General features: G+C 39.9%; 44 protein-coding genes and 1 pseudogene. 15 read left to right on the top strand and 30 right to left on the bottom strand.

Going from position 1 to position 43555, the window contains the following annotated elements; translation table 11 throughout:
• The first annotated feature begins 168 nt into the window (after window positions 1-168).
• On the top strand, window positions 169-1005 hold the full coding sequence (locus tag MF4640_RS12455) for an IclR family transcriptional regulator (RefSeq protein WP_078389770.1): 837 nt from the start codon (window positions 169-171) through the stop codon (window positions 1003-1005).
• Between the two features lie 74 nt (window positions 1006-1079).
• Here MF4640_RS12455 and MF4640_RS12450 read toward each other — a convergent pair whose 3' ends face one another.
• The 5 genes from MF4640_RS12450 to MF4640_RS12430 all read right to left on the bottom strand — a co-directional run bounded on the left by MF4640_RS12450 (window position 1080) and on the right by MF4640_RS12430 (window position 6810).
• Window positions 1080-1931 (bottom strand): IclR family transcriptional regulator, encoded by an 852-nt coding sequence (locus tag MF4640_RS12450; protein WP_078389771.1) that lies wholly within the window; start codon window positions 1929-1931, stop codon window positions 1080-1082.
• Between the two features lie 130 nt (window positions 1932-2061).
• Window positions 2062-3279, bottom strand: a complete 1218-nt coding sequence (locus tag MF4640_RS12445) for a CaiB/BaiF CoA transferase family protein (protein ID WP_078389769.1) — start codon at window positions 3277-3279, stop codon at window positions 2062-2064.
• Window positions 3280-3294: 15 nt separating this feature from the next.
• Entirely contained in the window at window positions 3295-4497 is a 1203-nt protein-coding gene (locus tag MF4640_RS12440) for a 3-oxoadipyl-CoA thiolase (RefSeq protein WP_078389768.1), read from the bottom strand.
• Between the two features lie 12 nt (window positions 4498-4509).
• Window positions 4510-6027 (bottom strand): 3-hydroxyacyl-CoA dehydrogenase, encoded by a 1518-nt coding sequence (locus tag MF4640_RS12435; protein ID WP_078389767.1) that lies wholly within the window; start codon window positions 6025-6027, stop codon window positions 4510-4512.
• Window positions 6028-6030: 3 nt separating this feature from the next.
• The gene (locus MF4640_RS12430) at window positions 6031-6810 is read right to left on the bottom strand and encodes an enoyl-CoA hydratase (RefSeq protein WP_078389764.1); all 780 of its coding nucleotides are present in this window, start codon (window positions 6808-6810) and stop codon (window positions 6031-6033) included.
• 308 nt (window positions 6811-7118) lie between these two features.
• On the opposite strand from MF4640_RS12430, the gene MF4640_RS12425 reads away from it, so the two are divergent.
• The 3 genes from MF4640_RS12425 (at window position 7119) to MF4640_RS12415 (ending at window position 11409) form a co-directional block, all read left to right on the top strand.
• The gene (locus tag MF4640_RS12425; RefSeq protein ID WP_078389763.1) at window positions 7119-8273 is read left to right on the top strand and encodes an acyl-CoA dehydrogenase family protein; all 1155 of its coding nucleotides are present in this window, start codon (window positions 7119-7121) and stop codon (window positions 8271-8273) included.
• Between the two features lie 60 nt (window positions 8274-8333).
• The gene (locus MF4640_RS12420; protein WP_078389762.1) at window positions 8334-9575 is read left to right on the top strand and encodes an MFS transporter; all 1242 of its coding nucleotides are present in this window, start codon (window positions 8334-8336) and stop codon (window positions 9573-9575) included.
• A 121-nt stretch (window positions 9576-9696) separates the two neighbouring features.
• A complete protein-coding gene (locus MF4640_RS12415; RefSeq protein ID WP_078389761.1) occupies window positions 9697-11409 on the top strand; it encodes an electron transfer flavoprotein-ubiquinone oxidoreductase in 1713 nt (570 codons plus the stop codon).
• A gap of 339 nt (window positions 11410-11748) precedes the next feature.
• Here the strand turns inward: MF4640_RS12415 and MF4640_RS12410 are convergent.
• Window positions 11749-12342, bottom strand: a pseudogene (locus MF4640_RS12410) (acetyl-CoA carboxylase biotin carboxyl carrier protein subunit); the annotation flags it as partial.
• 55 nt (window positions 12343-12397) lie between these two features.
• Between MF4640_RS12410 and MF4640_RS12405 the strand changes: the two are divergent.
• Window positions 12398-13330: an IS5-like element ISAha3 family transposase gene (locus tag MF4640_RS12405; RefSeq protein WP_004812228.1), complete on the top strand. Its 933-nt coding sequence runs from the start codon at window positions 12398-12400 to the stop codon at window positions 13328-13330.
• Here MF4640_RS12405 and MF4640_RS19455 read toward each other — a convergent pair.
• The gene (locus MF4640_RS19455; protein WP_078389760.1) at window positions 13327-13527 is read right to left on the bottom strand and encodes a hypothetical protein; all 201 of its coding nucleotides are present in this window, start codon (window positions 13525-13527) and stop codon (window positions 13327-13329) included. The genes MF4640_RS12405 and MF4640_RS19455 overlap by 4 nt on opposite strands.
• A 256-nt stretch (window positions 13528-13783) precedes the next feature.
• Here MF4640_RS19455 and MF4640_RS12395 point away from each other — a divergent pair, with 256 nt between their 5' ends.
• The 3 genes from MF4640_RS12395 to MF4640_RS12385 are packed head-to-tail and all read left to right on the top strand — an operon-like array spanning window position 13784 to window position 15455.
• A complete protein-coding gene (locus MF4640_RS12395) occupies window positions 13784-14128 on the top strand; it encodes a hypothetical protein (protein WP_078389759.1) in 345 nt (114 codons plus the stop codon).
• 12 nt (window positions 14129-14140) lie between these two features.
• Entirely contained in the window at window positions 14141-14890 is a 750-nt protein-coding gene (locus MF4640_RS19720; protein WP_227518658.1) for a hypothetical protein, read from the top strand.
• 34 nt (window positions 14891-14924) lie between these two features.
• A complete protein-coding gene (locus tag MF4640_RS12385; RefSeq protein ID WP_063454715.1) occupies window positions 14925-15455 on the top strand; it encodes a hypothetical protein in 531 nt (176 codons plus the stop codon).
• 101 nt (window positions 15456-15556) lie between these two features.
• Here the strand turns inward: MF4640_RS12385 and MF4640_RS12380 are convergent, their stop codons facing one another.
• Window positions 15557-15919, bottom strand: a complete 363-nt coding sequence (locus MF4640_RS12380; RefSeq protein ID WP_063454714.1) for a hypothetical protein — start codon at window positions 15917-15919, stop codon at window positions 15557-15559.
• Window positions 15920-16254: 335 nt separating this feature from the next.
• On the opposite strand from MF4640_RS12380, the gene MF4640_RS12375 reads away from it, so the two are divergent.
• A protein-coding gene (locus MF4640_RS12375; RefSeq protein WP_085944219.1) for an IS3 family transposase occupies window positions 16255-17399 on the top strand; the annotation gives its coding sequence in 2 pieces (ribosomal slippage) (window positions 16255-16519 and window positions 16519-17399; 1146 coding nt in all).
• Window positions 17400-17459: 60 nt separating this feature from the next.
• Here MF4640_RS12375 and MF4640_RS12370 read toward each other — a convergent pair.
• Window positions 17460-18137 (bottom strand): IS5 family transposase, encoded by a 678-nt coding sequence (locus MF4640_RS12370; protein ID WP_171263886.1) that lies wholly within the window; start codon window positions 18135-18137, stop codon window positions 17460-17462.
• 278 nt (window positions 18138-18415) lie between these two features.
• Here MF4640_RS12370 and MF4640_RS12365 point away from each other — a divergent pair, with 278 nt between their 5' ends.
• The 5 genes from MF4640_RS12365 (at window position 18416) to MF4640_RS12345 (ending at window position 21559) form a co-directional block, all read left to right on the top strand.
• Complete coding sequence (locus MF4640_RS12365; protein ID WP_005005986.1) at window positions 18416-18823, top strand: hypothetical protein; 408 nt, start codon at window positions 18416-18418, stop codon at window positions 18821-18823.
• Between the two features lie 65 nt (window positions 18824-18888).
• Window positions 18889-19359, top strand: coding sequence for a hypothetical protein (locus MF4640_RS12360; RefSeq protein ID WP_005005983.1), 471 nt, complete (start codon window positions 18889-18891; stop codon window positions 19357-19359).
• A gap of 11 nt (window positions 19360-19370) precedes the next feature.
• On the top strand, window positions 19371-20321 hold the full coding sequence (locus MF4640_RS12355; protein ID WP_005005981.1) for a hypothetical protein: 951 nt from the start codon (window positions 19371-19373) through the stop codon (window positions 20319-20321).
• Between the two features lie 532 nt (window positions 20322-20853).
• Window positions 20854-21168 carry a hypothetical protein gene (locus MF4640_RS12350; RefSeq protein WP_024160774.1) on the top strand — a complete coding sequence of 105 codons (315 nt, stop codon included), beginning with the start codon at window positions 20854-20856 and terminating at the stop codon, window positions 21166-21168.
• Window positions 21169-21181: 13 nt separating this feature from the next.
• Complete coding sequence (locus tag MF4640_RS12345; RefSeq protein WP_024160775.1) at window positions 21182-21559, top strand: hypothetical protein; 378 nt, start codon at window positions 21182-21184, stop codon at window positions 21557-21559.
• A 55-nt stretch (window positions 21560-21614) separates the two neighbouring features.
• On the opposite strand, the gene MF4640_RS12340 is transcribed toward MF4640_RS12345, so the two are convergent.
• From MF4640_RS12340 to MF4640_RS19450, 9 genes are all read right to left on the bottom strand, one after another.
• Complete coding sequence (locus MF4640_RS12340) at window positions 21615-22601, bottom strand: hypothetical protein (RefSeq protein ID WP_033917400.1); 987 nt, start codon at window positions 22599-22601, stop codon at window positions 21615-21617.
• A 138-nt stretch (window positions 22602-22739) separates the two neighbouring features.
• A complete protein-coding gene (locus MF4640_RS12335; RefSeq protein WP_005005975.1) occupies window positions 22740-23249 on the bottom strand; it encodes a hypothetical protein in 510 nt (169 codons plus the stop codon).
• A gap of 276 nt (window positions 23250-23525) precedes the next feature.
• Window positions 23526-23978, bottom strand: coding sequence for a hypothetical protein (locus MF4640_RS12330; RefSeq protein ID WP_033917408.1), 453 nt, complete (start codon window positions 23976-23978; stop codon window positions 23526-23528).
• Window positions 23979-23983: 5 nt separating this feature from the next.
• Window positions 23984-24403 carry a hypothetical protein gene (locus MF4640_RS12325; RefSeq protein WP_000145713.1) on the bottom strand — a complete coding sequence of 140 codons (420 nt, stop codon included), beginning with the start codon at window positions 24401-24403 and terminating at the stop codon, window positions 23984-23986.
• Window positions 24404-24412: 9 nt separating this feature from the next.
• A complete protein-coding gene (locus MF4640_RS12320) occupies window positions 24413-24784 on the bottom strand; it encodes a hypothetical protein (RefSeq protein ID WP_005005929.1) in 372 nt (123 codons plus the stop codon).
• Complete coding sequence (locus MF4640_RS12315) at window positions 24781-25323, bottom strand: hypothetical protein (RefSeq protein WP_005005928.1); 543 nt, start codon at window positions 25321-25323, stop codon at window positions 24781-24783. The genes MF4640_RS12320 and MF4640_RS12315 overlap by 4 nt, the downstream gene beginning before the upstream one ends.
• Window positions 25316-25822: a hypothetical protein gene (locus MF4640_RS12310; RefSeq protein ID WP_005005926.1), complete on the bottom strand. Its 507-nt coding sequence runs from the start codon at window positions 25820-25822 to the stop codon at window positions 25316-25318. The genes MF4640_RS12315 and MF4640_RS12310 overlap by 8 nt, the downstream gene beginning before the upstream one ends.
• Window positions 25823-25834: 12 nt before the next feature.
• The gene (locus MF4640_RS12305; protein ID WP_078389758.1) at window positions 25835-26923 is read right to left on the bottom strand and encodes a DUF6685 family protein; all 1089 of its coding nucleotides are present in this window, start codon (window positions 26921-26923) and stop codon (window positions 25835-25837) included.
• A gap of 86 nt (window positions 26924-27009) precedes the next feature.
• Window positions 27010-27183: a hypothetical protein gene (locus tag MF4640_RS19450; protein WP_005005921.1), complete on the bottom strand. Its 174-nt coding sequence runs from the start codon at window positions 27181-27183 to the stop codon at window positions 27010-27012.
• A 409-nt stretch (window positions 27184-27592) separates the two neighbouring features.
• Between MF4640_RS19450 and MF4640_RS12300 the strand changes: the two genes are divergently transcribed.
• Window positions 27593-27778, top strand: coding sequence for a hypothetical protein (locus MF4640_RS12300; protein WP_058952567.1), 186 nt, complete (start codon window positions 27593-27595; stop codon window positions 27776-27778).
• Window positions 27779-27818: 40 nt separating this feature from the next.
• Here the strand turns inward: MF4640_RS12300 and MF4640_RS12295 are convergent, their stop codons facing one another.
• The 12 genes from MF4640_RS12295 to MF4640_RS12240 form a co-directional block, all read right to left on the bottom strand.
• Window positions 27819-30611, bottom strand: coding sequence for a type IV secretion protein DotL (locus tag MF4640_RS12295; protein WP_078389756.1), 2793 nt, complete (start codon window positions 30609-30611; stop codon window positions 27819-27821).
• A 122-nt stretch (window positions 30612-30733) separates the two neighbouring features.
• The gene (locus MF4640_RS12290; RefSeq protein ID WP_005028612.1) at window positions 30734-33916 is read right to left on the bottom strand and encodes a hypothetical protein; all 3183 of its coding nucleotides are present in this window, start codon (window positions 33914-33916) and stop codon (window positions 30734-30736) included.
• 61 nt (window positions 33917-33977) lie between these two features.
• Window positions 33978-35177, bottom strand: a complete 1200-nt coding sequence (locus MF4640_RS12285) for a hypothetical protein (protein ID WP_005028615.1) — start codon at window positions 35175-35177, stop codon at window positions 33978-33980.
• Between the two features lie 10 nt (window positions 35178-35187).
• Window positions 35188-36075, bottom strand: coding sequence for an HNH endonuclease (locus tag MF4640_RS12280; protein ID WP_005005914.1), 888 nt, complete (start codon window positions 36073-36075; stop codon window positions 35188-35190).
• A gap of 110 nt (window positions 36076-36185) precedes the next feature.
• Window positions 36186-36599, bottom strand: coding sequence for a hypothetical protein (locus tag MF4640_RS12275; RefSeq protein ID WP_005005912.1), 414 nt, complete (start codon window positions 36597-36599; stop codon window positions 36186-36188).
• Between the two features lie 167 nt (window positions 36600-36766).
• Window positions 36767-37342: a hypothetical protein gene (locus tag MF4640_RS12270; protein WP_005028617.1), complete on the bottom strand. Its 576-nt coding sequence runs from the start codon at window positions 37340-37342 to the stop codon at window positions 36767-36769.
• Between the two features lie 10 nt (window positions 37343-37352).
• On the bottom strand, window positions 37353-38234 hold the full coding sequence (locus tag MF4640_RS12265) for a hypothetical protein (protein ID WP_005028620.1): 882 nt from the start codon (window positions 38232-38234) through the stop codon (window positions 37353-37355).
• Window positions 38235-38239: 5 nt separating this feature from the next.
• Window positions 38240-39763, bottom strand: coding sequence for a DotG/IcmE/VirB10 family protein (locus MF4640_RS12260; RefSeq protein WP_005028623.1), 1524 nt, complete (start codon window positions 39761-39763; stop codon window positions 38240-38242).
• Window positions 39764-39784: 21 nt separating this feature from the next.
• On the bottom strand, window positions 39785-40660 hold the full coding sequence (locus MF4640_RS12255) for a DotH/IcmK family type IV secretion protein (protein WP_227518657.1): 876 nt from the start codon (window positions 40658-40660) through the stop codon (window positions 39785-39787).
• An 85-nt stretch (window positions 40661-40745) separates the two neighbouring features.
• A complete protein-coding gene (locus MF4640_RS12250; RefSeq protein WP_005005897.1) occupies window positions 40746-41429 on the bottom strand; it encodes a DotI/IcmL family type IV secretion protein in 684 nt (227 codons plus the stop codon).
• Between the two features lie 10 nt (window positions 41430-41439).
• Window positions 41440-41727, bottom strand: a complete 288-nt coding sequence (locus MF4640_RS12245) for a hypothetical protein (protein ID WP_032055042.1) — start codon at window positions 41725-41727, stop codon at window positions 41440-41442.
• Window positions 41728-42948, bottom strand: a complete 1221-nt coding sequence (locus tag MF4640_RS12240) for a hypothetical protein (RefSeq protein ID WP_227518656.1) — start codon at window positions 42946-42948, stop codon at window positions 41728-41730. It abuts the gene before it with no gap.
• Window positions 42949-43555 lie beyond the last annotated feature (607 nt).

The following is a 43555-nucleotide window of genomic DNA, read 5'->3' as shown; positions in this document are numbered from 1 at the left end:
CTATGATTAAATAGACAATGATGATAAATTCTTCAGTGGACATAACTGTAATTTTATTTTCATAGACGGATTTAAAATGAGGTTATGTCCTTTTTATTTCAATGACTTAAAAAGTTGAGATTGGCGTGTGCTATCATATTTATTAATTTACCTTTAATTACTCTGACCATGACAAAAAATAAAACTGGCGAAATTCCCAATTTTGATGAGATCCGTTTAGATCCGATTTCTCATATTCATAGAGAAAATAATCCTCAATTTATCGCATCTATTGCGCGTGGATTAGAAATTCTGAGATGTTTCTCAGCAACCAATCAATTACTGGGCAACCAGGAAATTGCACAGCTAACCAATTTACCAAAGCCAACCGTAGCGCGGATTACGAGCACATTGGTGTCTTTGGGTTATTTAAAACAGCTTCCGAATACCACGAAATATCTGTTAGATGTTGGTGTTTTAGCCTTGGGTTATGCTGCTTTAAGCAATATTTCTGCACGTACCCAAGCCTATCCATTCATGGAGGAAATGTCACGTTATGCGCAAGCGCCTGTTGCAATGGCAACACGTGACCGCTTAAGTATGATCTATCTAGAAGTAGTACATACAGAGTCAACACTCACTATGCGACGTCCTGTCGGTTCGACCTTGCCACTACATAGCAGTGCCATGGGACGTGCCTGTTTGGCTGCGATGGAAGTCAAAGAGCGTGAATATTTATTTGATGCCATCAAGAAAAGAAATGAAGATCAATGGCCGACGATAAAACGCAATCTGGAACGCGCGATCCGTGATTATCAGGATTATGGTTATTGTCTATCACTAGGTGATTGGGCGAAAGATGTCAATTCTGTGGCGGTCCCAATGATTCATCCAAAGCATGGTCTACTGGTCTTTAACTGTGGTGCACCGACTTACTTGTTAAATCAGGAAAAGTTGGAAAATGAAATTGGTCCCCGCCTGATTCATATGGTCAATAATATTTCTTTAAGCATGAATAATATGTAGCAATATTAGCAATGAAAAGGACGACCTCGGTCGTCCTTTTTTATTTTTCTATAATCAAATAATAATCTGGAATTTCACCCTAACTCATTTCTAATATTGTTCACCATATGCAATAAGCGTGGTGCAATATCATTTTTGATTTTTTCTTCATTCAACAGAAAACTTGGACCACCGCAGTTAAAGACCAGTAGACCATGCTGTTCATGGACAAAAGGAACTGCGACCGAATTCACATCCTTATGCCATTCACCGATTGAAAAGCAGAAACCATATTCCTGATAGTCTTTAAATGACTTCTCCAGATCTTTTTGGATCTGTGGCCATTCTTCAGCATGTTTACGGCGAATCGCATCCAATAAGAAATCACGCTCATCTTCTGGCATTGCAGCCAGACAGGCACGCCCCATTGAGCTTAAATGAATCGGTAAATGCGTCCCCACTTGACGACGCATGGTGACGTTCCCCTTGCCCTGTACCACATCCAGATAAATCATGTTTAGACGGTCGCGGGTTGCCATCGCCACAGCAGCTTCAGCATAGTCCGCCAGATTTTTCATTAATGGATGAGCAACCGATCGCAAGGATAAATTCGACAGCATCGAATAACCAAAAGACAGTACGCCGACTGAGAGCTGAAATTTGCTCGAATTCGGAACCTGCTTTAAATATCCTAAACGGGACAAAGTATGAGTTAAACGGGTAATCGTCGGTTTAGGTAAGCCTGTCATTTGCGACAGTTCCTGATTTCCCAGATGCTGATGTTTTGGACTAAAGCAGCGCAGTAATTCCAGACCACGTGCTAAAGCTGTAATAAATTGACGGTCATTTTCATCCTGCATGTCTTCGATCGGATGCAATAACTCATGACGCAAAGGCGCAATTAATTTTTCTTCCGACTGATCGGTTTCAGGTACATCATCAGACATGTCTTCACCGTCCTTCAATTTCATAATAAGTGTTTCGCATTGCGAAATTATAAATAATTATCTTGTATATAGCAAAGAAGCAACTTTGATTAAGTTGCTTCTTTATTGGACTTATGGGTTTTCTTGTTTATTAACCAACAATACCTTGGGCTTTTAGGGCCTCCAGTTTTTCCTCATCCACGACACGTGAAAGAATCTCATTCGTATGCTCACCCAGCATAGGTGGAGCTTTACGGTATTCAACCGGTGTACGCGATAATTTAATTGGTGAACCAATTACCGTTAATTTTTCTTTTAACGGATGTGGTATGTCAACCAGCATATTACGCGCTTGTACTTGCGGCTCCTGGAAAGCTTGCTCAAGGTTATTAATCAGGCCTACCGGAACTTTCACTGCGTGAATTGCTTGTACCCAATGCTTCGCAGTATTGGTCAAGAAATGTTTCGCTAGTAGCTCTGTGATTTCTGCACGATGCTGAATACGCAGTGCATTGGTCACAAAACGTGGATCTTGCGGTAAATCTGGCAAACCAATAGCAGCACTTAAGGCAACAAATTGTTTGTCATTACCACAGGCAATAATGAAGTCCTGATCGGCCGCACGGAATACCTGATAAGGCACAATATTGGCATGTGCATTACCATAGCGACCCGGAATTTTGCCCGAAGCCAGGTAGTTCATGCCCTGGTTTGCGAGTAATGCAACCTGTACATCCAACAGTGCCATATCAATATGCTGACCTAGGCCAGTCACATGACGATTCAGCAAGGCTGCCTGAATGGCAATGGTCGAGTACAAACCAGTGGTCAAATCAGCAAAAGCCACACCGACTTTTTGTGGTCCGCCGCCCGGCAGGTCATCTTTTTCACCAGTCACGGACATTAAACCGCCCATACCTTGGATGATGAAGTCATAACCTGGTTCAGGTGCACGAGGGCCAGTTTGACCAAAGCCAGTAATTGAGCAATAAACCAGTTTCGGATTAATCGCGCTCAGGCTTTCATAATCCAGACCATATTTTTTCAATGAACCCGCTTTGTAATTTTCGATGACCACATCTGAATCAGCAGCCAGTGCTTTGACCAGTTCCTGACCTTCAGGCGTTGAAATATCAATTGCGACCGACATTTTATTGCGGTTAGCTGACTGGTAATACGCCGCTTCACGCGTATTTTCACCCTGGTCATTCTTCATCCAAGGTGGTCCCCACATACGGGTATCATCACCCGTTTTAGGACGTTCAACTTTAATCACTTCAGCGCCTAAATCCGCGAGGATTTGACCACACCAAGGACCTGCAAGTACGCGACTTAAATCCAGTACGCGAATACCCTCTAATGCACCCATGTGTTTTTCCTTTGTTTATACGCGTTCAATGACCAGTGCCAGACCTTGGCCTACACCAATACACAGACTAATCACAGCATATTTTTTGCCGCTGCGCTGCAATTCACGTGCAGTGCTGAGCACTAAACGAGCACCTGAAGCACCAAGTGGATGACCCACTGCAATTGCACCACCATTTGGATTGACACGCGCATCATCAAATGCGACATCCAGACCTTTCAGGCAGGCCAGCACTTGAGAGGCAAATGCTTCATTGATTTCAATGATATCTATGTCATCTAAAGTCAGGTTGGCACGTTTAAGTGCCAGCTTGATCGCATCAACCGGACCAGCACCCATAATGCGTGGCTCAATCCCCGCAGCAGCAGAAGCAATAATTTTTGCCATTGGCTGGATACCCAGTTTTTCCTGAGCAGCTTCGGAACCAATAATTAAAGCAGCAGCACCGTCATTTACACCTGAAGCATTACCTGCAGTCACTACACCACCTTCAAACAGTGGACGTAATTTCTGTAGCGCTTCCAGGTTAGAAGATGGACGCGGATGTTCGTCTTGATCGACCAGTTTTGGTGGTAATTTACGACCTTGAGGCACTTCAACACCCACGATCTCGCCAGCGAAGAAACCTGCCTGTTTAGCTGCTTCATATTTGGCTTGTGATGCTGCAGCAAACTGGTCTGCATCTTCACGAGATACACCATATTCTACCGCTACATTATCGCCAGTTTGCGGCATGGTGTCATTGCCAAACTGTTTTTCAATGGCAGGGTTCGGAAAACGTGCACCAATAGTTGAATCGAATACTTTAAAATCACGGCTAAATGGAGTTTCTGATTTTGCGAATACGAATGGTGCACGAGACATCGACTCGACACCACCTGCAAGGAAGATATCCCCTTCGTTACAAGTAATCGCACGCGCTGCATCAATGACTGCTGCCAGACCAGAAGCACATAGACGGTTCACGGTTTGTGCTGGTGTTTTTACATCCAGACCTGCCAATAACGTAGCATGACGTGCGATGTTACGGCTGTCTTCACCGGCCTGGTTGGTATTTCCCAGAATCACATCATTAAAAATATCAGCAGGTAAATTATGTTTCTGTACTAGTGCCTTAATCACATGTGCAGCTAGATCATCTGGACGAATCTTTGCCAGGCTACCTGCATGACGGCCAAATGGAGTACGTAATCCATCATAAATATATGCATTTAACATGAGTTTGATTCCTTAAACTGCAGCAGTGTGAAGAAGAGAAAGTTTTAAGCGGGCGCGGCGTTGTAACCATGGGCTTGGACGATAACGCTGATCACCAGTATTCGCCAGAATACGTTCTAGGATTAACAGGATACGTTCTGCACCCAAAACATCACCCCATGAAATTGGACCATGTGGATAACCCAGACCGAGTTTCACTGCCTTATCGATATCGGCTGCGGTTGCGATTTGCTGTTGGGCAATATCGCAGGCCAAGTTTACGACCATTGCCAATACGCGCTGTGCTACAAAACCAATGCTCTCAGCAATCACCGATACGCCATGACCATTTTTAGCGAACAGCGCATGTGCTTGGTCGATATAGGCTTTTTGAGTTGCAATCGATGGCATGAGGGTACGGTGCTTGGCAAAATCAGTCAGCATATCGATGCTGATTGCACGAGTCGCATCAACATCAAAACGTAATGCAGCTGTTGTCGTGTCTTCACCATAAGTGGCCAATAGAATCAGACTGTCAGCTGCGGGAGTTTCAGCACTATCGATAACCAGGCCTTGCTCACGGATATAGTCACGCAAGATGCTGGCATCCTGTTCAAGATCTGCTTTGATCCAGACTGGACTAAATTCAGTCACTTCAGGTGCAATCTGAGCCGGAGCTTCATTGGTCTTTTGACCATCCTGATACTTATAGAAACCCTCACCGACTTTACGACCAACTTTTTTACCTGCCAACATTTGACGGGTTAAAGCACTTGGACGGTAACGATCTTCCTGATAATACTGATTAAAAATCGATTCCATCACCGGATGAGAAACATCCAGTGCAGTCAGGTCAAACAATTCCAGTGGCCCCATACGGAAGCCAGCGCCTTCACGCAGAATCCGGTCGATTTCTGAAACGGAAGTAACACCTTCACCCAGAATTTTCAGGGCTTCTGTACCATAAGCACGGCCGGCATGGTTAACAATAAACCCAGGCGTATCTTTGGTACGAACACCAAAGTGACCCATACGCTGTGCCAGTTCGAGCAGATCTGCAACCACCTGTTCATCTGTTGCCAAGCCTGCAATCACTTCGACAATTTTCATCAGTGGCACTGGATTAAAGAAATGGAATCCAGCCATGCGACCTTGATGCTCAAGATTGGATGCAATCGCAGTCACTGATAATGATGAGGTATTTGTTGCCAGAATGGTTTCTGGAGATACGATACCTTCCAGTTGTTTAAACAGGCTTTGCTTGATGTCCAGATTTTCAATAATGGCTTCAACCACCAGATCAACACCAGCCACTTCTTCAATACTATTCAGGATTTTGAAACGTACCAGAGTTGCATTCAGAACTTCTTCAGTAAATTTACCTTTGGCCTGCAGCTTTTCAAGCGTGCTTCTAAGTTTAGCCAAACCTGCTTCTGCTGCACCTGCTTTGGCATCGAATAAGCGCACTTCCAGACCCGCCTGGGCTGCGATTTGCGCAATGCCCATGCCCATTACACCAGTACCAATGAGCGCCATAGATTGAATGGTCATATCTTATTCTCCAGTGTACTGTGCAGGACGTTTTTCAAAGAACGCATTCACGCCTTCTTTCTGGTCTTTGGTATCAAATAGAATTTGAAAAGCTTTACGTTCCAGTGCCAAAGCACCTTGTAAAGATTGATCCTGTCCAAGATTAGTCACTTCTTTAATTTGCTGAACTGCAATTGGAGAGAAAGACGCAATCGTTTGGGCAATTTCAATGGCATGGGTAATGGTGTTTTCATCTTCCACCACTTCAGAAACCAAGCCCATACGCTCAGCCTCAGCAGCCTTCACCAGTTTACCGGTCAATACCCAGAGCATGGTTTGATATTTACCAATCGCACGCAATAAGCGTTGTGTCCCACCTGCACCTGGCATCAAGCCTAGCTTCACTTCAGGCTGACCAAATTTGGCATTTTCACCGGCAATGATGATGTCGGCATGCATGGCAAGTTCACAGCCACCCCCCAATGCATAGCCATTCACAGCTGCAATAATCGGTTTCGGACAATCGACTAAACTCTGCCAGTATTGTTCAGTATGACGTAAATACATTTGAGCGGTGGTTGCGGTGGTAAAATCTTTGATATCTGCACCAGCCGCAAAGACTTTTTCACCGCCCGTAATTACAATTGCACGAACCGCATCATTTCTTGTAAGTTGTTGAAAAGTCTCTGAAAGAACCTGACGTAATTCGAGATTTAATGCATTTCTCGCTTCAGGTCGATGCAGCTCAACAATTGCGACACCATCCTCTTGAAGGGATAGATTTAATATTTGAGGGCTTTCCATAATCTTCTCATTTCGCACAGCGGTATTCATGGTGTAATATACATAATTTACATCAATATTCAAGTCTACAATTCAGTATACAAAAAAATATAAACAACCAATAAAAATAAATAAACATAATTTTCAATAACTTAATTAATATTTAAAAATAAATCTTAAATACCGCTATGCGAAATAGACTTTCGTATATATTGTTTATCCATATTTGTTTGTTTAGTATCTGCTTAAATTTAAGTTAGGCGATTACTTATTTTGCGTATTTGTAAGTATACAAATGGCATTTTGTAAATCTGTAACGGAGTGAGAACATGATTAGAGATCAGGAAACCTTAGACCAACTCGTCGATATGATTCGTCAATTTGTTGAAGGTGTATTAATTCCCAACGAAGAACTCGTTGCTGAAACTGATGAGATTCCTGCTGAACTTGTTCAACAAATGAAAGAATTGGGATTATTTGGTTTAACTATTCCTGAAGAGTATGAGGGTTTAGGCCTGACCATGGAAGAGGAAGTCTATATTGCTTTTGAATTAGGACGTACCTCTCCTGCCTTTCGTTCTCTGATTGGCACCAATAATGGTATTGGTGCATCCGGTTTAATCATCGATGGTACAGAAGAACAAAAACAATATTTCCTGCCAAAACTTGCCAGTGGCGAAGTCATTGGGTCTTTTTGCTTAACAGAACCCGATTCAGGTTCTGATGCCGCATCGCTTAAAACCACCGCTGTGAAAGATGGCGATGAATATATTTTAAATGGTACTAAGCGCTTTATTACCAATGCCCCGCATGCAGGTGTATTTACCGTAATGGCGCGTACTAACCCTGAACTTAAAGGTTCAGCGGCTATTTCTGCATTTATTATAGATAGCAAAACGCCAGGAATTTCTTTAGGTAAACGTGACAAGAAAATGGGTCAAAAAGGCGCGCATACTTGTGACGTGATTTTTGAAAACTGCCGTATTCCTGCCTCCGCTTTAATTGGCGGTGTGGAAGGTGTCGGTTTTAAAACAGCAATGAAGGTCCTCGATAAAGGTCGTATTCATATCGCAGCACTCAGCGTAGGTGCAGCAACACGTATGCTCGATGATTCTTTAAATTATGCCATTGAACGTAAACAATTCGGTCAGGCAATTGCCAATTTCCAATTGATTCAAGGCATGCTGGCTGACTCAAAAGCTGAAATTTATGCTGCAAAATGTATGGTGCTTGATGCAGCGCGTCGTCGTGATGCCGGTCAGAATGTAAGCACCGAAGCATCGTGTGCAAAAATGTTTGCAACAGAAATGTGTGGCCGTGTCGCTGACCGTGGTGTGCAAATCCATGGTGGTGCGGGCTACATCAGTGAATACGCTATTGAACGCTTTTACCGCGATGTTCGTTTGTTCCGTTTATACGAAGGTACTACTCAAATTCAACAAGTGATTATTGCACGTAACATGATTCGTGAAGTAACTCAGTAACCGTTTGGACTTGGTCGCTGTCTTTTCTGGCCAAGTCCTTTTTTTTATAGGTAAAGGATGATGTCTGTAAATAACACAATGTCCAAAATCGGACCCAATACCTGGAAGGTAGCATTCGCTTTTGCATTTTTAGCCCTCTTGGTTGATGGTGCAGATTTAATGCTGCTGTCATATAGTTTGACCAGTATTCGAACCGAATTTGGCTTAACTTCAGTCGAAGCAGGGATGCTAGGAAGTTTTACCTTAGCAGGTATGGCGATTGGCGGTATTTTTGGTGGGTGGGCATGCGATAAATTCGGTCGTGTCCGAATTGTCGTGGTTTCAATCTTACTGTTTTCGGTATTAACCTGTGGTCTAGGGTTCACTAATTCATTTTGGGAATTCGGTATTTTACGCTTCCTAGCCTCTTTAGGTTTAGGTTCCCTGTATATTGCCTCAAATACCTTGATGGCTGAATACGTACCGACTAAACACCGTACTACTGTTTTGGGTACCCTCCAAGCAGGCTGGACTGTTGGTTATATCGTTGCAACCCTACTTGCGGGTTGGCTCATTCCAGACCACGGCTGGCGTGCGCTGTTCTATGTGGCTGCCATTCCTATACTGTTAGCGATTGGTATGCACTTCTTAGTACCAGAACCAGCAGCATGGCAACAAAACCGCTTTAAAAAAGTTGAAATCACAGACAAACCTGCTGAATCAACTTGGAAAATGGTCTTCCAAGACAAACGTAATCGTAACATGTTTATTCTTTGGGCATTGACGGCTGGATTCCTGCAGTTTGGTTACTATGGTGTAAACAACTGGATGCCAACATACCTCGAAAGCGAATTAGGTATGAAGTTTAAAGAAATGACTGCATATATGGTTGGTACATATACAGCAATGATTTTAGGTAAAATTCTGGCTGGCTTTATGGCGGACAAACTTGGTCGTCGTTTTACCTATGCATTCGGTGCCATTGGTACAGCCATTTTCCTACCGCTGATTGTGTTCTATAACTCACCAGAAAACATTCTTTACCTGTTGGTGATCTTTGGTTTCTTATATGGTATTCCTTACGGTGTAAATGCGACCTATATGGCGGAAAGTTTCCCGACCAATGTTCGTGGTACCGCGATGGGTGGTGCATATAACGTAGGACGTTTAGGAGCTGCAGTTGCACCAGCAATTATTGGTTACCTTGCAAGTGGTGGTTCAATTGGACTCGGCTTCTTGGTGATGGGTGCTGCTTACTTTATCTGTGGTGTGATTCCATCACTCTTTATTAAAGAAAAACAGTTTGACCCACAAAAATCTTAATTAATTCAATAGTTAAAGAAGCCCCTAAATGGGGCTTTTTTTGATTTCTTTCTTGAAAAAAACTTCAAAAATATAAATAATAATGATAAAATACCGCCAAGCGAAATAGAGTTTTACAAAAATGCAAGATTTAACTAGAGAGTCAATGGAATTTGACGTCGTGATTGTAGGTGCAGGCCCTGCAGGTTTATCTGCTGCAATTAAAATCCGTCAACTTGCAATAGAAAATAACTTAAACGATTTGTCCGTTTGTGTCGTCGAAAAAGGCTCTGAAGTCGGTGCGCATATCCTGTCGGGTGCTGTGCTTGAACCGCGTGCAATCAATGAACTCTTCCCAGATTGGAAAGAACAAGGTGCTCCACTTAATGTGCCTGTCACTGAAGATAAAACCTTCTTCTTACTCTCTGATACCAAATCTCAAGAAGCACCGCATTGGATGGTGCCTAAAACCATGCACAATGACGGTAACTATGTCATCTCTTTAGGTAACGTGGTTCGTTGGTTAGGCACCAAAGCTGAAGAATTAGAAGTGTCAATCTTCCCAGGTTTTGCTGCCTCTGAAATCCTTTACCATGAAGATGGTTCCGTAAAAGGTATCCAGACCGGTGACATGGGCATTGGTAAAGATGATGAACCGACACATAACTTCACTCCGGGTTATGAACTTCACGCGAAATACACGATTTTTGCTGAAGGCTGCCGTGGTCACTTAGGTAAACGCCTGATCCAGAAATTCAACCTGGATAAAGATGCTGATCCACAGCACTACGGGATCGGCATTAAAGAACTGTGGGAAATCGATCCTGCGAAACACAAACCAGGTCTGGTAATGCACGGTGCAGGCTGGCCTTTATCTGAAACCGGTTCTTCAGGTGGCTGGTGGTTATACCACGCTGAAAACAACCAGGTGACGTTAGGCATGATCGTGGATCTATCTTATGAAAACCCGCACATGTATCCATTTATGGAAATGCAGCGCTGGAAAACGCATCCACTGATCAAACAATATCTGGAAGGCGGTAAACGTATTTCTTATGGTGCGCGTGCCGTAACCAAAGGTGGTTTTAACTCCCTGCCGAAATTCACCTTCCCGGGTGGATCTTTAATTGGTGATGATGCCGGCTTCCTGAACTTTGCCAAGATCAAAGGCTCACACACTGCCATGAAATCCGGCATGCTCTGCGGTGAAGCGGTATTTGAAGCAATTGCTGCCGGTGTAGAAAAAGGCGGTGATCTGGCGATTGCCCGTGTGACCGAAGGCGAAGATTTCTTCGTGAAAGAACTCACATCTTATACAGACAAGTTCAACAACAGCTGGCTGAAAGAAGAGCTATATAGCGCACGTAACTTTGGCCCGGCAATGCATAAATTTGGTCAATGGATGGGCGGTGCATTCAACTTCATCGACCAGAACGTGTTTAAAGTCCCGTTCACCCTACATGACCTGGTGCCAGACTTTAAAACACTGAAGACTGTAGATGCAGTGAACTTTAAGCCAAACTATCCAAAACCGGATGGCAAGCTGACTTTTGACCGTTTATCTTCAGTGTTTGTATCAAATACCGTACATGAAGAAAACCAGCCTGCGCACTTGAAACTGACTGATGCTTCAATTCCAGTGAACGTAAACCTGCCGAAATGGGATGAGCCTGCACAGCGCTACTGCCCTGCAGGCGTGTATGAAGTCATGGAAAATGATGACGGTTCGAAACGCTTCCAGATCAATGCAGCGAACTGTGTGCACTGCAAGACCTGTGATATCAAGGATCCTTCTCAGAATATCACCTGGGTGGTACCGGAAGGTGCTGGTGGTCCGAATTATCCTAACATGTAATGTTAGGATAATTCTTGCGAAGCAGTGCCTCTCATATCCAAATAAGTAATCTGGATAGTTCTTACGAGGCATTGCCTCTCATACCCAAACATGTAGACGTTAGTAATAACTCTTCATTTATTTTTTTAGGTAATCCCAGCTCCCAAGGGAGCTGGGATTAAAAATGCATATTTATGAAAAACTATTATTTTTTAATTAATCATAAGATTTTAAATAAAAAACCGCCCTTATGGACGGTCTTAATCCCCCCTAACCTTGAGCTATATAGCGCAAGAATAAAGAAAGGAAATTCCCCCTTTTTAAAGGTGAGTAGCGTAGCTACGCAAGAGGGAGGATTCTTTAAGCCACCGGCGCCAAAGTAAACAACACCTGTCCTGTTTTCACCGTTTGCCCTTTCTCAATCGTAATCGCATCTACACGCATACGCTCAGGCGCAATAATTGGAATTTCAATCTTCATCGCTTCAATCACGGCAAGCGTTGCACCTTCTTCCACAATGTCACCTGATTGACATTCAATTTTCCAAATTGAACCCGGCATATGCGATTCCACCGCACAGCCACCATCTGGAATTTCAACACCTTCACCATCATCAACAGCATTCAAGCTTTCAGAAACATACTCTGCAAGACCTGCTTCATGCCAACGACGACGTTCTGCATCAAAGTTAGCTTGTTGCACCGACTTAAATGCTGAAATGGATGCTTCGTTTTCAGTTAAGAAGTCGTTGTATTCTTTTAAGTTCAAGACACCTTCTTCGATACGTAGTTTTAAGCGACCGGCTTTAAAGTCTTCACGCATGTGCATGAGTTCAGTTTCAGATACTTCATAGAATTTAATTTGGTCAAAAAAGCGCAGTAACCACGGTTTGCCTTGTTCAAAGTCGGCATTCTTACGGTAGCGTGACCACATTTGCGTAGTACGGCCGACAAATGGCTTTGTTGCACAAAGCTATTCTTGAAGGCTTCTTCAGTAATATAATTTCCAGATGAAGAAGCCTACACCTAAAATCTATCGTACAACCAATTGGTCCTCGTATAACCAAGCTTTAATCAAGCGAGGAAATATTTCAATCTGGTTTGATCCTAAGACGCAATGGTATGCACAACCACAAGGCAAGCAAGGACGAAATCAAACTTATTCCGATACAGCGATTCAATGCTGTTTAATGATCAAATCTCTATTCCGTCTTTCTTTACGTATGGTTACTGGCTTTGTTCAAAGCCTGATTAAACTCTGTGGCTTGAATTGGACAGCACCAGATTACTCCACCCTTTGTAGACGACAAAAGCATATTGATATTGCGATAAGCTATCAGAAAAGTCATGATGGGTTACACCTACTTGTCGACTCTACGGGTTTAAAGTTTTTAGGTGAAGGCGAATGGAAGCGTAAAAAACATCAGCCTGAATACCGTCGGCAATGGCGTAAACTGCATATTGGTATAGATGCTGAAACACTGCAAATACGTGCCGTTCAGCTTACTACAAATAATGTCAGTGATTCACAAGTACTAGGTGATTTACTGGATCAAATTCCACTAGATGAGCGAATAGATTCTGTCTATACCGATGGCGCGTACGACACGAAGTGCTGCAGAAAAGTGATTTCAGATCGTCAAGCACATGCAGTAATTCCACCCAGAAAGAATGCCAAGCCCTGGAAAGATTCTAAAATAAGTTCAATAGAACGAAATGAGTTACTTCAAACGGTTAAACATTTAGGCAGAACCCTATGGAAAAAATGGTCGGGTTATCACCGTCGTAGTTTGGTGGAAACCAAGATGCATTGCATCAAATTATTAGGTGATAGGCTGACGGCAAGACATTTTCAAAGTCAGGTCAATGAAATTCATGCGCGTGTGGCAGTTCTGAATAGATTTACGGAATTAGGTAGACCTCGCACCCAAGTTGTGTCTTAAATTTGAATGGATTGGGGAGAACTCAGCTTTTGAATGTTTATGCAACAAAGCCAAGAAATAATGATGGTTGCAACACCAGTAATCGCTAACAACGTAAATGTCGTGCGACCCCATGCAAGAAGCTTTGCTTTGTATTCATCAAGAGCAAGCAACCAAGTACCAACCATCGCAAGAGCTAAAATATCACCTAAAATCATTTTGGTTTTCCTTAAATAAATTCACATTTCGCTTTTAATTATAGAAAATAAAACCCTTAAAACTTTTTTTCTAAAAACAATTATTCTTTTCTTAAAATATTTAAAAAGACTTATAAAACCACTTTAAGTTTGCTTAAAAACGCATACGCTGATTTTAATTGATTAAAATAAAACTCACGTTTTAATTTTTAGAGAAAAGTTAAAACCTTTTAAGGATTGATACTATGTATCTATTCCAACAGATAGGCGATCCCCTATGCACTCATTACCAGTTGACGCTAAATCAGCAAAACATTTTGCATCGAATCCTTTAAGTGATTGGGCAATAGGACTTGTCAAAGCTGATGCGGTGAATAACCACCTTAGTTTTGATGCTAACTGCAACCTTCAGTTAAGCACCGTTTTTGATTTTATTGCGATTGCGGATACCGAAGCAGAAGACTTTGAATCGCTGTTTTTAAAAGAGTTTGGTGAGGATTTCACACCATTAAGTCACCTTGAATATGAATCAGTGAATAGCTTGGCTGAAATGATTACATCGCAATATGACACGGCGATCGAAACCGTTATACACATCATTATTGAACGTGAATTGAACTAAGGATCTGGACGCATGAATAAGCTTGTACTTGCCATTGAGTCAGGGCGTATTACTGACGGAGAAGTTTTATTTTTACAGTTGAATCAGCTTAAATCTAGTCAAATACCCGATATGGTAAGTAGACAGCAATTTGCTGAATTATCTGAAATGGTCAATGCCTTTCAGGATGTATGGATGGATGAACCAGTATCTTTTTTTCAGCCTATCCAAGACTTTTTAAAAGCGATTGATTTAGAAGTCTACAATGATTTCAGCACTGATTTTGACTTGTGGTACTACTACGAAGCACCAGAGCAAAAATACGAAGCAACAGTAGCAACTAAACCATTATTTTCGGCACCAAAACTCACCGCTACTGGTGAAGTCTACAACTGTCTATTGACCGTTGAACAAGCTCAAAACTATCTAAATAAGGCAATTCAATTTGCTCGTGACCATAACATGCCAGTGCCAAAGTCATGTAATGAACCGTTTATCGTCACAGATGGTTTAGAGGTTGGATCTGAGTTGATCTACTCAGGCGTAGGCACAGATAAAGCCGTATATACGGCAATACAGCTCATACAAGAGGCAATACTCAATAATGCTGGTAAAGAGCATGTGTTATGCCTAAGACGTTTTTCAAACAGCTTAAAACCATTGTTAAAGTCTGCATTAGGTAAGGAAGTTTACTTAACCAATTGCACACTAGGGAAGCTGGCAGATCTTCTTGATCGCCCTGAAACATGGTCAGAGTTCACAGAACACTTTAAACAAAACTAATCAAGCTCATGGCTTAAAACTTGGAGATACGACAATGCAACTACACAATTTGAATCCTGGTACCGATACAGTTCGCCACCTTTTGAAAACCGAGAGTGCTACATATAGTGGCGTTCCATCATGTGTGATCAATATCATTGGGCAAGCAAAAAAGACTGTTCCCAACTTTATTGAAGTGATTTTTGTTGAGGTTGTATTGTTTCATCCCAAAGATGGCGAAGTATACGAAATTGAAGTGAGTGCACCGTTACAGGTTGAGCCTGTTGCCGAAGCTCACCGTATTGGAATGTTCAATCCAAGTGAAGCTAGAGCACTTATTGAGGGTGAAGTGCTGGATGTAGCAATCAATCTACAACGCAAGGCAATTGAGGAAATGATTGAATATGATTTGCTCTCAGAAGACGGTCTGGAGAAGTTCAACGCATGGAATGGGATCTCACCTGAAAGCCTATTGCTTGAAAGCTTTGAATGCGTGACCGAATACAACGGACTTCACAGCACACACTTTATGGCCAGCAAGGTGAAGCAAAAAGTAACCAATTACCTTAAAAGAGATTTGTTCTAATCAGATCCATAAAAAAGAGAGGTTTGCCCTCTCTTTTTTATGGCCATAGATTTATGGCCGTAAACGGTGTTTTTTAATTGATTAAAAAGGTTTTGGATTATTCAACCCATGAGATTAAATGAGGTGAGAAAGCCAAGTACTCCAGCTATACACATCACGAAAACAGCCCACAAAGATTGAGCGCCGTTAAACTGTAATGGCTTGGAATCATCAATCAACTTGAACACCCTTAAGATCCGCTGCATCACATTGTTTACACCAATCACAAAAAAGCCATAAATCACAGTAATGATTAGAAAATCATGTTGCTGGGGATGGTTACTTGCAAGCTTCAACATATATAAGTAGGCAAATATTGCTATTGAAGAAAGCGCATAAAAATATGCAAATACACAAGGCAGATAAATAAGCAGATCTTTAGTTGTCGCACGTATATGTTCTGAACGCTCATTTGATTTTTTCATTTAACAATATCCTCATTACAGATTTTTATAGCATTGGTATTTGTTCGATCAGTTGAGAACATAACTGAATGTTGTTTTTTCATAAGCATATCGACATCATCATTTATGAGTAGAGGTAATAAGGAATTTTAAAGGTTGAGCCATATTCCACTACACCAAGTTTTAAGCGTTGTGCTTATTTAATTTAATTATAGTGAAAAAGTTAGCTTATAAATTTTAAAAAAAAATTAATGACCATGGTTTTTATTAAAATATCTATAGAGGTGGATCAGGAAATTTGAACAACACTTATAAGTGATATTTTGCTCCCCAAATGATGTTATAAACATCAATATATGGAGTATTTTATGGCACGTAGACCAAGAAGAAATCATTCAAATGATTTTAAAGCTAAGGTAGCACTTGCTGCGATTAAAGCAGAAAAAACACTTGCTGAATTGAGTGCTGAATTTGATGTTCATCAAAACCAAATTATCGACTGGAAAAATCAACTGATTTCAGCTTCCTCGCAAGCTTTCGATCAATCAAAAGCTCCAACAGAACCACCCATCGATCTAAAAAAACTACATGCAAAAATCGGTGAGCAGGCATTAGAAATTGATTTTTTAGAAGGTGTGTTGAAGAAACTGGGCCGCTTCAACCACAAAAGTTAATCGATGACTCACTTCAGATTTCAGTATCTAAGCAAGCTCAGCTGCTGAAAGTCTCCCGTGGTTGTTATTACTATCGCCCAAAACCTGTGAGTGCATCAGATCTGAAGCTGATGCGGTGTATGGATGAGTTACATATGCAATACCCTTTTGCAGGTAGCCGTATGATGCGTGATTTGTTGAATCGTCAAGGACATCATATAGGACGACGTCATACACGTACTTTAATGAAGAAAATGGGCATTAATGCGTTATATTGCAAACCAAATTTAAGCCAGGCTAATCAAGCTCACCGCAAATATCCATATCTGCTCAAAGGATTGGCTATTCAGCGCAGTAATCAAGTGTGGTCTACGGATATAACGTATATCCCTATGGCAAAAGGCTTTGTTTATTTATGTGCTGTGATTGATTGGCATAGCCGCAAGGTACTTGCGCATAGAGTATCGATTAGTATGGAGGTTACATTTTGCATAGAAACATTAAATGAAGCTATTGAAAAATATGGTCGACCTGAAATATTTAATACAGACCAAGGCAGTCAGTTTACCAGTGATGCATTTATTGATGTATTGAAATCAAATGACATCCAAATCAGCATGGATGGTAAAGGTCGATGGGTTGATAATGTGATGGTTGAACGATTATGGCGGAGCGTTAAATATGAAGAGGTGTATCTCAAAGCCTACAGCAATGTTTTGGATGCGAAGAAGCAATTAAACGCATATTTTGAATTTTATAATTTGAAACGACCTCATTCGAGTCTGGACAAAATGACTCCAGATGAGTTTTACTATGACCAGCTACCACAACAAAATAAGGTAGCTTAACTAGAGCAGAGTATCACTTATAAATAAGCTTTTAGTTGTTCAAACATGTGGGACCACCTCTTATCGTGTTGCTATTCCTCTGAACTGCTTTAACCTACAAAATGCATTCTCCACTAAGTGTCTGATTTTATATAAATACCAATCCATATGGTCATTATTTGACTGGGTATTTGATTTTCTTGGAATATTCGCTTTAGTTTTTTTCGCAGATATTTGTTCTCTTAATGATTCAGAGTCATATCCTTTGTCTGCACAACACACTTCCGTTTCACTCAAATCTAGTTTTTCAATCATTTTGGGAGCAATCTTGACATCATGTGTCGTTCCATCGGAGATAATAATTTCGATTGGATTGCCATCCGCATCAACAGCTAAGTGTATTTTAGAACTATTGCCACCAATGCTTTTAGAAATATCCTGATCTTTTATTCCAGCAGAATGTTGATGTGCCCGAACATGACTACCATCAATAAAAACCCATTCCACATCAGCATTTGAAGAAATTAATTTAAATACTTTCATTAACTTATCATTTTTACACCAACGATTATATTTTTTAAAGATTGAGTTATACGAACCAAATTCCTTAGGCAAATCACGCCACGGACAGCCTGTTCTTATTCTATAAAGTATTGCTTCGACAAAATTTCTCAAATTAGATTTGAAATAGATATTAAAATTTCGGAAAATAGAAAGTAACTTAGACCAGTGTTGATCATTCAGCATTGTACGAGGCATAGCGAGAAGTAAATTTGGTTTGGCGATTAAATTTTACTTTCTCGCTATTTTTTTGAACAGAAAATGTCAACAGACCCTAACTAATTGCTCGTTAAATTATTCTTAATGCATTACGGCGATACGGCTAATAGAAAAATCATATTAGTACGCAAGCGATGTTTTTTAATTGATTAAAAAAAGATTGAAAATCTTATTTTTCGAGAAAAGTTTGCCAGGTTGTGTTTTCCAATAAAATGAAACTATCAAAAGCAGAAAGCTTAAAACTTGGAGTGAACAGCATGTCAAATTTAAACGCTCAATCAGTACAGTTACAAGGCACTTTATACATCGGTTTCCCTAAAACTTTTAGCGGTGCTCACATGGAAACATTGTTTGATGAAATCTCAGATTACATCGACAACAACTGTGATTTAACCCTTGCGGATCTTCAAGCGGATAGTGACTATGCTCAACTTCAATTTCAACAGCACATGCCGACATTGGCTGATAAAACAAATTTCTTCTTCATGGATGTTGAAATCTACGTTGCAACATTAAAAGAAAACTTTGGTCATACATCAGTACTCGACCAAGTTACCTCAGTAAATATCTTTGGCAAAAACCTTGAAGACATTTGCACGTTAATGGCTCAAAACGGCTACGCATACGACCGTATAGAAGATTGTTGGTCACGCGAACTTTCTTAATTCAATTCACCCATACGCACGGATAACGTGCGTATGCCACTGAATCACATTTGAGGATATAAACCATGCAAAACCTAATTACAGCGCATTGCGAGCTAACCATCAAACATGATGAAAAACAGCAAAAAAATGTCGGGCCTGTTGTTGTGACGTTTGGGGCGATCTTTACTGCTGAGTCGGTGAATGAATTGTTTTGCGCTATATGCCAAGACGGAATCAGATTTAAAGCAATCTATAACCCCGACAATATGTATTTTTTACGCCATGAGCTAAGCCCAATTGCTGATTTGTCAGTTAAGACAGACCAAGACGGCAACATTATTGTCAGTGTGATTGCATCCACTAGCCCATATTTTGAGATCAAAGTACTAAAAAATGGTTTTACCAACTCAGACACCTTAAATAGTTCTGCGATTCGCACGTTGGTTCGCAACCATCAAAGCCCATTCCAAGAGCAAATTTCTGACTACTTTGAAACAGACCAAATTTTTAAAACCATGCAAGCAATTTTTGCACACACGTATTTAAGCCGATAAGGAACTTCACCATGACGACCGCTACTGCTACCGCTGAAAAGACCGTGTTCAAACGTGAAACGTTGGAGCTGAAGAACATCCATGTTTACACCCAAAACGACCGCATTAACCAAAAGAGTCGCGTTGGCGACCGTGCATACGACAATGGATTAGTGAAAGACATCCTGTTCAGCCCTATGCTTTGGGCTACCCCTGAATTTTCATCTAGCTATGTTACTCAGATTCAAATTAAAGGCACACGCATTTATGATTCACTTTGCAGTTATACTGGCGTTCGCACCTATTTTTATAAGTTGTCAGACAGTGAGTTTGGGTGCATGTATCAAAAACGTCCGTACCCACAAAACGACTTTCTCTTAATTTTTGCAAACTTAACGCAAATGTTTAACGATGCAGTTTGTTACTTTGGAAACAACAGTAATAAAAACGCTTTTAAAAGTCTAGATTTTGACATCGAATGCGGTGTTTCACGGTTCAATTTACAGCAACGCTTATTAGAGTTTTATAAGAAGTCTAAACGCCAATTGACCATCAGTGAAACAACAAGCGGGATGCTTGGTGACTCGAATCTTCGCTATAACATCTTTGTTCGCAACCAACCAAAATTGGACAAACACGGCAAGCCGTTAAAATGCACCAAAAAACTCATTAAGCTGTACAAAGAGCGTGGCACAGTTGCGATCTATGGCGGTGACTGCATTTCACCACTCAAGCTCGTTAAACACCAACAAATCAAGCTAGAGAGCGAAAATGGCAAGTTTTCATATACGACTGACTTCATCACGTTGTACTCAGTAGAACAAGACATGTACACCTTATATATTCCCTATTCAGTACTTAATGAAAGCTACGGAACAACTAATAAATTTTATGGTTTGCATCTCACCCAAGAAGAAGCAGAAAAAACCATCCCGAAATTATTAGAACGTACTCAAAAGTATTTAAACCATAAAAAAGGTTAATACCCTTGCGTTGATCAGCTAATTGATCAACTGCTGGCTTTATAAACGCAAACGATGTTTTTTTAATTGATTAAAATAATCCAAAACTTAATTTTGATAATTCAGCACCCATAATTCTACTAATGCATTTCCATCAAGCCTTAATTCAAACCATATTCAATTAACAATGAATTAACACCACTACGGCGTTATTTCTTAAATGTGGTATATGGCTTTACCCACCCCCTACTCGTCTATGGCTAATTGTTCCAGTGTCAGTCAAAAAATGAAATATAATTCATTCTCAAAAATGAGAATCTGTTCACAAATGGGAACGCGAAGCAGCCTTAATTTTAAAAATACCAGTTCATCTAGACTAAATTTGAGTAAGTCTGATTAATATTGAATAAAAAACCTAAGTTTTTCGCCGTATGTTTTAATCTTCAAGGGTTTAACTTTAATGAAATTTTTTTTAAATAAACTAATTTAGTGGATTTTGACCGTTATAATGGTTTTATCTCGAGGCATATTGCCTTAAACTTGGAGCCGTGTGATGTTAAAACTATCTAGTATCTTTTCTCATGAAGCTAGGATTGAATCCCTTGTTATTCAATTTGAAGCCGATTATCAAACTGCACTAAAGCAAGGTTTAGATATTTACTTTGGCGTTGGCTATGCAACTAATGAGGATAGTCAATCTATACAGGCGTATCTTGTGAAAGATAAGGAGATTTATAAAAAGCATTACTGGAGTTGGGAATACCCAAGAACACCACACAAAATTGAAAAAACTAAAGCTGAGCACCGCCATTGGTTAAACCTAGCTGATGTACGAAACGCTGCGCTCGAGGCGAATATTACAAAATAAAAAGGTAATCTAAATGATAAAAAAAAGTGTGGGTTTTGAACGTGCTTCTGATGTTCAAGCCATCGTTTACTCAGTAAAAGATGGATCTGCAGTTTTTGTCGTACCAAATGGCTTTGTGGTGCTGGAGGTTCCATTGTCACAAACTCAAGCCGAGTACTTCAAGATGTATGAGAAGTCACCTAATGTATTTGTGTTGTACGGTAAGGCAAAATTCCATTACGTGTGTGATTGTGAAGTTGAACTGGTTGGCTTTAGTATAGAAAAATCTAAGCTAACAAATCAATTGGTCAATCCAAGCTTATTTAGCCACATTGATAAACCTGCAGTCAGTATAGATTGCATCTATGATGATATGTCTGCACCAACTATAAGCCCTGGCTTTTATTGTTAATTAGCTGGTATAAAAGATGCCCGAAATTCGGGCTTTTAATTTGTCTGAAGACAAGTTATTTCAACTCGCACGGCGCTTTAATTCTGATGTTATTTGCCCAAGAATAAACATCCGAACCTTTTTGTGGGAAAGGCTGACTCTTAGAATACTGCAACCAACACACCGAATTATGGGTTGGATCTTGTGCCTTACGTTTTTCACGTAATTTAATCAGGCTTTCTCTTAACGCTGCAGTATCGTATTTTGGATCAAGTGACATAAAACCTACCGCAAACAGATCCGCATAAGATTCTCGCCATAGTTGCGTTTTACCGCTACTTTCAGCCGTTACAAAGGTAGATACATCATCCATCTTTACTTTGGACCGATCAGACGGCGCAATTGAATTTAATGCTTTAAGTGGCTGGCCAAGTTCACCAGGCACATCGGTCGCACGATCTAAACAGTGAGATAACTCGTGCGCTAATATCAGCATTTCCCAATCGTTGTAGCTTACATCGGTTTTTGCTTCTTTATACATGGTGTTCATGCTGGTTTTAGACATATTCACCAGGCAATATCCTGTACTAGATCTTAATGAAGCTGGAGAAGCTTGCGGTATATCTAAGGAAGTTAAAGCCCAACTTTCGTTAAAGTCACCTAACACAAGTGGCGCGTTGTAGTTTTCCTTGGCAAACTTTTGTAGTTGATTGAAGTTACTACCCGGTACCATCGCAGCAATATGGTCATGGTTGAACTGTTTCTTTTCTAGCGTCTTGAAACACCATATAAAACCATATGACAGTAGAAACATTAGGAGTGGAACAACAGCAACAGAGAGCATAAGTAGCTTAAAGTTTTCGTCTAGTCGCTTGGTTCGGTCTTTGGTCTTAATATAAGGTGTTGCCAAGCACCAGCTGAGCACTACTGTCATCAATATTAAAATAACAAGAAAAGTCATGGTGTAGCCAACTGGTTCAATAAACGTAAAGGCAATCCACGCATAACAAGTTAGGACGGTTAAGGTCCACGAAATGATGTTTAAAATGATTTTTGTTTTCACGCAGTTAGCATCCCTAATCTATAAAAATAAATGTGGCCCATTAAACGGGCCATATTGAGTCTGTTCTCTTCATCATCGCCAATCTGGTCGATATAAATAATTAACAAATCATCAAAGCTAAAAACTTTTCTTAAAAATTTAAGTTGGCTGCACACCAGGATAATCGTTGTAGTTGCCATCAATAAATTGATTGGTCGATTTACTGACATCATACCAAATCGGCATGCATTTCGACTTGTCACTTTGATCGATGGCCATGTATGGAAGTCCTAATTCGTTTTGAATCAATTCAGCACCCATAAATGGCTCAAGAACCTTCATAGGAATGGAAAACAAACACTCAACATACCCATTATCATGAATGACCTTCCGACTGGCTTTAGAAGCACTGTCAAAGCGCAATGCATTCCACAAGTGAGAAGCTTCATTGATGGTATGTGGTTGTTTTAGGTAATTAGGATTTTCAGACGCATAGATCGACAGTGTATTCACATCAATCATCAGCTTAAGTACACCTGAACCGACCATATGTTCAATCGGTATATACAGCATGATAGCGCCGTATCCTAAGCTTCGTTTTTTAGCATCTGGATGTTCACCAATACCACCAATAACGCTATGAATAAGAATAGGTAGAGTTGTGTTCATTTTATAAACCTTTCAATAGTTTTGTAGCTCTTTATACATTTGATACCGCGTATAGCAGATATATAACACGGCGATGTTAATAGAGATTGCATGAAGAATGATGATCAGGTTGGCACCCGATAATTCATCATATAAGGGCGAATAAAACGCATAAACGACTGAGAGTTCAGACATTAAAATCCAAAAAAAGCGGATAGAGGGGATATATTTAAAAGCTTCACTTTTTGCTTAATTTGTTTTTGCTGACTCATATTTCTCACCATTAGATTACAGCCATTAATATTGATTAATGACTTCATCCATCACATAAATTGAGTAGTTGTACTGGTCTAAGCGATATTTGCTTTCTTCAGTATGTTCACTGGCCAATGCTTGTAGTTGAGTTTCGTTCATGGAAGAAGCATAGCGGTTACGGATTGATTTAAGCTGGCTCAATTCTAAACGTCCAGTACTCTTGGTCAGATTGCTGACAGTTGTGAATAGATCCTGGTCATATTCTTGCAATTCACCATACAGCCAAGCAAGGTGTTCTGCATTGATGTATGGGTTATTTTTTTCATAGTAGTTTTTCAGTTTGAATAAACTCAAACCACATATGAACACAGCAACTATAAGGCTAATGACAAGCCCCTCACCGAGTTTAAGTAGGTATAGGAATATAAAGATACTAATCACGCCAATGGCAATAGAGATATATCGCATGGTTTGATTTTGGAACATTTCTAACATGGGCATTACTCACTTTTTGTAATGTTGTTTTGATAAAGATGGTCTATTTGAGCGATGGCAAGTTTCATGCGTTCCGTGGTGCAAGTCAGGTCGTCATCAAAACGATGGTTGAATTCAACAATCCCCTGTTCTTCCATGTCTTGCATTTCACGCTTAGCATTACTTAAGCCTTTTTCTATACCAACCAGATTCAAGTTAAAGAAGTCTTCTAGTAGCTTTTCACTCTCAATGATTTGTTTGAGCTCAGTAACATAGACTTCAGTTTTCTTTTTGCTGATTTCCGCAGCCATCGCATAACGAAAGTTGCCGTTTACAACAACAGTTTTGAGATCTGGTGAATATTCGTTGTATTCACTTGGAATTCGACTAACGGACTGGACGGCGTGACTCCAGCCATACTTCTGAAAATATTCAATTCCCGTCATGGTATATACCTACGATTGTTCTTTTTTAAGTTCAATAACAGCCAATAACGCTTTGTTTTGGCGTTCCAATTCATATTGTTTTTGGCGGTCTACATTTTGGCGATCGAAAAGTTCTCTAATCTGCTGTTTGTAGTGGTTGTCATAGTACGAATAGGCTTTACGTTCTGCTTTTCTACGTGCAATGCGAACTTTGGGATGCCAGTTGAATTCTTTGTCGTCTGCATAACCCCTCATGAACTCAACCAGTTTGCTATCACCACGCATTTTACAAACCTTAATGAAGCCCATTTCTAAAACTGTAATTGGCGCACGGCGCGGATCTCCAAACTCCCAACGCCGTTTAATCCCAAAGCCACACATCTCTATTTGAACCGTAATCATGGTTTAACCTTTATCAAATGTTTGAGCTTCTGGATCTTCGACATTAAATCTGGACCATCACTTTCATGGTAAACAAGGTGTTCATTAACGAATGTGATAAAAGCATCCAATTCAGTTTGAATCGTTGCCAATTGATTGCGTAACCACTGGCATGTGGCTTCATCTTGTTTTATCGCCGTTTCAAGCAATCCTCTCGCATGTTCATAGGCATTTGCCTCACCTTGCGCCACCATATCTGCAGATGATTTCCAATCGCCCCATTTCTTATTCCAAAAGTCATCGAGCAACTGCAGTAATTTTTCCACTTCCAATTGGTCATCGCTGATGGCTGGTGTTTGCATTTGATAGATAGATTTTTTAGTTTCTACTTCACTTTGCATCCAACCATCACGAAAAGCTTCCCATTTCGCCTGATGCACCCAAGAAGAATAATTGCCACTGGCCAACAGACTACCGACCACGCCGTATCTATTTTCAAAAGCGCTACGAGCTTCAATTTCTGAAGCAATGTTTTCATTAGTATTTTGCGTATCAATCATGCTGACTATCCCCATGAAGCAAAGGCACTTGTAATGAGATTTTTGTTTCCTTCATCTCATGAAGTTTTTGAATCGCACGTTCTGGATCTATCACCCATGCATCAAAGAGAAGTTGAGTGACAAAAGAAAACTTCTCACCAACTTTGCGGAACGGTGCGCCGTGGCTATTCAGGAATTGTTCAAACACAAGATATTGCTGTTCGATGGCCTGGTTAAGTTCAAACAGGTCAATACAGCCCTCTAGCAAGTTGTACTCACCTGAAGCATTCGGCATAAACATCCATTTACGCTCATGGGTTAAGCCATCTACATGTAGGTAGGCATGTTTGTTGAGACTAGTCCACTCAGGTTTCATCATGACGTAGGTGTTGTACTCGTCATCTTCAAGATAGTTGTAGTGGGTAGCATCAACGGGTTTCTTTGCTAAAACAGAAATGGCCTGTTCAAGTGTCAGACCGAGAATGAGTGCATGTGGTGTAGTTGATGATTGGTGATCCATATTCCCTACCCCTTAGATTGTCGGGCTAGTCGGTTTAGGACCACTCAAACAAACTTCGTTTTGAACGTGATTGTAGATCTCAGCCAAGTGAGGGCGTGTGCTAAAAAATTGATCTTTTGATGTATCAGAGAGGTTAGCACTCATGATGGTGAGTAGTGCTTCATTTTTGAATTGCGCTTGAACCGCCGTCTTTAATGCACCATTCAATGAAGCATGCAGATTGTTGAATAGCGAAATAACACGGGCATTCTGATCATTCTTTTTGAAGAAGATAAAATTAACTTCACGTTCACGGAAAAACACCAGCTGATATTCAAGCCCTGATTCTGATAAATCATTCCCCATATCAATCAATGCATCATCTGGCACGGCGAACGCAGCGTATTTTGAATCAAAGTTTTGAAGTGCTTTATTTGAGATTAGATTCAAACTTACTTTGCCTTGAATCGGCACACATTGGCTCAGTTTCTTAGCCAAGTAATGTGCAGCAGCCATGTGATGTGATCCACCAGAATTTTGAACAAAAATCTTAGGACTCCAGCCATAGATAAAAAATTGATCAGTGGTTGTATCTGGAGAGTTCAATAAACGGATTTCTGGCCATAACAACATTCGATCTAAATTTTCCATACTCACATCACTAATGTAATCAGGGCATGCGTTTTTTACAAAATCATCAATGCTACGGTACTGGCTTAAATCCGACTTGGAATTTGAGAAGCCCCCAATTTCAGATAGGTCAAGTAAGCATGGTGTTTCAAGATGAATGATTTCTGCAAAAATCGGGTTAAATACTTCAGCCAATTCTTCAGCAAAGGTAGAGATGTAGAACGGCTTATGATTATGCGTATCTTGACCAAGGTAGCTGATGGAATCGTTATCTTTGGCATGTGGATTCAAAACAATGTTTTTGCCTGGTACAAAATTAGTAGGAGATATACCAGTCATACAAAGAGAATCTTTGATTTGATGAAAAGGGAAAACATCGGTCATGGCGATGCTGTCAGAATTGACTAAACGGGTATCAATAAAGGGTTTTAACTTGAGATTCTTATAAAGCTTATGTTTTGCTGAAAATACCGAAAGTAAAGTGTCTAACATTTTAAGCACTCCATTGATTAATGCTTTATTAAAACTAATAAAGATATATTAATACAGAAAGTGCTTATAAGTATTTTTTTGGAAAATTAATTTAAGAATTGCGGTTGAGTGGTATTAGTTGCAAGTGGTTGTACGGCGTTGTTATCGACAGACTTTGAGTACTGTTGCACTTCAACAATTCGCACACCTTTAACGTGTAAACGTGTTTTATAGTCAGTCATTCCAAGTGTTTGTAAGTTTTCTAGCTGTTCTTTAGTCATTGCCTATATCCTGTATATTGGATGTGATTTAAGGGCAATTTAATTGATGTATTAAGGATTGTAAAGGGTAAAACACAGTTCATTAAACTTTTTATGCAATGGTATATACCGATTAAGCCTAAAACAAAACAAGGTTTTAAGAAGTGGTTTAGTTATGTTTAAGAATATGCACGTTAAAACTAAGTTATTATATTAAAATGCATCTAAACTAGGGTTAAAACCAAACTGGATGCCAATATGTGTTCAAACATTGAATCTTACGCCGTGAACCTATCCAATGTACCTAAAGCTATCTCTTGCTTGAATATGTATGACTTTCAAACGTTAGCACTAGGACCAACCTATTTACCCCGATTTATCACTTGCAGATCGCCACATTCCATATACGGCGCTATTGGTTGCATTTGATGTGAATGCGTCTGAAAAGTTTCGCTTAATCGAAATGATGGTGCCTGAAGCCATTCCGCTGTCGCAGTTGTTGTTATTGGCCATATTCAATGAAACGCCGTATAAGAGCGAATATGAAATAGCCCAATACATGCCGAGTGATGAATTAAGGCGTATTAAGTACAAACAGCTCACCCAAAAAAACTAAAGGCTGGATAACCAGCCTTATGTCTTCTACATGGATGCGTTTAGTCATCCTTTTTTTTGATTGTAATGCCTGATCGTAATGAAGCTGAAGAACCTTTTGAACCAAGTATCACCAACAATTTTTCAAAAGTAACGCATTCGTGCGAGAACGGGTTTTTCATCAAAGCTTTTTCAAACTTAGCTGCATACTGTTGTTCTACGAATTCCATTTCATTTTTAGTGCTATGTGAGATGGCTTGATCAAGACTGGCTTTGTTTTCCGCAATGTATTGTGTCTGATCTTCAGGTTTTACATGGCGTGGTATCTGAACAAGCTGATATTCAGTAATTGGCGCAACGGTTAAGTCATATCCTGTTAGGATCTCTTTCAATTCATCATAGTAGCTGTCTAGGTTCATTGGTGTGATAACGGCGCGAGTCACAGTTTCAGCATCACTTTCCTGTTGAGCCTGTTCAGGTTCGCTTATACGTTCACCATAGATATTAAATTCAGCATCAAGATCCGCATTGTTGTAAGCACCAGCTTCTACTTGAGGTGAAATATCAGAACCCCTACCGAAGTACTGCAACTGTTTTCGGTTCTCAATAGTCTGGTCTTTATCACTTGCTTCTTTTTGTGCTGAAACAATACTTTCACGGTGTTTTTGTTCTTTGGAGATTTCACCTTTCGCCGTGGACGAAGACATTACTGTTCTTTGACCAGGTGCCATCCCTTCAGGTGTGATGGATTCAAGACGTCTTGCTTCAAGAATCTGATGTACAAAATCTTGAGTAAAGTCTTTTACCGTGTTGTTGTTTTCGTACAAGGTGTTATTGAGCTTTCTGCAGATCTCAAAATCACCAAGCGCCGTGACATTGGCAGATGAATTGTTGTCTGTCAGTAGCGTGTGTTTTTCCTCAATCTCATGAATGAAGTCTTCAATTTTTAAAGTAGGATCGTAGATTTCAGATTTTTGGATATTGAAGATTGGGCAAAGGTCATTTAAGCGTAAGTACTTGGGTTGAGTATCAGCCACATAGAACGCCAACATTGATACGATTTTAACGTCTGAAGTTTTACCACCTTCCCCTTTAGTTGATATGAGCAAGGTAAATTCGCCGTTGTGCTGTCCGGCAATTTGTTCAATTGTCACACGTTTTTCTTTGGCGAACTGGACTTCTGTTTGTGGTACCGAACGGTTGAATACTAGACCTTGATACATATTGATTGAGTTAACTTTACCTTGCCACTCTTCACCAGCAAAACCATCAACCAATTTGTATGTTGTACTTTCAGCACCCGAAGTAGTACGTCCAATGGCTTTAACGGTCGTGTTACCCCATGTAGCAGCTGCTTCCTCTTTAGATCCACGTTCAATATCTTCAAATGTTTGAGCACCGAACGTAATAGAGAAGTTAAGCGAACGTGCCTGAGCTGGTAAAACCGAAGCACCGACAATAACGATGTAGCCCCATTCGTCCAAAAATAGCTTAAATGAAGTAGAGGCGTTGGTTGGTCGTGCGTCAATAATGGCACGGCGTAAACCTTCCATTTTGTTACCAAGGGAACCAGCCATCATTTGTTTAATTGAGCCAATGATTAATTTTCCGAGCATTTTGAGTGAGTCTGGTGAACGCTCAAGAGCTGGTAATGGCACAGTTAAGATACGGCGGTTAAGTACAACGTCAAAAATATCAATATCACCGCCATGCTCTACACCAAAGATGTGACCATAGTTAAACGTCAAGTCGTTAATCGCCTTGGTTAACTGCATGGTGATATAACCGTGTTGCTCACGGGTTTTGGTTTCTTGTTTCTTTAACTTTTTAGGGTTGCTTGAATAACCAGGTAATGAAACGAGGTAGCCTTGAAGCTGTTCAGCCACACGTTCAAAGTCAATCCCGTATTTATCGTTATGACAAAATACCAATTCTTCAAGTGCTTCAAGTTCCATGTATTGCGTGAATACTTTTGGTGAAAGCTGAATGAAGCCATTGTCACGTAGATAGACCAAAACTCGTGTAAGTGCAGCGATAAAGGCCATCGCACGACCTTTCCACATGTCACCACCGCCACCGCCTGAGTCATCAAGCAAGTTGATCAAGAATTCAATCAACATCCCTGAGCTGGTGTTGCTCATTTGGTTCATTGAGTTGGTCATCTTGTCGGTTTGTGCACGTAGCATGTTACGACCTGAGGTAATGAAGTTGATCGTTAATAGATCCTCATTACGCCCAAAGCGGTTACATAAACGATAGTGGTCTTGTTGAGCCTTGGTATCACCTTTTGCGTCTACAAAGATATAACCTGAGTTTTGTACGTACTGGTTGGCACAGTTACCTAGCATGTATTCTGTTTTACCCGAACCCGTAGTACCTAACACAATTTGATGTGTACGGTCATCGGAGTTGGATGCATAAACAGGTAGACCAGTTTCACGGCAACGACCAAGGTAAGTCACACCCTCACCTTGTAGCTTATCGCGATTGGTACGTGCGTATTCCAAAAAGGCTTTTGGATTGTCCAGTACGTCATCTTTTACGCGTGATGTAATGTCAGTTGACGCATCCAGTGAGTTTGAATGCAACGGCGCACGGAATGGCCACTCAAAAAAGTAATCATTCGGATGTGTGTAGCGTTTTAATAGGTAATACGCGATCCCTATAAATATCTCACCGCCAAACGGAACAACAAACAAAATAACTGCAATAGCACCAAGAACGCCAACCAAATAATTAGCGCCGTCTGGCGCTGTAAGTTTTAAATGGATTTTCTCTAAGCCTGATCGTGTATCACGCTTAAGCGAACTAGGTCTGAACTTTGTTTGTGTGCCGTATTTTTGTGTAGAAGCCATACTTTGCGACCTACTCTTTTATCTTCAGGATAATAGGCAAAGTCGTTGTTTAACGACCTTACCCATATCCAAGCACTTCAATGTATATACCAATTAACGCAAATCTATATAGCTGATTGGAGTTAAGAAGAAACAGCTTCAGACTTACGTTGGTTCAGTAATTTTTTCTTCATGTTTTGCTCAAGTTCATAGCGTTGATATTCAACAACCATCTCTTGTGCCATGGTAGAAATCACTGAAGCAGTTGCTTTGTTTTCGTCAAAGTCCGTGCCTTTATTTTTGGCATTTTTCTCAATCATGGTACGCCGTGTCTTAATCTGGTTCTTCGCACCTTTTGGATAGAATTGTGCAAGGACCTTCAACGCCTTACCACGTTCACCGATAAGGTCATACGTGTAGTTACGGAGCGCACGTTCATCGGGATGTGTACTGAGTGACCATAAAAGGATTGGACCAAGTGAAACGGTATATAAGCCCGAACATTCCATTTTTTCGAGTTTAATTTTACTGAAGTACGTTAAGCCTTGATCTGAGAAACCTACGTTACCTGAACCAAGCGCATCCATTTCTAGTTGAGTTAGACCGATGCTGTCACGAATAGCTTCACGAGATTCGCGTGTACCAGGATCGACAATCACATACGCCGTAGCAAAGCCCACCAAGTCTTTAAAGTCTTCTACTTTGTGAGATGCCAAGTTAAGACGAGCACCCCATTTACGCAATGTACGTGCGTCTTCAGCCAATTCTTCTAATAGGATTGGATCGCCTTTCGCAACGTGCAATTCGTCATAAGACATAATTTTGCGGTCTTCAAGAAGCTCATTAATCAGTTGGGTTGCATATTCACGATAAGCTTGTGGGAATTTTGGAATATCGTCACGGCTCACGGCGAACTTACGTTTAATGAACATCCGTACAATCTGGAAGAATAGCGATGTAGTTTTAGGATCTGATGATGTCGCAACTTCGTTTAAGTCGATAGAAGCTACACGAGCGTTACCAATGTCAAAGTTGGTGTGATAGAAGAATGCTGGATAGGTATTTTGTGCAGCCATAATCTGATGCGCCAAAAAGTCCAGTGCTCGTTCATTATCAATATGAACATCACTCCAAACATCTAAAATTGATGAATCAGAAAGTGTTTCAATCATATCGCCAATAGTCGGCATTGCGTAACGGTGAGCCAACGTGCGTCCACGGATCTCATTCATTGAATGGAAAAGATCACGTAGAGCGTAATAAGAAATATCCTTACCTTGTTCAGAATGTGGCTCAATCAGTCCGTGTTTTTCCATGATGCGATCTAGTTCTGGATCTGCAAAGCGCATGTACTTACGTGCTTTATGGTCAGCATTCGTATCATCAGCAAAATAGAATGTACGGCGTAGGACCGCACCAATAACGTCAGAAGTGTTTTTGGCTGGTTGCCCTTTCAATTCAGGCGGTGTTACCAATGAACTTAAAAACGCTGTCATTTGACGCATTTCGTAGTTCAACGGGTAGCGTAAGCCCATACTGAATTCAAGCGGATTAATCGCTTCTTCTTTTGAGTTTTTAATACGCTTATAGATGGCATAGTGACGTAGCTCTTCAGGCAATGAATCTTGCACTGTTTCTACTAACCCACGGCTTGACTCACCCACATCGACAATATAGGTCAACGGGATACGTTCGTTACCAGGCATCATGATGTCCTCAAGCATGCCTTTGTTCATTGTGACCGATTTACCCGTACCCGGTTTACCAATGTTAATAGTCGTCCATACAGTCACTTCATTTGAGAACGAATCAAGAATAATCAGTTTACCGTCTAAGGTTTTGTTGAGCTGATGCCCTTTATGGAATGGTGAGTTAATACGTGTCAGCGGTAACATGTAGAACACATCAAACAACGGTGCTGGTGAAATAGGTGCGTGATTACGTACCATCAAGCCCGGTATATGTGATGCCCAAGTCAAAATAGGATCGCCAGCCTGTTCCATGACTTTTGCACCGCCCCACGCTTCAAAACTCTTCCAAAGCTTTTGGCGCCGTCCTACAAGAATGTTTACACCATCTTCGGTATTCGGTGCCCATGTCATCATGGTCATTTGCAGACCAGCAACAGTGTCTACTTGATCTAGGTCATTTTTAGTGGCCATCAAAATGTTACCAGCATTACGAATGGCTTTGTTTTGTGCCGTCATAAAGTGAATAACGCTTGATAACGTGCGTTTCATCATGGTTCCAGCCATACCATCACCAGTAATACAGTAACTCACCGCATATGGGATAGAACGGATGTTACCGTTAGTGTCGTGCGTTTTGGCCTGGTGTAGTAAGCGGAATAGCGTTTCAAACGTATTCGTCTTAGCTGGATATATATCTACCATCAATGGCGCATATACTACGCCGTCAGTGATAACACTTCCCACTGGATAGAATGAACCTTGACTTGTACCAGGTAAGATCGCATTCGTCATGAGTTGTTCTGAGATCGGTTGATACAAAACGTGTGACGCATCATGTTCTGATGGTATTTCTTTCCAACGCATCGGTAAGCGTGTATTCAACATCGGCACAGACAAGGTGAAGTCATCTGAAGTTGAATGTGAGGCAATTTGTTTTTTAATCGTTAGACCAGCTTCAATAACATTCAATACTTCATAGATTGCTGGAAATTCTTCAGTTGAGAGTGAGTTTAAGAATTGTGAGACAAAAGACTCATGGTGTACGTATAAGCTGTCCGATGATTTAAGCATGTCTTGAGCATTGACCGTACTTGGCATTGTAATTTGCGACAGTAGCTTTTTACGGTTTTTTGAGTCTTGAGCTTTATCGATTGGCGATAGTAAGGTTGGCTCAGAGATTAAAGCGATATAACAGCTTTCGTTAAATACACCGCCTGAAATGGTTTCTGTCATTTCATCAATGATGATGTCTAGATTCATCGCACAACGCGCCGTGGTCGCCTTTTGCATGGCGTTCAAGTCATGAATGGCGTATGGCGTCTCATGGTCTACTTTGAACGCTAGATGAATCGTATGTCCACGGTCTTTGAAGTAGTTACGCATGTTGCTCGTCATCAAACCAATTTGACGGCTGAATGCATCACCACTAATTAAACTCTTAATCCCCTTATATTCGATGATCGTAATCATTGCACCAGTTTTTGTGACAAACGTATGTTCGTCCGATACTGTTTCTAAATCGCAATAATCCTCTACGTCAGCTTTCATGCTTTGTAGGAATAACATCAATATAATTTCAATCTTGGAGTAACCAGTCTTATTATAACCAGACTTCTCAGCTTTCTTCTTACTCATTTAAACACCTTTATTAATTCACCTTTCTACGTCTATCTTTGATTAGACATGTCTTTAAGCATTAAGCACTAAAAAACGGTAATTCTCTTAAAACGTTAATCGCACTGTCGAAATCCTTTTTTTGAATTGCGACCTCAAGACTTTTAACAGAGGGTTTTAAGCTTGTATCTAAAACCAACCTTAATAAAAGCTCATAGAAGGTACTGTTAAAAGGGATATTATCATTTTTTGAATTAGTAAATACATCAGTTTTAACGGTTTCGTCCTCTTTTAATTCGACATACTTCTTAAAACTATTTAGGTCAAACACTAAACCCTTATTAAGCAGTTGCCAAAACGCCGTTTCTAAAACCTCTTGGCTTTCCCCTAAAGTACCCACCTTGAAGTTTAAGGAACCTGTATTTTTAAGTTGGAAGTGAACCTTATCAAGCTCTATGTAGATCTCTTTGTTCTGGTATAAGCCCTGTTCGTGGAAAACTTTAGACACCGATAGCTTTAAGTTTTGGTATATACAAAAAGATTGCAGCGAACTCATTTTTAAGTTGCCCGTATCTATCTGGTTTGTCGCATCTTCTACGGACGTTGGTAGGTGTATCATCGGAAAGTAGCGTGTCAGTTCTTCAGACAGTTTCTTTTGTTCCAAAACGCTTATAATTGATAATGGATTGTCAAATCCAAAGTTGGTGCTCAGTAATTTCTTATGCTTCACACTCACACTTTGCTTAACCTGTATTTCAACGTCTAAGCCACTCAGCGCCGTTATTTTGTTTAGGTGTACCAAAGTGTCATCCAACAGCAAACAATCGCTGTTAACGGGGATATTCATCAACAGTAGCGCTTTAATCAGTGGATCTTGAAAATGCCCCGTTGTGTCTTCACCAGTTGTTGTCTGATTCCCTATCGCTATATGTACAACATGGAGTAGCAATAGCGTGTTAGATGTATGGCCAGTGTCCCGTGTCGTTGGTATATACAAATCGTTCAGGAAGTTGAAAGCCTCAGTACCTATAACGCATAAGCGAAATATCGATAGCTGATCGTGCGTTTCCTTTGGTAGTGCATCTATCCCAAGTTCCCAATATTTGTAGATGTATGGACCAATAAATGAGTATTCATCATTCAATATGTCCGTCTCAAATACGCTATCCAATACCGCTATATCATTCACTATGTCAGGCTTAAATGGCTGTAACACTATGCCCGATATAACCTCTTCTAAGCTCATATCTATGTATTCGGTATCTGCTAAGCATTCTGTCATTTTTGTGAGCTCACTTATCACCCAAACCCTTAAATACATCTAGTGTTTGGTAGTACTCATACTGCTCGTCAGTAAAGATATTCGGGGAAAATACTATGTAGTGGTTTGGCAGATTAAAGCTCTCGTATGCTTCGTCTGATACCTTTTCCAAAGCTTTTGCGAGTTGATACAAAGAAAAGTTTTTGTTCTCTTTGATGGCATTCAAATACCACTCTTTGTACTTGCGGAGCTGGTCTACGTAATCAACGTTCGCTACCAACATATCTTCTTGCTTGGCTTCTTCATATTCAGCCATTGTGTTGAACTTAATGTCCGTGAAGTACAGTTGGGTATCAATGCTTTGGGCTCGTGTCTTAATCGCATTAAACGCCTGTATATCCTCAAACATATTACGTGCGTATTCTGCTTCAGACATCTTTGTAGGATTAGGGCGTTGATGGCGCTTTAACGGCTCTACAAGCAAGCTTTGGCGATGTCGCCGTGCGAACTTAGCAAGCTCAGGATCTTGGTTGTCAGACTTATGCGATAACACCAGTAATGAACGTTGATATTGATTAAAGATCTCTTGAGGTATGTTCGTACTCAATACGCATATTTCAGCTTTCTTTTCCAGTGATAGTGCAAAGATGTGGTTTTGTGCATGGCATAGCGTACAGACCGCTACAATGTTCTCAGCCGTATGATTGCTATGATCGCCGTCTAAGTGATGTGGCTCTAAAAAGTATTCGTCATAGAAATCACAAAAATAGCATTTAGCTGGTTGTGAAGACATTATTTGCTTTATTGTCTCATTGGTTTTAAAACCATCATGGATAGTTTTATCTTGACGTATCTCTTGCTTGTCGTTTACGCCGTTAATAGGTCTTAAAATACCAAACTTACGGTTTATATGTTTCACTTAAACCCCTTAATACTATTAAGTAAGGTCTAATTAAAACATGTATATACTATTTTTAAAATAAAAAAAGCGCAGCCTAAGCCACGCTTTTAAACTTATTTATTATTATATTACGCTTTACCAGTAATAGTGTTCGCAGCAGAGAACATGATGAAGCCTACGATTGATAACGCACCACCTACAATAATACAGATCCAAGCAGTTTTCTTTTTCTTTTGTTGATCTTCTTCTGATGTATACATCATATACAAACCAGTACCAACTAAGCCTAAACCAAGCACCATGAACACTACGATTAAGAATTTATAAACGTTTTGACCTAATGTTTCACCACGGCCTAAGATTTCATTCGCATCAGAACCAGCAGCGTGTTTTCCGTAAGCTGAACCACCCGGGTTCCATGTGCCAGTGTTTGCATATGCAACTTGACCCATTAATGCAGAAACAAAAGCTAAAAACATTACTTTTGCGCGGAATGCAGTCGCTTTTACAGTGCGAACTGAGTGTTTTACTAATGATACCATTGTCACTTTCCTTTTATTTAATATACGGGAGCTAATCTCCGCACTGTAATTAAACATTCTTAAAACCCTATTGCTTTAAGTTGCTTAATTTTAAACTTCTCGTTAAATATCTTCAATATCTTATACAAGGTTTTTAAGAAACTCTCACCCTATTTTAAGAAGATTGTTTAAAATATTGTAAAAAAGGTACCTCCTATTTGTGTTCCAAAGGTATTAACAAAGGCATTGTGTACGTCCTGAACGTATACGCATAATACACCTGTTATAATTAAAACCCATGCTTTGCGGTATGTCGCATTGCCTTGAGCATCAATTTTCTCTACAAAACCATATAAGCCACGAGCTACCGCTATAATCCCTACCAGTTGCGTAAAACCTACAACCGCCGTAACGATATATGCACCTAAATCATTAGCACCAGCATTAGGCAAGTAACTTTGTACCGTTACAAGTTCTATGCCATTACCACCAAACAATGAAGAACCTAGTGCACCAATGATATATCCGTCATATCCAAGTGATGCAAAAGCACCACCGATAAGAACCTTCAACAATGCCCCACCAGTGGTAGGCTCTTTCATTCCATGACCAAAGAACTTTTGTTGAGGTGATGATGCTTGCACTAAGTCAAAAAGCGCCGTGCCAGTAATCACCAACCCCGTTACAACAAAGCAAATGCGTATAAAGCTTAGTAGTGGACCGTATATGTTTAATATCGCTTTAACTATATCTAATGCATCCACGCTATTTTCCTTATTTCACCCAAATGGCTTGTTCGTTTTCGTCAGCAGCATAGACCGTGCGATTGTCTGGCATCTTCTGACCTACATAGACTGTATATGTATGGTTTTGAGAATCTGTCATCCAAGCACGATCGCCTACAACCGCAAAAGCATCCAAACGTTTTGCACCTTTTGGAATTGATAAGGTTTTAGATCCCGATGTACTTAAAGCCTTTTGCTTAGTCTGGTCTTTAGCTATTGTGATTAAACTAGTCTTTAATTCCTTAATTGCCTGTTCTTGCAATTCAACAAGGTTTTTAAGATCGTCATTTTCAGCTTTCAGTTGTTCATTTTTGATTTTGGTTTCTGATTGAGCAACTGCAGTTTGTTCGCCGTTTTGTATTTGCCCTTGCGCTTGCTCTTTTTCTTGCAAACGGTGTAATAAAACAAGTGCATTCGTACCCTGACTTTGATAGAAGCTAATTGCCTCTTTTCCTAGATCAGAATCAATCGGATACGACATGGATTTGTACATAATCATGTATTGACCAGTGGTAGGATCTTTAAACACAATATTTTCATCAACAATGAACGCCGTATCATCAGCAATACTATTGTCCTTTAAAGGTTGTTGATTTTGGATGTATGTTGCTTGTGTTTGTTGAATGCCTTGACCAACAGTATCAATGGATTCTGGTGTTTGTTCTGGAGCAACTGCCGTGCTGACGTCTTTTGGTTTACTCATTTGTATCCAAAAGAAAGTACCAATCATAATTAAGGCAATAACACCAATAACAATAAGAAGTTTTGGAGGAATACCACCCTTCGCACCACCTTCGCCTTTTTGGGGTTTGCCTTCAGCATCTTTTAGATTTTTCTTTGCCTGTTCAGCAGTCATTTGATTATCAGACATTTCGCTTACCCCTTACTTTTCGGTGTTGTTACGTCAGCATCAAAAAAGACTTCAAATACTTTTCCGCTGTTAACGATATACGTAGTTGGTCGAACTGTTGATGTACGTGCCATGTTCGCCATTTCCGTACCAACGTTACCAATGATGTTCCCGGCAATTTCTTTATCGTTTGGCTCTTCCTTCGTGCTTACAACATTGCCAGTATTTGTGATTTGGGTTGTACCAATGTTTTGATAGGCTTGTCCGTACCCCTCAAAGATTCCAGCAGTAACCATACCGCCAAGCTTTTGCAAAGTGTGTTTTTGGACTTTATCAGCCATACCCGATTGTTTTGTTCCAAGAGTTAAAGCTCGTACTTGGATTGCATACTCTTCGCCCTTAAACAACATACGGGTAAAGTTAAATTCAATATCCGCAGTATTCAGACCAACAGTACCAATAAGTTTTGCGCCGTTAAATTTACCGCCAATAACAGTAGCAAATAGGTTTTTACCTTTATCAGTATTCACACCTGTATCTAAACGCGCTTTCATTGTTGTACCAGCTTTAATGATTGCTAGTCCTTTAGTAGATTCGCTAGTCGTTTTCGCAACGTTCAAGCTTCCAAGGTTTTGTTGCCCTTCCGATGCTTTAGTGTTGTGTGAATATTTATATGTTGAATATCCGTTGACCTTGTTCTTTGTATTAGAAAACGCAGCAAGTTGATCAACAAAAGCAGTTTGACTTAATTCACGCGTTGCAACATTACGTTCTGCATTAGCAGCTGCTTGTTGGCTATATACACTAGCAACATCATTAGCAGCAGATGAAGCATGTTCATATTGTTGCGCGTAGTTAGTTTGATAAATCGGTGCGTTTTGATTAGCACCGTTTTGTGCTTGTGGTTGTTGTGGTAGACCACCGCTAGTTGGTTGAGGTAATGCGCCACCATTAGCACCACCTTGATTTGCCATATTAGCTCTGGCCATCTGGTCAAGTTCAAGCGTAATGTTTGGTGTACCACCTTTTGCAGAACCGTTTACAGGTTGCCCATTTGGACCTGTAATAAAATTCTGATCGTTCAGATCGCCGTTTGGATCTTGTGTTGCAACTGTTTTAAATTCGGGTAAATAGCTTTCACCATTTTTGCCAGCTTGAGCAGCTTCTTCAGCTTGTTTTTGACGTTCATATTCTACGTATTCAGGAGGGATAACATTTGTACCCTGTCCTTGGATTTCTGGTGTAGCAATAGCAACCTGATTATCTAAAGCTAGTTGGTCACTTTTCCCCATTGGGTTAAACATAAAAAAGCCTAAACCACCAACTACTACCAAACCAATAATTGCAACAACGCGAAAGCGCGTATCTGCAAAAACACGTTTTTTGTTAGCAGTTTTAATACTTGTATTTTTCAGTTTTTTAGGTTGGTCTTCTTCTGAATGAACTTGGTTTGCAGAAATAATAGTTTCATCGGTAGTACCTACTTCAGTGCTACGACTAGAATTCTCTTCAATGTCATTCGGGTTATTTTGTTGGTTCGTTGAATCCATTTTTACTTCTCACTTAATGACTTAAAATGCGTCTTCGAGGTAAACAGTTTTAGGTGTACCGCCAGTCGTTGAAAATGTGATGTATTTCAGATCTTCAGAATCTTCATAACGGAAGATCTTCATACCGTTGTTAGCGCGGAAAGAACTCAAAAAGGCTGGTTGAATAACACCAAAGTTACTACGCACATATATATAGCCACCAAACTTCCAAGCACGGACATTAGGACTATCGGTTCGCATTTCGACAGCACCTTCAGGCGCCAAGCCATCCATAAATTGCAAACTCACACCATCTGGAATAATCGATGTTTGATTGCCTGTTGAATACATAGCTTTGGCTGTTGGGCTTCGACCAGGTATACGTGCGTCTACACGAACATCTAAATCACGTTGGCCAGTAGCTAACATCAAAATTACTGGAGCACCCAATCCCTTTAATGTGACCGTTACGTTTCCGAAAGCAGCTGGATCTAATGGTTCGATTGAAAGGATGTTAGTTTCAGGGATTTCATCTGGCTCTTTTTCGTTTTGCTCACCCAAACCATCTGAGAAACGTCCACGGTCCAAAGAAATCTTTTCAATGTTCCATGGATTTCCTGAAGAATCGGTAAAGACAATAGTAGATAGCATGCCAGCGCTTAAACGAATTACTGGCGGTTCCTCACCAGGGTTTAATGAAATACCCAAACTACGGGTTTTCGCTTGTGGCGTATTTACATAAGGACTAGAAAGGCTTCGTTTTTGTTGCAACAAAAGTCCTTTAACTATTTTTGTTTGCTCAGGTGTGAACTGCAAACCAACAAGGTTGTGAACCTGTCTGTCAATTTCCGATGCTGTATCAACTACCTCAGGTGCAACCAAAGGAGATTGAGCATCCGCAAAAGTATTCGGGGGCATATCAGCAGCATTAACTATTGTAGTTAATGCAGTAGAAGCAAAAAGAGCCAAAGATAATTTTTTCAATTTCATAAGTTTCATCCAATTAACGCGCTGGAGTTAACGTAATTGTCTTAACAGCAATACCGTTGTAGTTCAGATAAGAACGTGGATGCTCAACAATAGTAACTGTCGCAATGAAGCGGTGAGTCTCTTTAGGTTGTTTGTCACCTAAGAAGAATTGAGTAGTGATAGGAACACGAACAGTCCAACTAGGTTCTGCAGCATGTAAATCACGGTTTTCGATTTGTGGAACATCAGTAGCAGTAGTTCGCATCGTTAGGTTGTTTTGTACGATTGTGCCAACTGTTTGTGATTGAGCGATTTGCTTCATCAATGAATCTTTACCGCCCTCAGTGAAATACATTGAACCAGCATTGTTAATAACGTCACGCCAGTTCAAGAAATCAAAGTTGTAGACAGAAAGTATTGCACTCTTACCGAATTCAGAAATAACAACGTCAGTAACGCGAGGGTTTTTTGATGCTTCGATTGGACAGATAACCGAGTTATCTACTGTTTGAACAGCTTTAACTTTAGGGTATGCATTAAAGGCAGCAAAAATAATCATCGCAAGAACAGCACTCACGATAAAAGCGAAAAACACGAAAACAAGCCATCGTCTTAACTTTGCAATCTCCTTATCTTTTTCATCCACCTGTTTTCTTAGCCAAAGACTAGGATCACAAGAACCTATTTCAGCGTTTTCATTAGATTTGTCTTTAGACACAACAGCACTCCTATTTCGCTGGCTGATATATAACAGATGGAATTGGACGATCTGATTTAGAGCTAAGCACACACTTAACTGGTGTGCCGTCATCAAAAACCATAGATTCGAAATCTGTTGTGGTGAGTTTAAAAGCCACAAAACTAAGCGTTGTTAAAACGGTTAAAATGCACAATGAGGCAAACGTACCAACCAACACTCTTAAAAGCCTTGCGTATTTTCTTTTACCTATTATTGATACTTCAGCGTAAGGAGAGCCCCATGTTGAAGTAGTCAAATTAGTTTTAGAGTTATCCATTTAGTCAATCACTAAACCCGACTTTAATTCGTCCTTATAATAGTCGGTATTAAACTCATTTGCTATATTAAGATCAAAATAATAAAAGGTATCTAGGTTATTAGCTAAAAGTGTTTTAACAAATTCATGGCTACCATTAACGTTTTCAATAGAATCTAAAGTAGGCTTTATACTAAAACCACTATGGCCTCTCCACTTTCGCCCATAAAAGTTAGAAGCAGTATCTTTACCAGCATGTCCAAAAGCACCAGCTATCACAAACTTATCAATACCCTTTACCTTAGCATTTGCAATACATTGATGCCTTGTACTGTATAAAGTAGGTCGTTGATCTTCATTAGTTAAAACCTTGCCTCTAAGTTTAAAGTAATTGATATAACTTAAACGTAAACGCTCTTGCAGTATTTTAATAAAAGTCTGTTTTTCATCCCATCCAAAGGTATAGCCACTACTTTTATTTAAACTAGATACCTTTCTCACATACCTATTTAGCAAGTTCCAGTAAAGGTATATCTTTTCTTGATCTTCATGTTTAAGGTCATCAAGTATTAAATACCTTTTAAGTCCATTAGCCCGACCATGTGTAGCCTTGCCATTTTCCACAATCATGATCAGTTTTGGTCCTTTTACTGCACAACAGAATGAAACGGAAAACCACTCAACAGGACGCAATCCAACAACAAGATTGGCATCAACAAAAGCAACCATCATCCGATCAAACTCACTAACCCTAGTGTTACTCTCGTTCTTATGTTCGAATTCTCTTACCAAGTAGTTGTAAAACGTGCGTTCAAAGTACTTTGTTTTCAGCTCAGAAGTACGCTTAGGTTTGTCCTTGTTAGCTGTATATTTTGTGTTAATGATTCTTAAATATAGTTCTTCTAAAAAATATTCATCAAAACCAGCATCTATATCTTCATCATTAATAGAGCCATTATTTAGCTCATTAAGCTTTAGACCGATTCCATATACTAAATATGCACGATATGTTCTAAATGTAGATTCCGCATAATATCCATTTTCAGATTTAGTTTTAAATTCAGAATATATGTTTTCATATAACATTTTTAAATCTAGCTCTGAACTATCTAAATGTTTATCAATCTTTTGCTTAAGCTCAATATCATATTTAGTCTTAGTAGAATACGGAAAATCTTCTATACGACTTGTATATTCTTTTAATGTCTTTGGATAGCTATTAGGATTCTCAAAACTGCTCACCACTACCACCCTTAATCCACATGCAAAACATGAGCACATACTACAACGTTAAACACCTTTCTAAAAGTACTCGTTAAAACGTTTTTCACTTTAAGCAAAATGTTTTTCACTTTTAAGCCCAATAAATGCAAATGTCTTTTTTGACTCCTCTCTTGTTAGTACAGTGGAAAAATAAAAAAAATGAAGTTGAGAAATCATAAAAACACAGTGGACCTTTTTTACAGTGAAGTGCTTGATATGCGTAGTTTCAATAGTCTTTTGCCAGGGCTGATGCCTTAAATTTTTAGGGATAAATACGACTCTAAGCACATCATTATTGCAGTTTAATTGGTGTTTAAGGTGTAAAACTTTATATTTAAGATGCACAGCACTAAACCATAAGGTAGGTTTTTATAAGTAGCAGTTGTAATGTCTTTAAAGTTTTAAATTAGTAATGGTATATACCAAGATGCATTTTTTCTTCAAACAGTTTTTATCAATTTATTTAATATTAAAGAAGCTGACTTATAAATAAATTGCATTATCCACATTAATATTTTTATTGTTAATTAAAAAAGTATATAAACATCTTTATTAATGTACTTCTATATTGTAAAATATAAATTAC

It is taken from the genome of Acinetobacter sp. MF4640, from assembly GCF_002018895.1.
GTDB classification, from domain to species: domain Bacteria; phylum Pseudomonadota; class Gammaproteobacteria; order Pseudomonadales; family Moraxellaceae; genus Acinetobacter; species Acinetobacter johnsonii.
The sequence above is the reverse complement of the archived record's forward strand: the minus strand, read 5'-3'. Positions and strand labels throughout refer to the sequence as shown.

Coding starts and splice junctions, on each gene's coding strand:
- MF4640_RS12445 (WP_078389769.1), bottom strand. CDS start 3,279: ATGGGTGCATTAGAGGGTATTCGCGTACTGGATTTAAGTCGCGTACTT.
- MF4640_RS12380 (WP_063454714.1), bottom strand. CDS start 15,919: ATGAAAAAATCAAATGAGCGTTCAGAACATATACGTGCGACAACTAAA.
- MF4640_RS12395 (WP_078389759.1), top strand. CDS start 13,784: ATGCACTCATTACCAGTTGACGCTAAATCAGCAAAACATTTTGCATCG.
- MF4640_RS12295 (WP_078389756.1), bottom strand. CDS start 30,611: ATGGCTTCTACACAAAAATACGGCACACAAACAAAGTTCAGACCTAGT.
- MF4640_RS12290 (WP_005028612.1), bottom strand. CDS start 33,916: ATGAGTAAGAAGAAAGCTGAGAAGTCTGGTTATAATAAGACTGGTTAC.
- MF4640_RS12435 (WP_078389767.1), bottom strand. CDS start 6,027: ATGACCATTCAATCTATGGCGCTCATTGGTACTGGTGTAATGGGCATG.
- MF4640_RS12345 (WP_024160775.1), top strand. CDS start 21,182: ATGATAAAAAAAAGTGTGGGTTTTGAACGTGCTTCTGATGTTCAAGCC.
- MF4640_RS12425 (WP_078389763.1), top strand. CDS start 7,119: ATGATTAGAGATCAGGAAACCTTAGACCAACTCGTCGATATGATTCGT.
- MF4640_RS12430 (WP_078389764.1), bottom strand. CDS start 6,810: ATGGAAAGCCCTCAAATATTAAATCTATCCCTTCAAGAGGATGGTGTC.
- MF4640_RS12370 (WP_171263886.1), bottom strand. CDS start 18,137: ATGCCTCGTACAATGCTGAATGATCAACACTGGTCTAAGTTACTTTCT.
- MF4640_RS12245 (WP_032055042.1), bottom strand. CDS start 41,727: ATGGATAACTCTAAAACTAATTTGACTACTTCAACATGGGGCTCTCCT.
- MF4640_RS12355 (WP_005005981.1), top strand. CDS start 19,371: ATGACGACCGCTACTGCTACCGCTGAAAAGACCGTGTTCAAACGTGAA.
- MF4640_RS12260 (WP_005028623.1), bottom strand. CDS start 39,763: ATGGATTCAACGAACCAACAAAATAACCCGAATGACATTGAAGAGAAT.
- MF4640_RS12335 (WP_005005975.1), bottom strand. CDS start 23,249: ATGAACACAACTCTACCTATTCTTATTCATAGCGTTATTGGTGGTATT.
- MF4640_RS12285 (WP_005028615.1), bottom strand. CDS start 35,177: ATGACAGAATGCTTAGCAGATACCGAATACATAGATATGAGCTTAGAA.
- MF4640_RS19720 (WP_227518658.1), top strand. CDS start 14,141: ATGAATAAGCTTGTACTTGCCATTGAGTCAGGGCGTATTACTGACGGA.
- MF4640_RS12360 (WP_005005983.1), top strand. CDS start 18,889: ATGCAAAACCTAATTACAGCGCATTGCGAGCTAACCATCAAACATGAT.
- MF4640_RS12305 (WP_078389758.1), bottom strand. CDS start 26,923: ATGTTAGACACTTTACTTTCGGTATTTTCAGCAAAACATAAGCTTTAT.
- MF4640_RS12310 (WP_005005926.1), bottom strand. CDS start 25,822: ATGGATCACCAATCATCAACTACACCACATGCACTCATTCTCGGTCTG.
- MF4640_RS12325 (WP_000145713.1), bottom strand. CDS start 24,403: ATGACGGGAATTGAATATTTTCAGAAGTATGGCTGGAGTCACGCCGTC.
- MF4640_RS12320 (WP_005005929.1), bottom strand. CDS start 24,784: ATGATTACGGTTCAAATAGAGATGTGTGGCTTTGGGATTAAACGGCGT.
- MF4640_RS19450 (WP_005005921.1), bottom strand. CDS start 27,183: ATGACTAAAGAACAGCTAGAAAACTTACAAACACTTGGAATGACTGAC.
- MF4640_RS12350 (WP_024160774.1), top strand. CDS start 20,854: ATGTTAAAACTATCTAGTATCTTTTCTCATGAAGCTAGGATTGAATCC.
- MF4640_RS12315 (WP_005005928.1), bottom strand. CDS start 25,323: ATGATTGATACGCAAAATACTAATGAAAACATTGCTTCAGAAATTGAA.
- MF4640_RS19455 (WP_078389760.1), bottom strand. CDS start 13,527: ATGATTTTAGGTGATATTTTAGCTCTTGCGATGGTTGGTACTTGGTTG.
- MF4640_RS12330 (WP_033917408.1), bottom strand. CDS start 23,978: ATGTTAGAAATGTTCCAAAATCAAACCATGCGATATATCTCTATTGCC.
- MF4640_RS12385 (WP_063454715.1), top strand. CDS start 14,925: ATGCAACTACACAATTTGAATCCTGGTACCGATACAGTTCGCCACCTT.
- MF4640_RS12415 (WP_078389761.1), top strand. CDS start 9,697: ATGCAAGATTTAACTAGAGAGTCAATGGAATTTGACGTCGTGATTGTA.
- MF4640_RS12450 (WP_078389771.1), bottom strand. CDS start 1,931: ATGTCTGATGATGTACCTGAAACCGATCAGTCGGAAGAAAAATTAATT.
- MF4640_RS12440 (WP_078389768.1), bottom strand. CDS start 4,497: ATGTTAAATGCATATATTTATGATGGATTACGTACTCCATTTGGCCGT.
- MF4640_RS12455 (WP_078389770.1), top strand. CDS start 169: ATGACAAAAAATAAAACTGGCGAAATTCCCAATTTTGATGAGATCCGT.
- MF4640_RS12365 (WP_005005986.1), top strand. CDS start 18,416: ATGTCAAATTTAAACGCTCAATCAGTACAGTTACAAGGCACTTTATAC.
- MF4640_RS12405 (WP_004812228.1), top strand. CDS start 12,398: ATGAAGAAGCCTACACCTAAAATCTATCGTACAACCAATTGGTCCTCG.
- MF4640_RS12275 (WP_005005912.1), bottom strand. CDS start 36,599: ATGGTATCATTAGTAAAACACTCAGTTCGCACTGTAAAAGCGACTGCA.
- MF4640_RS12265 (WP_005028620.1), bottom strand. CDS start 38,234: ATGTCTGATAATCAAATGACTGCTGAACAGGCAAAGAAAAATCTAAAA.
- MF4640_RS12420 (WP_078389762.1), top strand. CDS start 8,334: ATGTCTGTAAATAACACAATGTCCAAAATCGGACCCAATACCTGGAAG.
- MF4640_RS12255 (WP_227518657.1), bottom strand. CDS start 40,660: ATGCCCCCGAATACTTTTGCGGATGCTCAATCTCCTTTGGTTGCACCT.